A 56,145-nucleotide genomic window follows, 5' to 3' on the forward strand; every position below is an offset into this window, starting at 1 on the left:
GCGTCATGAGCTGCGCAATCGCGACTCGTACCAAGCAGGAGGAGTCACTTCTGACCGGTCCTGGCAGGGGGACCGGACGACGCCGGGAGGCGTCCCAGGAGCGACGGCGCAGAGACGGAGGCCCGCGATGCACGGCATCGAGCCCACCCGCAGGCCCGCGGGGCCCGCCGGACCAGGCGCGCGCAGCCTCGGTGTGGCGGTCGTCGATCCGGTGCCGATCTTCCGCGACGGTCTCGCCGCGCTCGTGCACCGCAACCAGGGGCTGCACTGGGCCGGGCAGGCCGCCAGCCACCACGCGGCCCTGCAGCTCTGCGAACAGGTCAAACCGGACGTCGTCGTCCTGGATTCGGCGCTCGACCCGAACTGCCACCTGACCAAGCTGCTCAACGCCGGCGATCCGGCGCTGATCCTGGTCACCCTGATCCGTGACACGAATCGCACCCAGCAGTACCTCGCCGCCGCGATCGCCGCGGGCGCGCACGCGATCGTGCCGCGATCGATCGATTCACGCCGGCTCGCCGAAGCGATCCGGCGAGCGCACAGCGAACGCCGTTACATCGACCCGGCACTGGCCGCCCTGACCGCCCGGCCGAAGCGCACCACCGCCCCGAAAGGCGACCTCGCCCACGACAGCCCGCCGTCGCCACGCGGCGGGATGCCGCTGTCCAGGCGCGAGTACCAAGTCCTCCAGCTGGTCGCCGAAGGGCTCGAAAACTCGGCGATCGCGAAGCTGCTGTTCCTGTCCGTCGAAACCGTCCGGACCCACGTGAAGAGCATCCTGCGCAAGCTTTCCGCCCGGGACCGGACGCACGCCGTGACGATCGCCTTCCGCAGCGGGATCCTCATCGCCCGCCCCGAAGACGGCTACGTCCCGGTGACGGTGGACACAACGGCGATCCCGGGCCACCGCTGACGCTTCTTCCCCAGGAAGAAGACGACATCCGGGTGGATTTCCGATACTCGGAAGTGCGGATCTGCTTGCCCTGGTTACCCACAGGTAATATCCTGAAGTTACCGGCGAGTAAGGCGAACATGTGCCCGGCCGGGGAGCCGAACACATTGGAGTGACGACATGGGCCACTACAAGAGCAACGTCCGAGACCTGGAGTTCAACCTCTTCGAGGTACTCGGCGTGCAGGAGCGCCTGGGCAAGGGTGTGCTCGCCGAATCCGACGAAGAGACCGCCCGCGGGGTGCTGTCCGAGCTGAACAAGCTCGCGACCGGCCCGCTCGCCGCGTCCTTCGCCGACGCCGACCGCAACCCGCCCGTGTACGACCCGAAGACGTTCAGCGTCAAGATCCCCGAGTCCTTCAAGAAGAGCTACCAGCAGCTCCTCGACGGCGAGTGGTGGCGCCTCGGCCTGACCAACGACCTCGGCGGCTTCGGTCTCCCCCCGACCGTGCAGTGGGCGGCGTCCGAGCTCATCCTCGGCGCCAACGCGCCGCTGTTCATGTACCTGGCGGGCCCCAACTTCGCCATGATCGTGAACAAGAACGGCACCGAAGAGCAGAAGCACTGGGCCCAGATCATGATCGACCGGGCCTGGGGCGCCACGATGGTGCTGACCGAGCCGGACGCCGGCTCCGACGTCGGCGCGGGCCGCACCAAGGCCACCAAGCAGGAGGACGGCTCCTGGCACATCGACGGCGTGAAGCGGTTCATCACCTCCGCCGAGCACGACATGAGCGAAAACATCATGCACCTCGTGCTGGCGCGCCCCGAGGGCCCGGGCATCGAGACGAAGCCGGGCACCAAGGGCCTGTCGCTGTTCCTCGTGCCGAAGTTCCACTTCGACACCAAGACCGGTGAGCTGGGCGAGCGCAACGGCGCCTTCGTCACCAACGTCGAGCACAAGATGGGTATCAAGGCTTCCACGACGTGCGAGCTGACGTTCGGCCAGCACGGCACCCCGGCCAAGGGCTGGCTGCTCGGCGAGGTGCACGACGGCATCGCGCAGATGTTCCAGGTCATCGAGTACGCCCGGATGATGGTCGGCACGAAGGCCATCGCGACGCTGTCGACGGGTTACCTCAACGCGCTCGAGTACGCCAAGGAGCGCGTCCAGGGCGCCGACCTGCCGAACATGCTGAACAAGACCGCCCCGCGCGTCACCATCACGCACCACCCGGACGTCCGCCGCTCGCTGATGCTCCAGAAGGCGTACGCCGAGGGCCTCCGCGCGGTCTACCTGTACACCGCGTCCTTCCAGGACCAGCTGTGGACCGGCGAGGGCGACCAGAAGCTCGCGCACGGCGTCAACGACCTGCTGCTGCCGATCGTCAAGGGCGTCGGCTCCGAGCGCGCCACCGAGCAGCTCGTGCAGTCGCTGCAGACGCTGGGTGGCTCCGGCTTCCTGCAGGACTACCCGATCGAGCAGTACATCCGCGACGCCAAGATCGACTCGCTGTACGAGGGCACCACGGCCATCCAGTCGCTGGACTTCTTCTTCCGGAAGATCGTCCGCGACAAGGGCCAGTCGCTCGCGTACGTGGCCGGCGAGATCACCAAGTTCATCGAGTCCGAGGCGGGCAACGGCCGGCTCAAGAACGAGCGCGCGCTGCTCAAGCAGGCCCTCGAGGACACCCAGGGCATGCTCGGCTCGCTGATCGGCTACCTGACCGCGTCGCAGGGGGACCCGCAGAGCATCAACAAGGTCGGCCAGCACACGGTCCGCCTGCTGATGTCGGTCGGCGACCTGCTCATCGGCTGGCAGCTGCTCAAGCACGCCGAGGTCGCCATCGGCAAGCTCGACGCGGGCGCGTCCGCCAAGGACGTTTCGTTCTACGAGGGCAAGATCGCCGTGGCCTCGTTCTTCTCGAAGCAGGTGCTGCCGGAGCTGACCGCCCGCCGCGCCATCGTGGAGGCCGCCGACAACGCGCTCATGGAGATCGACGAAGCCGCGTTCTGATCAACGCATTCCGCCGAAGGGCCCCTTCCCACCCGGGAAGGGGCCCTTCGCGTTTCGGGGTCGGGATGCCGGGGAATTCCGTCTGCGAGTTCGCGGGACCGAGTGGCCGGACCGCGATCACCGAGAGGAGAAAGTGATGACTGTCGCCGGCATCATCAGCGCCATCATCGTCGGGCTGATCATCGGCGTTCTGGGCCGGCTGGTCGCTCCCGGCAAGCAGAACATCCCGATCTGGCTGACCATCGTGATCGGTATCATCGCCGCCTTCATCGGTACGGCCATCGCCCGTGGGCTGGGCTACGCCGACACGAACGGCATCGACTGGCTGGAGATCCTCACCCAGGTCGTCCTGGCCGCGATCGGCGTGAGCATCGCCGCCGGTGCCTACGGCCGTCGTGGGGTAACCAGGTAACGCTTTCGGCTTTCGGCCCGGCCGGTACACCTTCGGGTGAACCGGCCGGGCTTTTCCGTGGCTACTGCCGGGCCGACGCGCGGGCGAGCGCGACGGCGAACCCGACGCCCACCAGCAGCAGGACCGCGGCCCACGTCATCGTCGTGGTGATGGCGTGCGCGGACGACCCCGCGGCGAGCGTCAGGAAGAGGCTCCCGAACGTCGCCACGCCGACCACCTGGCCCAGCTGCAACGTCGTCGTGAGCAGACCGCTGGCGTCCGCCGCGCTTTCGAGCGGGACGTGGGTCAGCGCGTGCGCCATCAGCGATCCGAACGCCAGGCCCATGGAGAGGCCGAACAGCAGGAGCGCGGCGAAGAACAGCGCGCCGCCCTTTCCGCCGTCCTTCAGGCTGAAGCCCAGCAACGCGTAGGCGGCCGCGGAACCCGCGTAGCCGCACGGTGTCAGTGCCGCGTGGACGCGTTCGGGCAGCTTGTGCCAGAAGAACCCGCAGATGCCGAAGACCACACCACCGGGCGCCATGGTGAGGCCGGCCGCCAGGGCCGTCTCTCCGAGGCCGGCCTGCAGGTGCAAGGCCACGCAGAACAGGAACCCGCCGTAGGACGCCACGCCGGTGGCCAGCGCGGCCAGTCCCGGTGCGACCCCGCGGATCTTGAGGACGCCGAGGTTGACGAGCGGGTCGCGCACCCGGCGTTCCACGACCACGAACAGCACCGCCAGCAGGGCGCCCGCCGCGAGCGAGAGGAACGTCCACACCGGCCAGCCGGTTTCGTGCCCGAGCACCAGCGGCAGGACGATGAGCACCACCGCGGGCACGGCGAGGGCGAGGCCGGCGAGGTCGAGCCGGCGGCCCGCTTTCGCCGCGCCGCCGGGCACCAGGCGCACGGCGAGTGCGGCGACGAGCACCCCGATCGGCACGTTCACCAGGAAGATGGGCCGCCAGCCCGCGCCGAAGAGGTCGGCGCCGACGAGCACCCCGCCGAGCACCTGGCCGGACACGAACGCGACCGAGATGACGGCGGTGTACGCGCTGAGGGCCTTGGCCCGCGCGGGGCCGCTGAACTGCGCCTGGATGACGCTGATGACCTGCGGCATCATCAGCGCCGCGCCGGCGCCCTGGGCGATCCGCGCGACGATCAGCGTCACCGGGTCCGGCGCGAACCCGCAGAGCAGCGAACAGACGGTGAAGGCGACGACGCCGGTGACGAACAGCCGTCGCCGCCCGAACAGCTCGCCGAGGCGGGCGCCGGTGATCAGGAGCATCGCGTAACCCACGGTGTAGCCGGAAACGACGAGCTGCAGCGCGGCGCCGGACGCGTGCAGGTCGGTGCGGATGTCGGTCATGGCGACGTTCACGACGGTGACGTCGAGCAGCGCCATGAACTGGCCGAGCAGCAGGACGGCCAGCATGAACCACGGCCGCGCGGCCCGGTCCGGGATGGCCGGGGCTTCGGTGGTCAGAGTCATGGCTCTGACCTTGGGGTTCTTCGGATCCGGGCGGAGAGAGCCTGCTGATGCTGGTACCGGCAGCACCCGCTTCGCCGAAAATTGTCGTACCCCTCCGGCACCATGTCCGGTATGACGTCAACGCAGGTCCACGCCGGCCGCCGGGAGGAACTCGGCCAGTTCCTCAAGGCGTGCCGGGCACGGATCGGCCCGGAGGAGGTCGGGCTGCCGCCCGGCGTACGCCGCCGCACCAGCGGGTTGCGGCGGGAGGAGGTCGCGCTGCTCGCCGGCGTCGGCGTCACCTGGTACACGTGGCTCGAGCAGGGGCGGCCGATCAACGCGAGCTCGCAGGTGCTCGACGCGGTGGCCCGCACGCTGCGAATGGATCACCCCGAGCGGGAGCACCTGTACCGGCTGGCGGAGCTGACGCCGTCGCGGCTGCCGTCGTCGGTCGAGGTCGTGCCGGACGCGGTGCGCGAGGTGCTGCGCGCGCTCGACCCGCTGCCGGCCACGGTGATCAACGGCCGGTTCGACATCCTCGCGTCGAACGCGGCGCAGGAGGAGCTGTTCTGGGAGTGGCACAGCCTGCCGTGCCTGCACAAGAACTTGCTGTGGTGCTGCGTGACCGAGCCGAACGCGCGGCGGATGCTGCTGAACTACGACGAGGAGGTCCCGCACATGGTCGCGCGGATGCGGGCCGAGTACGGCAGGCACGTCGGTGACCCGTCGTGGGACGAGGACATCCGGCGGCTGTCGGAGCTGAGCGCCGAGTTCGCGGAGCTGTGGGCGCGGCACGAGGTCGCGGAACCGCGGCCGCGGTTGCGGGAGTTCCAGCACCCGCGGGCGGGCCGGATGCGCCTCCGGCTGACCGAGCTGGCCGTGTCGGAGGCGCCGGGCCTGCGGATCCAGGTGTCCACTCCGGACGACGCGTCGACGTGGGCGTTGCTGCCGTTGACCCGGAGGTCGTCATGACGTCAGTGGAGTTGAGCGATCAGGGGCTGACGTCCGTGCCGCCGATCCCACCCGATGTCACGCAGCTCGATCTGTACAAGAACGCGATCGCGGAGGTGCCCGCGTCGCTGTGGTCGCTGACGTCGTTGCGCGTGCTGAACCTGGCGGCGAACCGGATTTCCGTGCTGCCGCCGGGGATTTCGGCGCTGACGTCGTTGCACACGCTCGACCTGGCGCACAACCGGTTCGAGTCGTTGCCCGGCGAGCTGGGTGAGCTGGCCGGGCTCACCGAGTACCTGTACGTCAGCGACAACCGGCTGACGAAGTTCCCGGATGCCTGGTGCGGACTGGGGAGGCTGCGGTACCTGGGGTGCACGGACAACCGGCTCACGTCGTTGCCGTCGGACCTCTCGGGGTTCGCGGCGCTGCGCGAGCTCCGGCTGTACCGCAACGAGCTGGCCGCGCTGCCCGAGTCGATCGGCGCGCTCGGTGCGTTGCGGGAGCTGCATTTGCGCGGCAACCGGCTCACTTCGCTGCCGTCGTCGATCGGCTTGCTGAGCGAGCTGCGTCAGCTGGACCTGCGGGAGAACGCGTTGACGACGTTGCCGGCGTCGCTCGCCCAGCTGTCCAAATTGGACAAGCTGGATCTGCGGTGGAACAAGCACCTGCGGGAGCCGGCGTGGCTGCGCGACTTCGAGGAGGCGGGGTGCATGGTCCTTCGCTGACAACTCAACAAAGGATGGTCGGACGCGGGCCGTAGGTGGCCGTGTGCGACGTCCGCCGGAGCTCGGTGCCGCTCGCGAGGTCGTAGAGCACGCGCGTGTCGGTGACGCTGAAGCCGGACGAGCCGATCGACGGCTGGCAGGCAGCCGCCCCACCGGAGCCGAACTGGATGGGCGGCGGGTCGCCGGGGGTCTGCGCGCCGGTCTGGCCCTCGACGCGGAAGTGCCGGGTGCCCCAGATCCGGACGGTCACCGAGCCGCCGGAGACGGTGGCTTGGACGGCGATGCCGGTCGTCGCGTCGTTGGTGAGCTTGAGCTCGACGGGGCTGCCGTCGGCGTTGACGGCCTTGGCGTCGCGCCCGACGGGGTAGCGGTCGAGGTAGTGGTCGTGCTCGAGGTGGCCGGCGTCGGTCAGGCCGGCGAGGTAGGCGGCGTTGTACAACGTGGACGCCAGCTGGGAGACGCCGCCGCCGACCACGTCCGGGCCGGTGCCGTCCTCGTCGGCCGGAGCGGGCACGTAGCCGGCGTCCGCGGTGCGCGGGCCGGAGCGGCCACCGAGGCTGAACGTCTCGCCGGGCTTGACGATCGTGCCGGACACGCGCGCGGCGAGCGTCCGGTTGTTCGTCTCGGCCGGGCCGGCCAGGCCGCCGGTGGTGAACTCGCCGATGACCTCCTTGATGCCGAGCGCGCTGGCGGCGTCGGTGGTCACGCTGGGCGTCGACGCGCTGTAGACGACGGGCAGGTCCCGGCCGTCGGGCTTCTTCAGCACGTCGATGAGGGGAAGGAAGGTCTTCTCCCAGTCCACCTTGCGGGCGTCCTCGGAGGGCTCGACGGTCGGCTGGTCGCCGGTGAAGACGATCTGCGCGTCCTTGCCGTCGGTCTCGGTGCCGGCGAGCGGGTCCTTGAGGGCGGCCTGCAGCTTGCCTTGGTCGATGCGCACCTCGACGGCCCCGCCCTCGACGGCGGCGAACTGGAACGACGACGCGATGGTGGCGGGCTTGAGCGGAACGTCCTTGCCCTCGCCGTGCACGACGACGGGCTTCGCCACGGCGGGGACAACGATCTGCTGACAGGCGGCCTGCACCCCGGCGGCGGTCGCGCGCACGGGCGTGATGGCCATGGTGAGCGTGACCCCGCCGCGGTCGAGCCAGTGGTCGGTGACGGTGTGCACGGCCCCGGCCAGATCGGTGAGCTGCTGGCCCTGCCGCGGCAGGATGGGGTGGGCGCTGACCCCGCCGTCGCTGCCGGCGATGGGCGTGAACCCGACCGAGCCTTCGGTGGCGGGGTGGTTCAGCTTGCCCTCGGCCAGCTCCCGAACGGCCTCGGCGATCCGGTTCTGGTCGGTGCGCGTGGCGACCCCGACCTCGCGGCTGGTGAAGAAGGACATGATCCGCGTGATCGGACTGAGCGGCTGGTGCCCAGCGAGCCCGAGGGTGTTCGGCCAGTCGAGCCCCAGCCCGGACTGCGAGGGCACGAGTTCGCCTCGAACATCCCCGCCGTGCACGACGACGGGCCGAATCAGCCGAGGTTCGAGCTCCTTCCGCAGCTTGGCCTCGGCCTCGGCATGGCTGAGCCCGCCAACATCGATCCCGGCCACGGTGACCCCACGCGGCACATCCCCGGCACTGACGGCGAGATCGATGGCGTAGAGGATGACGAAGAGCCCCAGGGCGAGCCCGATGGTCATCATGGTCCGGGCAACGCCCTTGCGCAGCTTCCGGGCGGGAGTATCGGGAACCGGCGGTGGCGTTGGGGTTTCGAGGAGCTCGCCGAGCAGATCATCGGAGAAGAGATCGGTCCCGCCGTTGTCCGGTGCCGGTGCCGGAACAACAGGCGGCCATGCAGGAACGACTTCAGTCGCGGCGATCACCCCGACTGCGGCCGGCGCCTCGGCAGCCACCGCGGGCACCTCGACGGCAGTGGGCCACCCAGGCGCCGGATCGACCGGCTCCCCGGCCGACCCGGCCATCGGCGACTCAGCGGCCTCATCGGCGGTAGGCGCAGGCGTTTCAGCGGTCGCGGGTTGCGCAGACGCCCCGGCCGCCGCGCCACCTGGCAGCTCAGCGGCGACAGGCCGCTCGGCGCCCTCCGGGAGCACCGACTCCGGCTCGGCCGCGGTCAGCGGCTCACCAGGCGCAGGCGCCGGCTCGGCCGCGGTCGGCGCGGCGTCGCTCGCGGGCGGCTCGGCGGCGTCGGCGAGGCCCGGCTCGGCGGCCGTGACCGGCGACTCCGCAGTCGCCCCCTCGGTGGCGAGCTTGCGGACCTCCGCGCCCTCGCTTACCTCTTCGTCTGCCACGCGCCTGCCTTTCGCGGGACCCGACCTACAGGTAGAGCCCCGTCCCGTGCTCGGTGCGCTCGGTCGCCACCGCGTGGATGTCGCGTTCGCGCATCACCAGGTGCCCCTCGCCCTGGATCTCGACCTCGAGCTGGTCCTCCGGGTTGAAGAGCACGCGGTCGCCGGTCTTGACGTTTCGCACGCTGTTGCCTACGCCCAGTACATCACCCCACGCGAGGCGGCGCGCGACCTGCGCCGTCGCGGGGATCACGATGCCGCCGCTGCTGCGGCGCTCTCCCTCTTCCGGCGACAGCCGCACGAGTACCCGGTCGTGCAGCATCTGGATTTCGAGTTTCGGCCCGTCAGACACGGCCTGCATGTTACCCGCCGGTCGCGGGTTCACCGGCCATGACCAGGCTCAATTCGCTGACCCCGCCGTCCTCGATGCGGACCGGGACGCCCCAATCCTGGCGAGTGATCCGGCACGCGGGGTGCTCACCGCCGTCGTCGCAGCTCGCGGCCTGGGCCACGACCTGCAGCACGCCCTCCGTGACGCCGGGGGCCAGGCGGATCTTGCGGTTCAGATCCGTGCCCGTCCCGCCGCCGTCGGCCAGCAGGGTCGGCGGGGACGCACTGATCTCCAGCCGCGTCGACGGGCCGAAGCGGTCGTCCAGCTTCTCGCCGGGCGGGGCCGTGAACAGCACCGAAAAGTCGATCTCGCCCGGGGCGAGCACCGTCGGCGGGCGGCGGACCGCGTGCGCGTCACCGGTGACGACCGTCGGCTCGGCGGCCGGCAGCGGGCCGAGGCGGTTGCCCGCGGACTCGACGACCAGCAGCTCGCCGTCGTGCAGCAGCAGACCCTGGGGCTCGGCGAGCCCGGTGGCGATCGTGGTCACCTCGCGGGTGAAGACGTCGAAGCGGCGGACCGCGCCGTTGTAGGTGTCGGCGATCGCGATCTTGTCGCCGGGCAGCACCGCCAAGCCCAGCGGGTGCTGGAGCAGCGCCCTGTCGGCCGGGCCGTCGGTGTGACCGAAGGAGAACAGGTCGACGCCGATCGCCGTCTGCACGGTGAACGTCTCGCCGTCGGGCTCGATCCAGCGCAGCGCCGACGTCTCCGCGTCGACGAGCCACAGCTTGTCGCCGTCCACGGCCAGGCCCGACGTCTGCGCGAAGAACGCTTCGCTGACGTCGCCGTCGCGAAGGCCTTCGACGGTCGTGCCGGCGAAGCGGCGGATCGTGCCGCCGACCGGGTCGAACACGCTCAGCGTGTGGTTGCCCGCCATGGCGACGACCACCCCGCCGGCCGGGCCCCACCAGGCGATGTCCCATGGGCTGGTGAGGTCGACCGTGACGGCTTTGCCCGAGTCCGGCCCGCTGCGCCACTGCGCGCCGGTGCCGGCGACCGTCGTCACTTCGCCGGTGATCAAGTCGAGCCCGCGCAGCCGGTGGCCGGCCGTGTCGGCGACGACGGCGTGGTAGCCGACGCGCTCGGCGATGTCGTACGGCAGGAGCGCGATGCCCGACGGCTCGGTGAAGGTCGCGATGTCGAACGGCCCGTCCTGGCCTCCGCGGGCCCCGCTGCCGAAGCGGCGGATGACGGTCTCGCCGTCCGAAGCGAACTCGACGATCGCGTGGTGCCCGGTGTCGGCGACCAGGACGCGCCCTTCGGCGGTGGCGACGGCCTTGCTCGGGAACCGCAGCTCGCCGGATTGCTCCTCGACCGGCACGTACGGGCTGCCGCCGCGCCGCAGCGTGCCCTTGGCTTCGTGCTTCGTCACGAGGTCCGCGATGACGCGGCGAAGCGCCTCTTCGTGCCCTTCGCCCGCGGCGACGTGTACGACGTACCCCTCGGGGTCGACGACGACGAGCGTCGGCCAGGCACGGACCGCGTACTGCGACCACAGCTCCATCTTGGGGTCGTTGACCACCGGGTGGTGCACGTCGTAGCGCCGGACCGCGGCTTCGATCGACGCGCGCTCGCCCTCGTGCAGGAACTTCGGCGAGTGGACACCGATGGTGACCAGCACGTCCGCGAACTCGGCCTCCAGCGGGCGCAGTTCGTCCAGCACGTGGAGGCAGTTGATGCAGCCGCTGGTCCAGAAGTCCAGCAGGACGATGCGCCCGCGCAGCTCGGCGAGGGTGAGGGGGCGGCCGCCGGTGTTCAGCCAGACGTCGCCGCGCAGCTCTGGGGCACGCACGCGGCTTTGCGGTCGTGGAGAAGTCACGGCATGAGTGAACTACACGCGCTCACGCTCTGTTCCGCGATCCGCTCCGATGAGAGAACAAACTCACCCGGCCGTGGGTCCCCAGGTCGGCACAAAAAAGGACGCGCGGGCGGGTGAGCCGCCGCTTAGGCTCGGGTCATGACCCCCGTCCAGCCGGCCGGCGCCCTCACTCCGGAGGAGGCGCGGCACCTGCAGGAGAACCTCCGGGAACCCGTGCGTCCCGGGCTGAGCGAAACCGAGCTCGACGACGTCGAGCGCCGGTTCGGCTTCCGCTTCGCCGAGGACCACCGGACGTTCCTGTCCGCGGGCGTCCCGATCGGCGACCGCTGGCCCGACTGGCGTTGCGGCAACGCCGAGCAGCTGCGCAAACGTTTGGCGTGGCCGGTAGACGGCGTGCTGTACGACGTCGAACACAACGGTTTCTGGCTGCCGGACTGGGGCACGCGCCCGGTCGGACCGGAGGACGCGGTCCGCGAGGCCCGCCGGCGGCTGGCCGACGTCCCGCAGCTGGTGCCGGTGTGCGGGCACCGTTACCTGCCCGGCGTGCCGGGCACGGTGGGCTACCCGGTGCTGTCGGTGTACCAGACGGACATCATCGTTTACGGCTCCGACCTGCGCGATTACCTGCACCGCGAGTTCGCGACGGGCGGCATCAGCACGGCCCCACCGGACGGCCCGCGCTACATCCCGTTCTGGTCCCGCTTCATCGACTAGCTTCGGCGGCCCGCTTCAGCCGGGCCAGGGTGGCGGCGATGTTGGCGGTGTTGGCCTGCTCGCGATCCCAGACCCCGGTGACGGTCGAGGTCGCCACCTTGAACCAAGCCGGCCGCCGCTCCCACATGCTTTCGACAACGACGCAGCCATCGCGGGAGGGCTCGAAGTCGTACTGCCAGCGCGCGACGGGCAGCCCGGCCACGGAGGTGACCTCGAAGCCGAACCGGCGCCCGGGATCGGCGTCGGTGATGGTGGAGAGGGTGCTCCACCGCCGGAAGCCGCGCTGGTTGCGGCCGCGGAACTTGGCCCCGACGGCGGGCCCGTCGGCCTCACCGACCCACCGGTGCCCGGCGTACTCCTCGGCGAGGCCGGCGAGCTGCCCGGGATCGCTGACCAGGGAGTAGACGGCCTCGGGAGCCGCATCGATCTCGATCCGGCCGGTGGCGTTCGGTGCGTTCAAGGGGACCTCCACACTGAGGGAACATACCGAGGGTATGTCAGAGACCGGTGTTAGGTAAATGGGCCTTCGGGTGACCGGCCGGGCCAACTACTCCACCGGCCCGAATTGCAGGCGGACGCCCAGACCCGCACCCCACCCAGACCTGCCCCGCCACCCCGATCCGAAGCGGCCGCAGAACTTTGCTCGGCTTACCGAGATCACCGACCGTCAGAACCGGGCTGTGGATGACGGCAGAGTGATGTGGACAGCCGGGGCCGAAAACGCTGTTACGGCCGGACCTGTCGGAGCCCGCCGATAGACTGGACCTGGGGACGCCCCCCGGAGAGGGCGGGGGCTGGTTTTGGGGGTCTGGTGGCCCGGGGGCTCAGTTGTCCCGGCGCAGCATGCGGCTCACGCCGGCCGCGACGGTGGTGGCCAGGATCCAGCCGGACGCTGTGAAGCCTGCCGCTACCCAGTTGTCCGGGCCGTGCATGTACCACCTGGACTTGTTGCCGAAGTCGACGATCGGGACCAGCAGGTCCGCCGTGTAGATCACCGGGTTCCACTGTAGGCCCGTGTCCTGCTGGTTCACCACGCAGCGCTCGCCGTTGGCCACTACCCGGCCCGACTTGTCGTGGATGCAGTCGTCCGTGCCCAAGCCGAACCACAGGCTGCCCAGTACCAGCAGCGTGAGCAGCCAGCCGAGCGCTCGGACCGGGCGGTAGCCGTAGCCGACCATCGAACGCTGGAGCCAGCTCCACAGCCGCACACCGGGGCCGAAGAACTTGAAGCCTCGCGCCAATGCTTCGTAGCGGAACTGCTGCTTGCGCAACGCCACCGTCGACGCGTGCTCTTCGTTTCCCGCCGCGCGCAGCATGTGCGCGAGCTGGTCGTACGGCCCCGGGCGGTAGCCGCGCATGGCGCTGCGCAGGAGCTCGATGCGCTCGTCCAGGGCCTTGTCGTCGTCGAGGGGGATTCCCTTCTTCAACGCGTCGTAGCGGAAATCTTCCAGCTCGATGCCGTCGGACGCCGCCCAGAACTGGTTGTTGTCGCTCAATGTTCCGCAGTGGGCTCGCCTCAGCACCACGCGGCCGGCCGGTGGGGAACTCGGCGTCAGGATGAACTCGTCCGAGGCGACGTCGCCCGCGTCCAGGGCCACGCCGAACGGGGGCAGCGACCCGAGCTGGGAACCGCGCAGGTCCACGCGGCGGGCGACCTGGGCGCCGTCGAGGTTGACTCCTCCTTCGGCCACGAACGGGCGGCCGTTGTTGTCCCGGAGCGTCAGGTCGCGGCCGACGCGGCCCGTGCGGACGTCGAGTGAATAACTGCTGGTCGCGCGGCGGCCCGGGTCCGTCAACCGGGTGCCCGCCAGGTTGATCGAGCCGCCGACGTCCACACCCTGCAGGCGCAGCGTGCCGTGGATGGTGGCGTCGGTGAGCTGGAAGTTGCCCGCGATCTTGGACCGCCGGGCCGAGAACACGTCCCGGCCGGGGTGGCGGAACATCGAGTTCCAGGCCAGGAAGTTGCCGCCGACGGTGACGTCGGCCAGGCGCAGCTGGCCGGTCGGCACGCGCAGGCTCGTCGCCTCGATGTCGCCGCCGATCTCGGTGCCGTCCAGGTGCAGCGCGCGGTCGTAGTACGGGACCGTCTTGCCGCGCTCGACGCGGATCTCGGCGCCGGCCAGCCGCAGCGAGCCGCCGACGCGCGCGTTGACCATGCGCAGCGTGCCCAGCGCCTGCAGGCCGTCGGACAGCTCGACGTTGCCGTCGACGCGCATCCGGTCGGCGACCAGCGCCGGCCGCGGGTCGATGTACGGGTCGTTGGACTTCCACGCGTCGACCGCGATCGGGCCGTGCTGGGACACCGTCAGCTTGGCTTCGCGCAGCGAGATGTCGCTGTCCACGGTGGCGCTCGGCAGGTACATGATCCCGGTGGCGGAGAAGCGTTTCCGCTGGCTGGCGGGCCCGTAGTTGTCGACTTCGCACAGCAGGCTGCCGCCGATGTGCAGGCCGTTGCCGTTGAGCGCGAAGCCGTCCGGGTTGTTCAGCGTGGCGCCGGAAAAGTTGACGTTACCGCCGGTCCGGACGCCGGGGAGCCGGACTTCGCCGTTCGCGACCATCCGGTAGGCCAGCAACGCGCCGGTCAGCACCAGCCGGTCGGCCTGGATCGCCTTGCCGTGCGGGTGCGAGATCACGGTGCGGGTGAGCACCATCGAGCCTTCGATCACCGCGTCGGTCAGGTTGACCGCGGCGTTCGGCATGCCGCGTTCGCGGTCGTCGCCGCGCTGGACGGTCGTCTCTTCGATCTCCCGCCGGTCGCCGTCGACCTGGACGACGCTGCGAATGAGGCGGACGTCGTTGCGGCTGCGCATGTTGCGGGCCTTGAGCCCGGGCAGCCAGCACTTGCGGAACACGAGCCCGAGCAGGTTGGCCTCGCGCACGTCCGGCGGCTGCTCGAACCGGCAGCGCTCGAACCGGAACAGGTACTTCAGGTCCGCGGCCCGCAGGTCCAGCGTCCCGGTGATGTAGGCGTCCTCGACGTAGACGATCGGGGCGTTGGTGGCCTGACGCCGCCAGCGCATCAAGCCCGCGTTGCCGGGTTTCAGCAGCTCGGAGGCCTTCACCTCGTAGCGGCGGTCGGGGATGCCCGCGAACGGGTCGAGAGGGGGCAGCGCGCTTTCGGTCGACAAAAGTCCCCGCCCCCTCCCTCACCCGCCTTCAAACTAGCGAATCCGAACGGGTTTCGTCAGGCGTTCGGGTTGAGCACCCGCGCGAGGAACGCCTTCGTCCGTTCCTCGCGCGGCTCCCCGATGACCTGGTCGGGCGGCCCTTCTTCGACGACGACCCCGCCGTCCATGAACAGCACCTTGTCCGCCACCTCGCGCGCGAACTGCATCTCGTGGGTGACGACGACCATGGTCATGCCGTCCTTGGCGAGCTGCTTCATCACGCCCAGCACGTCGCCGACGAGCTCCGGGTCCAGCGCGGACGTCGGCTCGTCGAACAGCATCAGCTTCGGCTGCATCGCCAGCGCCCGGGCGATCGCGACCCGCTGCTGCTGCCCGCCGGACAGCTGCGCCGGGTAGTTCTTCGCCTTATCGGCGAGGCCGACGCGCTCCAGCAGCTCGAGCGCACGCTGCCGGACCTGGGCCTTCGGCTCGCGCCGGACCTGGATCGGCGCCTCCATGATGTTCTCGAGCGCCGTCATGTGCGGGAAGAGGTTGAAGCGCTGGAACACCATGCCGATGTCCTTGCGCTGCAACGCGACCTCCTTCTCGCGCAGCTCGTGCAACTTGTCGCCACGCTGCTGGTAGCCGACCAGCACGCCGTCGACGTAGAGCCGGCCGGCGTCGATCTTCTCGAGGTGGTTGATGCAGCGCAGCAGCGTCGACTTGCCCGAGCCGGACGGCCCGATCAGGCAGAGCACCTCACGCTCGTGCACCTCGAGGTCGATGCCCTTGAGGACGTCGACGCTGCCGAAGCTCTTGCAGATCCGCTGCGCGGACACCACGGGCGTCATGTGACGTTCCCTCCACCCCGGCTGAACATCCTCGACGCCCAGCCCTGCCGCTGGACCACGTCCCGCGAGGTCCCGCGCGCGAAGCGCTTCTCGATCTGGATCTGCACCAGCGTCAGCACCGACGTCATGAACAGGTACCAGGCGGCCGCCGTGATCAGCAGCGGCACCGTCTTGTAGTTCTGCGAGTAGATGGTCTGCACCGCGACCATCAGCTCGAAGTACCCGATGGCCACGACCAGTGACGTCGTCTTCAGCATCGAGATCGTCTCGTTGCCGGTCGGCGGGATGATCACCCGCATCGCCTGCGGCAGGATGATCCGCCGCAGCGTCTTCGTCCGGCTCATGCCGAGCGCGCTCGCCGCCTCCAGCTGGCCGGAGTCGACCGACTGGATGCCGCCGCGCACGATCTCCGCCATGTACGCGGCTTCGTTGAGCCCGAGGCCGAGCAGCGACGCGGTGAACTGGGTGATCAGCTGGTTGGTGTCCCAGCTGACGAACTCCGGCCCGAACGGGATGCCCAGGCCGAGGCGCGGGTAGGCCAGCGCCAGGAAGTTCCAGATCACCAGCTGCGTGATCAGCGGCGTGCCGCGGAACAGCCAGATGTAGATGGCCGCCGCCCCCGAGGTCAGCGGGTTCGGGGACAGCCGCATCACGGCCAGCAGGATGCCGCCGACGATCCCGATCAGCATCGAGATCACGGTCAGGATCAGGGTGTTCTGCAAGCCCCGCAGCACCCGGTCGTCGAAGAGGTAGTCCCCGACGACCGGCCACTGCAGCGCGTCGTTCGTGATCACGCTGCGGATCACGATGAACGCCAGGAAGAGGATGATCACCCCGGCCACCCAGCGCCCGTAGTGGCGCACCGGGACGGCCTTGATGGGCTCGGCTTCGATCGGCGCCTCGCCGGGAGGCGCTTCGGAGGAACTCACGAACTACGTCCTATCTCAGGAAGCCGGGTTGATCTCCGACTTGGTGACCGCGCCGGCGGCGTTGAGACCCCACTTGTCCAGGATCTTCTTGTACGCGCCGCTGTCGATCAGCTTCTGGATCGCACCCTGGACGGCCTTGCCGTAGTCACCGCTGTTCTTCGGCAGCACGATGCCGTACGGCGCCGTGTCGTACGGCGCGCCGACCGACTCGAGCTGGCCGTTGGTCTGCTTCACCGCGTAGTCGATGACCGGGGAGTCGGCCAGCTCGCCCTGCACGCGCTTGGCGGTGAGGGCCAGGTTGACGTCGGTCTGGGCCTGCAGCTGCGTGACCTCGATGGCGGGCTTGCCCGCGCCGGCGCAGGCGGCGTTCTTCTTGTCGAGGTCCTCGACCTGCGTGGTGCCCTTCTGGACGGCGACCTTCTTGCCGCACAGGTCGTCGGCCTTCAGGCCGTCCGGGTTGCCCTTCAGTACGGCCAGCGAGGTGCCCGCGCTGTAGTAGGAGATCATGTCGACCGACTGCAGCCGCTCGGCGTTGATGCTGAACGACGACATCGCCAGCTCGTACTTCTTGGCGCCGATGCCGGGGATGATGCCGTCGAAGGCGGCGTTCTGGAAGTCCATCTGGACGCCGAGCACCTGGCCGATGGCGGTGCCGAGGTCGACGTCGAAGCCGGCCGGCTTGCCGTTGTCGACGAACTCGTTCGGCGGGTAGCTCTGGTCCTGGCCGACCACGATCTTGCCGTCGGCCTTGATGTCGGCGGGCACCATGGCGGCCAGCGCGTCGTCCTTGGCGACCGCACCCGCGTCACCCGTTCCGGTGCCCGCAGCAGGAGCAGAGCTGCTGCTGCCGACGTCGCCCGCGCCGCTCCCTCCTGCGCCGCACGCCACGGTCAAGCCGACCAGGGCGAACGCAGGCAGCAGGGCGATCGCCTTGAGCTGGGTTCCTCGGGCCACGTCGTCACTCCTCGTAGTTCTCAGGTTCTGAGAGCACGCATATTGCCACTCATCCATACCAAAGCACAGCACCGTGAAGTTACGGCGATGTTTAGACCGTCGCTCGTCGTACCGCCGGGTATCGCGTCCGACCCGGGGAGTGAGTAAGGATGTCGACCATGAACGCCACCCCGCCGCGGCTGCCCCCCTCCGGTCGACGCGCGAGGAAGGCGGCGACCAGCCGGATCACCCGTCCGGGAGACCGGTTCGAGGGATACCTTTCGCCGGAACGGCCGCACGCAGGCGCCTACGACGAGATGTTCGCCGCCGACGGCACGGTCCGCGGCCCGTACCGGGCGCTGTACGAGTCGATCGCCGCCCTCGACGCCCACGACCTGCAGTCCCGGTCCCAGGCCCTCGACCGGGCGATGGTCGACCAGGGCATCACGTTCTCGCTGTCCGGGCAGGAGCGGCCGTTCCCGCTGGACCTGGTGCCGCGGGTGATCCAGGCCGCCGAGTGGACGAAGCTCGAGCGCGGGGTCGCCCAGCGCGTCCGCGCGCTCGAGGCGTTCCTCGCCGACGTCTACGGCGACCGGCAGATCCTGCGCGACGGCGTGCTGCCGCGGCGGCTGATCACCTCGTGCGAGCACTTCCACCGGGAGGCCTTCGGCATCACCCCGCCGAACGGCGTGCGCATCCACGTGTCCGGAGTGGACCTGGTCCGCGACGAAGAGGGCACGTTCCGGGTGCTGGAGGACAACCTCCGCAACCCGTCCGGGGTGTCGTACGTGATGGAGAACCGGCGCACGATGGCCCGGGTCTTCCCGGACCTGTTCGCCCAGCACCGGGTGCGACCGGTCGGCGACTACGCGTCGCACCTGCTCCGGGCGTTGCGCGCGGCGGCCGCGGCGAACGTCGCCGACCCGACGGTCGTCGTGCTCACCCCCGGCGTGCACAACTCGGCGTACTTCGAACACTCGCTGCTGGCCCGGCTGATGGGCGTCGAGCTCGTCGAGGGCCGGGACATGTTCTGCCGCGACAACGTCGTCTACCTGCGGACCACCGAGGGCGAGCGCCAGGTCGACGTCATCTACCGGCGGATCGACGACGAGTTCCTCGATCCGGTGCACTACCGCCCGGACTCGGTCCTCGGCATCGCCGGCGTCCAGAACGCCGCCCGCGCGGGCAACGTCGTGGTGGCGAACGCGATCGGCAACGGCGTCGGCGACGACAAGCTCGTCTACACCTACGTGCCGGAGATGGTGAAGTACTACCTCAACGAGAAGCCGCTGCTGCCCAACGTGGACACCTTCCGCTGCTGGCTGCCGGACGAGTTCGACCACGTCATGGCGCACCTGGACGAACTGGTCGTCAAGCCGGTCGAAGGCTCGGGCGGGTACGGGATCGTGTTCGGGCCGGAGGCGTCCAAGAAGGACCTCGACACGCTGCGGCGGAAGGTGCGGGCGAACCGGCGCGGCTGGATCGCGCAGCCGGTGGTCCAGCTCTCGACCGTGCCGGCCAAGGTGGACGACCGGCTCGCGCCGCGGCACGTCGACCTGCGGCCCTTCGCCGTCAACGACGGCAAGGAGATCTTCGTCCTCCCCGGCGGCCTGACCCGGGTGGCGCTGCCGGAGGGCAGCCTGGTCGTCAACTCCTCGCAGGGCGGCGGCTCGAAGGACACCTGGGTGCTCGCGTCCCGGGCGTCGACGGCCGAGCGTGAGCTGGAGCAACCCGCGCTCGGCGCCATGTCCACTGTGGACGGCATGGCCGCCGAGCAGGGGCCGGAGCTGACGACGTCCCAGCAGCAGCAACAGCAACAGCAGAGCTAGGGAGGCCGCATGCTGGCACGCAACGCGGAGTCGCTGTACTGGATCGGCCGGTACGTCGAACGCGCCGACGACACCTCCCGCATCCTCAACGTCTCGGTCCACCAGCTGCTCGAAGACGCGACCGTCGACCCGGACCACGCGAGCCGCCAGCTCCTGGCCGTCCTCGGCATCGACCCGGCGGGCACGGAGTCCCTCGACGTGTGGAAGCTGACCGAGCTGGTCGCGTACGGGAAGGACAACCCCGCGTCGATCGTCGGCTCGATCAACTCGGCGCGCGAGAACACGCGCGGCGCCCGCGAAGTCGTCTCGACCGAACTGTGGGAATGCCTGAACGCGACCTGGAACGCGGTGCCCGACCGGCAGCGCTACGCCCGGCGCGCCGGCCCGCACGCGTTCCTGTCGTTCGTCGAGGAGCGCGCGGCGATGTTCGCCGGCCTCGCCGACTCGACGATGTCGCGCGACGACGGCTGGCTGTTCATGGTGCTCGGCCGCTCGATCGAACGCGCCGACATGGTGGTGCGGCTGCTGCTGTCCCGGGTCGCCGACCGCGCGTCCTCCCCGGGCTGGATCACGGTGCTGCGCTCGGCCGGCGCGCAGGACACCTACCTGCGGACCTACCGGGGCGCGCTGGACGCCGGCCGCGTCGTCCAGTTCCTGTTGCGGGACACGCTGTTCCCGCGCTCGGTGTTCCACGCGCTGCGGCAGGCCGAGGAGTGCCTCCAGCGGCTCGACCCGGGCGGCGGCTCGCGCAGCAACGAGAAGTCGGAGGCGCTGCGGCAGCTCGGCCGGGCCCGCAGCGAACTGGAGTTCCTCCGCCCGTCGGACCTGCTGACCGACCTGCCGCGGCGGCTCGGCGCGTTGCAGACGACGATCCGGGAGATCGGGGAAGCGGTGTCGTTGCAGTACTTCAGCACGTCGCCGTGGGTGGCGTGGAGCGGTGCGGAGGTTTCGCTGTGACGTGGCAGCTGCGGGTGGCGCACCGGACGGGCTACCGGTACGCGACACCGGCGACGCAGTCGTACAACGAGGCCCGGCTGACCCCGCGCTCGGACCGCCGCCAGACGACGGTCGCGACGCGCATCGAGACGACGCCGGCCACCCGGGCCTACCGGTACACGGACTACTGGGGCACGGTCGTGACGTCGTTCGACCTCCACGCGCCGCACACCGAGTTCACCGTGCTGGCGACCTCGGTCGTCGAGACGGCCGACGAAGCGGAGCCGATCCGCACGGCGTCGTGGAAGGACCTGCGGTCCGAGACGGTGATCGACCACCGCACCGAGTACCTGACCCCGACCGACTACACCCCGCGAGACGTCACGCTGGCGCGCGAGGCCCGTTCACTGCGGACGGGCCTCGACCCGGCGGACGCGGTGCTGGCGGTGTGCGAGTGGGTGAACAAGCAGCTCAAGTACCAGCCGGGCACCACCGGCGTCCACTCGACGGCGACGGACGCCTGGCAGGCACGCGAAGGCGTGTGCCAGGACTTCGCGCACGTGACGCTGGTGATGCTGCGCGCGATCGGCATCCCGGCGCGGTACGTGTCGGGCTACCTCCACACGAAGCCGGACGCGAAGCTCGGTGAGGTGGTCGAAGGCGAGTCCCACGCGTGGGTCGACGTCTGGACCGGCGGCTGGTGGGCGTACGACCCGACGAACGCGATCCCGGTCGGCCCGCGCCACGTGTGGGTGGCGATGGGCCGGGACTACGCGGACGTGGCGCCGTTGAAAGGGATCTTCACCGGCGGCGGCCAGTCCACTTTGGACGTCTCGGTGCACCTGACCCGGCTGGCCTAGAGGAAGGTCCCGCCCGCGGCTTCGGCCAGGCCGGCCCCGAACGCCGCGGCCGGGGTGTGGGCGCCGGGCTTGCCGTCACCGCGGGCGAGCCTGGCGGCCGTCTCGGCGACGACCGCCGCCGTGAAGTCCATGCCCTCGCCCGCGCGGAGCCAGCCTTCGCGCGTCGTGCCGTCCGGCCAGGTGACGACCGCGTGGCCCCAGGAGTGCGTGCGCGGGCGCGGAGCGGGCTTCGAGCGGATCGCGGCGAGCCGCCGGACGGCGAACCGGCGCACGACCGGGATCGCCACCAGCCGGCCGAGCAGCGGCACCAGCGCCCGGACCACCGGCGACACCGGCGCGAGTCCGGAGTAGACCGTGACGTCCGGCGTGCCGCTCGCGCGCTGGGCGGCGATCACCTCGCCCGAGGACGCCCCCGCCGCCGTCACCGACTCGCCGTCCGGCAGGGCGATGGTTCTGGGGGCCGCGCCGGGCTTGGCCCTGGTCAGGGCGTCGACGATGCTGGCGGCCAGCGCGACCCCCACGGCGCCTTCCTCGACGGCGACGGACGCCAGCGCGTCGACCCGCACCGCGGCCGGCGTCGGCTGTCCTTCGCACAGCTTCACCACGACAGCTTCGGTGGCCAGGACGCCGAAGCCGACCCCGGTCAGGAAGGTGCTGCCGCCGGCCCGGGCCTCTTCGTGCAGGTCGAGCAGCCGGGAGACGGCGACGAGGTCCGCGGCCAGGTCGAGGTAGTGGCCCCCGGGCAGGCACGCGCGGGCGATCGCGGGAGCCGTCGCCGCGTACTCGCCGATCGTGTTGATGACGACCGCCGGCCGTTGCCGCCGGATTTCCGCCGCGATGGCGTCGGCCCCGTCGGCGACGACGAACTTCCCGCCGAGCGCCTCGAGCCGTGCCCGGTCGCGCCCGACCAGCACGGCCGGCAGCCCGCGTGCGGTCAGTGCGGCGGTGACGGCCCGGCCGGTGCGGCCCGCTGCGCCGAGAACCCAGATCTCCACGGTTTCCTCCAGTGACGTCTCAGTGTGTCATCACCGAGGCTAGCATGTGATGACACACTGAGACGTCGGTTAGGCTGAACCGTGGCCAGATGGGATCCCGGGACCGCGGACCGGCTGCGGAAAGCCGCGCTGGAGCTGTACGCCGAGCACGGCTACGACGCCGTGACGATCACGCAGATCGCCGAGCGCGCCGGGATCACGCGCCGCTCGTACTTCCGCTACTTCCCCGACAAGCGCGAAGTCCTCTTCGCCGGCGCGGAACAGCTGCCGCCCGCGGTCGCCGAAGCGGTGCTCGCCGCCGAAGAAGGCGAGTCACCGCTTCGGACCGCGCTCACCGCGCTGGCCGAGGTCGGCACGCGGGTCACGCAGCTCGTCGACCCGTCACCGGAACGCCGGACGGTCATCGCGGCGACGCCCGAACTCCGCGAACGCGAGCGGAGCAAGGCCGCCGCGATCACGGCCGCGATCCGGGACGCCCTCGAACGCCGGGGCACCGCGCCCGAGCTGGCGAAACCGGCAGCCCAGATCGCGGCGATCATCCTCGGCGACGCCTTCGACCGCTGGATCGACTCGGGCGGCGCCCACGACTTCCCGGCCTACCTCGACGCGGCCGCCGAAGCGTTCCGGGAGGCTTGCCGCTAGCCGCGCGCGTGGGCGTCCAGGATGTGCGCGACGGCCTCGGTGACCTGCTGCGCGTAGTCCAGGTGCAGCCACTCGTCCGGCACGTGGATGTTCGAGTCGGCTCCGCACGCGCCCGTCACCAGGAACTGCGCCTCTGGGAACTTCCGCGAGAGCAGGCCCATGAACGGAATCGAGCCGCCCATGCCGGTGGCGCGGTGGGGGCGGCCGAAGACCTCGTCGCTGACCGTGCGCAGGGCCGTCGTCAGCCACGGCGACTCCGTCGGCGCGTTCCAGCCGTTCTCCGCCTGCGGCGAGCCGAGCGTCACCTTCGCGCCGTACGGGACGTCCGTGGTCAGGGCGCGCTTCACGGCTTCGAGCGCCTTCTCGGCGTCGGCCGTCGGCGGGAGGCGGAAGCTCAGCGTCAACGTCGTGCTCTCACGCAGGACGTTGCCGGCGTCGGCGGGCTTCGGGAAGCCGTCAGCACCGATCACCGACAGCGTCGGGCGCCACGCGTTGTTGAGCATCAGCTCCAGCGCGTCCTCGGTGATCACGCGACCACCCTCGACCAGCGGGAACGCCTTCGCCAGCGCCTCCGGGAAGTCCTGCGAGACGGCCTTGAGCTCGGAGAGCCGGTTCGCCGGGACGTCGACCTTGAGCTCGTCCAGCAGCAGTTCGCCGGTCGCGCTGTCCTCGAGGCGTTCGATCAGGTGACGCAGGATCCGGAACGAGCTCGCGACGACACCCGACGCGATGCCCGAGTGCTGCGCCGAACCCAGCAGCTGCACGGTGACGTCGAGGTGCAGCATCCCGCGCAGGCTCGTGACCAGCCACAACCGCTCGTAGTCGCTGCCGCCGGCGTCGAGGCAGATCACCAGCGACACCTCGCCGATCCGGTCGGCCAGGTGCTCGACGTAGGCGGGCAGGTCCGGGCTGCCGGACTCCTCGCCGGTCTCCAGCAGCAGCACGATGCGGGCGTGCTCGCCGCCGGCCGCGTGCACGGCTTCGATCGCCGTCGTCGCCGCGTAGCCGGAGTAGCCGTCGTCGACGGACCCGCGGCCGTACAGCCGGCCGTCGCGGATCACCGGGGTCCACGGGCCGAGGCCCTCGGACCAGCCGCCGACCGGGGGCTGCTTGTCGAGGTGGCCGTACATCAGGACGGTGCCCTTGTCCGCCGCGCCCGGAGTCGCCGGGACGTCGACGAGCAGCAGCGGGGTCCGGTCTTCGAGCTGGACGACCTCGAGGGTGGCGCCCGGCAGGTCCCGCCCGGCGATCCACGCGCGGACGTGGTCGACGGCGGCGGCGAGGTGGCCGCTGTTCGCCCAGTCGGCGTCGAAGGCCGGGGACAAGGCGGGGATCGCCACCAGTCCGGACAGGCTCGGGATGACGTCGCCGGTCCACGACGCCACTACGGATTCACGCACGGTTTTCTGCTCCACCCGGCCCATCGTGCCACGGGGGTCCGACAGTGCGGCACGTCACAACGCCGCCTTACGCCTCGTGAGTGGTAAGGCGGGTTAGAACGCGCCTTACCACTCACGAGCCTGGTGAGCGGGGCGGCCAAGTCCCTACTCTCGTAGGTCCGATGCTCGGGCTTCCTAGCGTTTCCCCTGTTCAGGGCCCCTTTCTCAGCAACAAATCAGCAACCGCGTCTCACCAAAGCGCGGACCTTCGTGCCAGGATGTCGGCGTGAACCGTCAACGCCGACGGTGACCGAGCGCTTCGGACCCGATGCGCTGGTCCCCGCCGGTGCAGTCGCTGTGGTCGCCACAAGCGGCCGCCAGAGGCACCGACACCGAGGAGTACTGCGCATGCCGTCCGAACAGTGGACGCACCCGGAGCCCGGAGACGGGCCGGCCGCCGTCGCGGCCCAGCCGTCCCCCGAGCAGGTGATCGCCGGATTGCGGGCAACCAGCGAAGGTGGCGCTGAGCTGACTCAGCTGCTCACCCCCGAAGGCGAACGGGTTCCCTCGCCCCAGTTCGACAAGTACGTCGAGGACGTCGACGCCGAAGCACTCCGCGGCCTCTACCGCGACATGGTGCTGGTCCGGCGGGCCGACCGCGAGGCCAACGCCATGCAGCGCCAGGGCCAGCTCGGCATCTGGGTCCCGCTGCTCGGCCAGGAGGCCGCGCAGATCGGCTCCGGCCGCGCGCTGAAGGCCCACGACATGGCGTTCCCCAGCTACCGCGAGCACGGCGTCGCGTACGCGCGCGGGGTCGACATGAAGGACCTGCTCGGCATCTTCCGGTGCACCGACCACAGCGGCTGGGACTACCGGCAGCACGGTTTCCACCCGTACACCATCGTGATCGGCAACCAGGTGCTCAACGCCGCCGGCTACGCGATGGGCCAGAAGTTCGAGGGCAAGGTCGGTGACGACGACGGCGAAGCGACCATCGTCTACTTCGGCGACGGCGCCACTTCGCAGGGTGACGTCCACGAGGGCTTCGTCTGGGCCGCCGTCTACGACGCCCCGCTCGTCTTCTTCTGCCAGAACAACCAGTGGGCCATCTCGGAGCCGACCGAGCGCCAGTCGCGCCTGCCGCTGTACCAGCGCGCCCGCGGCTACGGCTTCCCCGGCATCCGCGTCGACGGCAACGACGTCCTGGCCTGCCTGGCGGTGTCGCGCTGGGCGCTCGACGAGTGCCGGCACGGCAACGGCCCGGTGCTGATCGAGGCGTTCACCTACCGGATGGACGCGCACACGACGACCGACGACCCCACCCGCTACCGGCTCTCCGACGAGCTGGAGGAGTGGAAGCTCAAGGACCCGATCGAGCGCGTCCGCGCGTACCTGGCCCGCGGCGGCTACGCCGACCAGGCGTTCTTCGACAGCGTCCAGGCCGAGGCGGACACGTTCGCCGCCGACCTGCGCGAGTACACGTTCAACATGCCCGAGCCACCGCCGGAGCGGATCTTCAGCAACGTCTACGCCGAGGGCAACCCGGTGCTGGACGCGCAGCGCGAAGAGTTCCTGTCCTACCTCGACGGCTTCGTATCGGCGGGTGAGCACTGATGTCCGACCTCCAGAAACTCACCATCGGCAAGGCCCTCAACCTCGGTCTGCGCCGCGCGATGGAAGAGGACCCGAAGGTCCTGATCATGGGCGAGGACGTCGGCAAGCTCGGCGGCGTCTTCCGGATCACCGACGGCCTGCAGAAGGACTTCGGCGAGCAGCGCGTGCTGGACACGCCGCTCGCGGAGTCGGGCATCATCGGCACCGCGGTCGGCCTGGCCGTGCGCGGCTTCCGGCCGGTCTGCGAGATCCAGTTCGAGGGCTTCATCTTCCCGGGCTTCGACCAGATTTCTTCGCAGCTGGCGAAGCTGCACTACCGGACGCAGGGCAAGATCAAGATGCCGGTCGTGATCCGGGTGCCGTTCGGCGGCGGGATCGGCGCGGTCGAGCACCACTCGGAGTCGCCGGAGTCGCTCTTCGCGCACATCCCGGGCCTCAAGGTCGTGTCCATTTCGAACGCCGTCGACGCCTACTGGGGCATCCAGGAGGCGATCAAGTCGGACGACCCGGTGCTGTTCTTCGAGCCGAAGCGGCTGTACCACTCGGGTGCGCTGCGGGCCGAAATCGACGTCACCGGCACCCCGGTTCCGGCGTTCTCCTCGCAGGTGGTGCGCGAAGGCACGACGGCGACGGTCGTGGCGTACGGCCCGTCGGTGAAGGTCGCCCTCGACGCGGCCGCCGCGGCCGAGGACGAAGGCAAGTCCCTCGAGGTCATCGACCTGCGCACGCTCTCGCCGCTGGACCTCGGCCCGGTGTTCGAGTCGGTGCGCAAGACCGGACGGCTGATCGCGCTGTCGGAGGCGCCTTCGGAGTCGTCGCTGACGTCGGAGATCGCCGCGCGCGTCCAGCAGGAGTGCTTCTACTCGCTGGAAGCGCCCGTCCTCCGGGTGACCGGGTTCGACACGCCGTACCCGCCGGCCAAGCTCGAGGAGCACTACCTCCCCGACCTGGACCGGGTGCTGCACGCCGTCGACCGCTCGCTCGCCTGGTAAGGGGGATTTCCGCGCAATGCCCACGTACAAGCAATTCCCCCTGGCCGACACGGCGGAGGGGCTGACCGAAGCCGACATCCTGTCCTGGCACGTGAAGCCGGGCGACACGGTGACGGTGAACCAGATCGTGGTCGAGATCGAGACCGCGAAGGCCGCCGTGGAGCTGCCGATCCCGTGGGCCGGGGTCGTCACGGAGCTGCACGTCGAGCCGGGCCAGACGGTGGAGGTCGGGACGCCGATCCTCACCATCGACGTCGACCCCGGTGGCGCCGCGGCGCCCGCTCCGGCCGCTGCCGCTCCGGCTCCCGCCGAGGAAGAGGAGATGAAGCCGCTGGTCGGCTACGGCTCCAAGGCCGTGGTCACGCAGCGGCGGGCTCGCAAGAGCCCCAATGTGGCGTTGGGTGCATCCAACGCACCGAACGCCACATTGGGTGCGTCCAACGCAACCAACGCCACATTGGGGCGCTCGCCCCAGCCGTCCCCGCAGCCGGTTGCTCCGCGTGGTGGGTATGTCCCGCTGGCGAAGCCGCCGGTGCGGAAGCTGGCGAAGGAGCTCGGCGTCGACCTGCACGCGCTGACCGGCAGCGCCGAGGGTGGCGTGATCACCCGCGACGACGTCGAGCGGGCTGCCAACGGAACTCCGGTCGTCACGGCCGTTGCGGACAACGGGTCCCGCGAGCGGCGCGTGCCGATCAAGGGCGTCCGGAAGATGACCGCGGCCGCGATGGTGCAGAGCGCGTACACCGCCCCGCACGTCACGGAGTTCCTGACCATCGACGTCACGCTGATGATGGAGTTCCGCGAGAAGCTGAAGAAGTCGCGGGAGTTCGCCGGGGTCAAGGTCACGCCGCTGACGTTCGCCGCGAAGGCCGTGTGCCTGGCGGCGAAGCGGACGCCGGACGTCAACGCCGTCTGGGACGAAGCGGCGCAGGAGATCGTCTACAAGGACTACGTCCACCTCGGGATCGCCGCGGCCACCCCGCGCGGCCTGATCGTGCCGAAGGTCCGGGACGCCGGCTCGATGTCGCTGAAGGAGCTGGCTCAGGCGCTGACGGCCCTGACCGACACCGCCCGCGAGGGCAAGACGTCACCGGCGGACATGGCGAACGGCACGATCACGATCACGAACGTCGGCGTGTTCGGCGTCGACACCGGAACGCCGATCATCAACCCGGGCGAGTCCGCGATCCTGTGCCTCGGCGCGATCAAGGACCAGCCGTGGGTGGTGGACGGCGAGATCAAGGTCCGCAAGGTCCTCCAGCTGTCGCTGAGCTTCGACCACCGAGTGGTCGACGGCCAGCAGGGCTCGGAGTTCCTCGCCGACGTCGGCGCCCTCCTGGCCGACCCGGCGATGGCCATGACGTACTGAGTTTCCTCAGGTGAGGGCCGCCTTCGGGCGGCCTTCACTTTTACCCATTTGACGGAGTGAGCACTCACTCCGCACACTGGTCGCATGACACCAGCACCCGAGACCCGGCGCAGAGCGCCGAGCATGAGCGCCGAAGACCGGCGCGCCATGATCGTGCACGCGGTGCTGCCGCTCCTGATGGAGCACGGCACCGGCGTCACGACCAGCCAGATCGCCCGCGCCGCCGGCATCGGCGAGGGCACCATCTTCCGCGCGTTCAAGGACAAGGACGAGCTGTTCGACGCCTGCACCGCCGAGGTGCTGCGCCCCGACCACGTCCTCGACGCGATCGCCGAAATCCCCATCGAGCAGCCACTGGCGGATCGGCTCGTCGAGGCCGCCGAAGCGCTCGGCGCCCACTTCGAGCGGATGGGCGCGCTGATGGGCGCCCTGCACGCGTCCGGCCGCGTCCGGCACCGCGATCCCGAGCAGCGCCTGAAGAACCGCACGATGAAGGGTGGCCGCAGCGAGTCGATGGCCGCCATGCGCGGCGCGATCACCGAGCTGTTCGAACCCGAGAAGGACCGGCTGCGGCTGGCCCCCGAGCAGCTGGCCGCACTGTTCCTGACTCTGCTGTTCGGCGGCCGGCGGATGGCTTCGGACGAGAACGCCGCCACCACGCGCCAGGTGGTCGACGTCTTCCTGCACGGCGCCGTGGAGGCTCGGTGATCCCGGGCGGTGGGGGCGGCATGGAGTTCATGCTGGCCCGGCGCGGCCGGCGCCGGCACGCCGTCACGGTGCCGGAAAGCGGGCTCACCGGGCCCGTCGACATTCCCGAACCGAAGCAGGACGACCAGCCGAAGGACCTGCGCTCGCGGCTGCGGCGCGCGAAGACGTCGGTGGCGGGCACGGTCCGCGGCCTGCCGAAGGTCGTCAAGCTGACCTGGCAGGCCAGCCCGGTCCTGACGATCCTCCTGGCGCTGATCACGCTGCTGTCCGGGCTCCTGCCGACGGTGACCGCGTACGTCGCGAAGCTGCTGCTCGACGCCGTCGTCGCGGCGATCCAGGGCAAGGGGACCACGGGCGACATCGTGAACGTCGCGCTGTTCCAGTTCGGCGTGCTCGCCGCGACCGCGATCAGCAGCGCGCTGACGTCGATCGCGCAGTCACTGCTGCAGGAGCGCATGACGCTGACCATCCGCCACCAGGTGATGGCGCACGCGAGCGAGCTGCACCTCGCGTACTTCGAGGGGTCGGCGTCCTACGACATGCTGCGCCAGGCCGCGCAGGAAGCGCCGACGCGGCCGCTGTCGATGATGAACTCCGCGCTGGGGCTCGTGCGGACGCTGATCACGTTCGGCAGCATGATCGCGCTGCTCGTCGCGATCAGCCCGCTGCTGGCGCTGGTCGCGCTGGTGGCACCGATCCCGGCGTTCATCTCGCAGTCCAAGTACGGCTCGCGCGCGTTCTGGCTGACGTTCCTGATGTCGCCGATCAAGCGGCGGATGGACTACCTGTCTTCGCTGGTCACGACGGACACGTACGCCAAGGAGACGAAGCTGTTCGGGCTCGGCCCGTACTTCGTCGACCGCTTCCGGCGGCTGGGCGTGGTCTCGTACGAGCGGCAGCGGAAGCTGACGATCAACCGCAACGTCAGCTCGACGGCTTGGGGCCTGCTGAGCACGCTCGCGGGCTCGGCGATCGCGCTGTACATCGCCCTGGAGGCGGTCGGCGGCCGGCTCACCCTGGGCGACCTGGCGTTGTACACGGCCGCGGCGACGTCCGTACAGACGTCGGTGTCCGGGCTGTTCACGGCGTTTTCCGGGATGTACGAGAACAACCTGTACCTGGACACGCTGTACCGGTTCCTGGACACGAAGCCGGAGATCACGGCGCCCGCGGCACCCCGGCCGTTCCCGTCCGTTGTGGACGGTCACATCGAGTTCGATTCGGTGACCTTCGCCTACCCGGGTTCGGACGAGCCGGCACTGGAGGACGTCAGCTTCGAGATCCGCCCGGGCGAGACGGTGGCGGTGGTCGGCCGCAACGGCGCGGGCAAGTCGACGCTGTTCAAGCTGCTGTGCCGGCTGTACGACCCGACCGGCGGCGTCATCCGCCTCGACGGTGTCGACATCCGCGAGTACGACCCGGTCGAGCTGCGCGCGCGGATCAGCGCGATGTTCCAGGACTACGTGACGTACCAAGGAACTGCGGCGGAGAACATCGGTTTGGGCGAACTCTCCCGGCTGGAGGATCGGCCGCACATCGAGGATTCGGCCCGCCGGGCCGGAGCGGACGAGCGCATCGAGCGGCTGCCGCAGGGCTACGACAGCCCGTTGGGTCGTTGGTTCGACCAGGGCGTCTCGCTGTCCGGCGGGGAGTGGCAGAAGATCGCGCTGGCTCGGGCGTTCCAGCGGGAGGCGCCGATCCTGATCCTCGACGAGCCGACGTCGGCGTTGGACGCGCAGGCCGAACACGACCTGTTCTCGCGGTTGCGTTCGCTGTCCGAGGGGCGGACGACGCTGTACATCTCGCACCGGTTCTCGACCGTCCGGCAGGCGGAGCGAATTCTGCTGCTGGACCACGGGAAGGTGGCCGAGTACGGGACCCACGAGGAGCTGATGGCGGCGAAGGCGGGGTACGCCGAGCTGTTCACGCTGCAGGCGCGGGCGTACTTGGACGAGGTGCCGAGCTAGGGGATGAGCACGACCTTGCCGACCCCTTCGCGGCTCTCGACGCGCGCGTGCGCGGCGGCGACGTCGGCGAGGGGGTAGGTGCGGTCGATGACCGGGGTCAGCGTGCCGTCCGCGACCAGGCCGAGTGCCTCGGCGCGGACGGCCGCGACCCGCTTGCCGTAGGCGTCCGGTCCGCCGAAGCCGATCAGGGTGAGGCCGCGGGCGATCAGGCCGGCGACGGGGAAGGTCGGGAATTCGCCGCTGAGCAGGCCGTAGGCGAGGATCCGGCCGTGCGGCGCGAGTTTCGCGAGGAGCTCGGCCGCGCGCGGGCCGCCGATCGACTCGAAGACGACGTCGATGCCGTCGGGGACCTGTTGCCGCCAGTCCGGGTCGTCGTGGTCGATGTCGGCTTTCCCCTTGCCGGCGGTCGTGACGACCCGGGCGCCTCTTTGTGCGGCCAGCCGCGCCAAGTACCCGCCGATCGCCCCGGACGCGGCTTCGACCAGCACGGTCTCGCCGGCTTCGAGGTCCGCGGTCTTGATCAAAGCGAGCGCCACGGAGGCCGGCACAGCGGCGGCGACGGCCTGCTCGGGCGTGAGCTCGTCCGGCACGAGCGTGTATTGGCTAGCGGCGACGACCTCGGCGTACGCACCCCCGGTGAAGGACACGGTGACGACCCGGCGTCCGCGCAGCGTTTCGTCATCGGCCTCGACGACGATTCCGACGGCCTCGTGCCCGAAGATCGCCGGCGGACCGGCCGGGAGCACCCCGGATCGCAGCTGCGTCTCGTAGAACGGCACCCCGATGGCCTCGGTCTTGATGAGGACTTCGCCGGCTTTCCGCGTCGGTTCGGGCCGGTCCTCGACCTTGAGCACTTCCGGGCCACCCGTGCCGTACTGCACCACCGCGCGCATCCGCGCCCCCTAACTGGACCGTCAGTCAACTTACGGTGGCCTACTATATGGACCGCCGGTCAACTTGTCGAGGAGTAGTCATGGAGCGCGCCGACGCGGCCCGGAACCGCCGCGCGATCCTGCGCGCGACGGAGGAGCTGTTGTCCTCCCACGAGTTGTCCGAGGTGTCGATGGACCGCGTCGCAGCGGCGGCCGGCGTCGGCAAGGGAACGGTGTTCCACCGCTTCGGCAACCGCGAAGGCCTGATGCGCGCGCTGGTGGAATCGCGAATCGAATCGCTGTCTCTCGCCGTGGCTTCGGGACCGCCGCCGCTGGGCCCGGGCGCGCCCCCCGCTGCGCGCTTGGCGGCGTTCTTCGACGCGGTGATCGAGCTGGTCACGCGCAACGTCAAGGTGATGGCGGCGTTCGAGCAGGCGTCGTCGGACCGGCTGAACAGCCCGATCTACCTGGCGTGGCACGCGCACGTGTCAGGGCTGATCGCGTCGGCGTCGCCGTCCCTCGATGCGGACCTGATCGCGCACCTGCTGCTGGGCTCGCTGCACAGCGATCTGATGGTGCGGTTTTTGCGCACCGGCGAGACGGATCGGCTGGCCGCGGGGTTGCGGTCGATGGTTTCGACGTTGCTCAGGTGAGCTGGGCACACTTGGGCGGGCGGCGTTGCGGTGGCGACCCGCACAGGCCTGATCGCTGGTCAATGCGGAGAAATGTCAGAGAACTCGACTAACCTGCGAGCCGTGGGCACAGCACCGTTCAAGATGATCGACCTGTTCGCCGGCTGTGGCGGCATGACATCGGGCTTCATCGCCGCAAAGGGCTTCAAGCCCGTGATGTCGGTCGAGTTCGACCTGCACGCCGCAGCGACTTACGCGGCAAATTTCGGTGAGGCACACACCCGCTACGCAGACATCGCCACCATTCCGAACGATCAGATCCCACTCGTGGACTTGATCATCGGAGGCCCTCCCTGCCAAGGCTTCTCGAACCTCGGCTCGCGAAACGTTCACGATCCACGGAACAAACTCTGGAAGGAATACATCCGCTTCGTGCAGCACGCCAAACCGAAGGTCTTCGTCATCGAGAACGTCGACAGATTCTTCTCTTCGAGCGAGTTCGCCCTCCTCCAGGCCGAGGCGGCTCCGGGTGGGCTGCTCGAGGATTACGAACTGACATCAGGTTTTCTGCTCGCAGCGGACTTCGGCGTACCGCAGCGTCGCAAGCGAACCATCGTGATCGGGTCGAAGGTGGGCCGGATTCCTCTGCCGTCGCCGACCCATGCGCGCCCCGACACCAGTGGCGGCATGCCGAAGTGGCACACGACTCGTGACGTACTGACCGGCCTGCCGGAGAAGCCGGGCACGACCGAGTTGCCCTCATCCCGCGTCGAGTTCTTCGCCGAAGAAATCCCGGGAATTTTCAAGAGCTCGGACCTGCACATCGGACGCAACCCGGTGGCACGCTCACTGGAGCGCTACAGCCATATTCCTCCGGGTGGCGGCCGGTTCGACCTACCCGAACACTTGCTGCCCAAGTGTTGGCGCGAGAAGAAAACGGGCACCACCGACGTCATGGGGCGCATGAGGTGGGACATGCCGTCACTTACGATTCGCACCGAGTTCTTCAAGCCCGAGAAGGGTCAATACCTGCATCCGCAGTGGGAGTCGGGACCGAACGGCCATCGCGTCGATCGACCCGTCACCCACTGGGAGGCAGCGCGCCTCCAGAGTTTCCCCGACGACTTCCAGTGGTGCGGAACAAAGCTGCAGGTTGCGAAGCAGATCGGCAACGCCGTGCCACCAATGCTGGCCGAGGCGATCGCACAGCACCTGAAGCCGTATTTGCGCGAATCGACGAGCCGAGTGCGCAAATTCAGCCATTGCCGCCTGTGCCGACACAATCGGTAAGGAACTTCACCGAAAGAGCAGTCGACTCCGACAGACCTGGCGCCGAACTATTTACGTGCCGCGACCAGTTTAGCCTTGGCCTTTTCCAGCGCAGAATCGGAAGAAAGATGAACGCAGCCCCATTTTTCCGCTTTGTCCAGTTCGATGTCGACAAACCGAAAAGAAGGCACGGAACCGGCCAGTAAATCCTTCACACGATCTTTCCTACCCTGCGGGTCGAATCCTTTCTCACGTCGAAAATTTTCGTTGGCGACCCAAATACTGATAACCGCGTCACCCATCCAGCCGTCAATCCTGAACAACGCGTCGGCGAGTGGATGAGATCGCACATCAAACCCATTTTCGCGCAGATAAACCAGCATATGCACTTCTCGAAGAAAACTGTAGTAGGCGTTTCCAAAACGCCACCTCAACGCGTCGCGGGCAAGCTTCTCCGAAACGCCGCCCGCCAACCTTTCAGCCTTGTGCCACCGAGTCGCGATTCCAATCAGCGAGTTGCCCTCATCGGAATAAAAAAGGAAATGATAAAAATTCTGCCAGGTTGGCAACGAGCGTCGGGTCTCGAGATAGTGGTGCATAATATGCGTGAACGCAAACTCGGGAAACCAGTTCCGCGTCTCAACGACGCTTTCCGCTTCTTTTCTCTTGACCAGGCCGAGCGCGTGCTCCGTAGCGTCACAGACTTTCTTCACGTCAGCCAGAGTCAACTGATATAGATACCTCGTCTCGTGTTTCATCACCAGCTCGACGACGCGTGAACGAGACCGGTCATTAATCCAATCAGTGTATTTCTGCTCCATGGCAGGCGTGACCTTGAAGGTGGAGATCACGCAGTCTGCCGTCGTCAGAAGAGGCGAGAACGAACCTTCGTCGGTAGAAATCGGCTCGCTGTCACACATTCGTTACCCAATCGACGCGTGCCGGCAACTCTCTGCGAAATACACCAGCGCTAATAGGCTATGGTCGGCGCCTTGACCGGAGGATCCGCGGAGCGAGCAACCGCGTAAACGCCTTCCGGCAAGGTAACCGTCGGCCGGTCGACAGTGTCATCATCGACCCGAGCGAGCCGAATCGAAAGAAAGGTTCCCTTGACCGGGACAGGGAGGCTGAGCGACCTGGCAACCTTCGGGCTCTGATTCTGGTGCCCGAGAACGACGATGCCTTCATCGGAAAGTCGCCGTCGCGCATCTCGGCACCGCTTGAGCCCGTCGGCCTGACGGGCGACAGTGACCGCCGTATTGCGATCTATGATTCGCCCCTGCACACTGCGGAGCAATCTGTTGATTCGTTCCTGCCCGGACGAGGGGCTGACGATGGTCTCGACCTGCTTCGCAGGCAAGGACAGGAGTAGATTGCCAGGCAGTTTCTCTTGGCGTGCCAGCCAGACTATCCCTTCCTTGGCCGCGGGCGTGATCGTGGTTTTTTTGTCTCGGTTGAGACCCGCATTGAGACCCTCTGCGGTGATACGGATCAACCCGGCATCGAACGTGCCCTTTCGATCATTCGCCGACGTCAACAAACACAGATGTCCGACAGCTTCGCCGGGGATTGACCAGGACCCACGCATGGAAAACTTCGAATCAACCTCGTGACCTTTGACGGAATAGTCCATTTGCTTGCCGCGAGGAAGCTCAAAAGCCGCCCGGATGACGATCTCGACCTTGGTACCCAGATAGGTCTTCTCGGTTTTGTCTGCCTGCTCTATATCGTACCGTCCGGTGCGCTGACCATCGAGCACCTCGTCGATGGACTGACGAAGGATCGCTCCGAAAGTCTCTCGCAAAACCGGGTTTCGGCGAAACCACTCGGCGACCTCATCGAGCTCGTCGTCCCCCGACGCCTCAGACGCAGGCCGGGTGTCGACTTCAGGGGCGAGGATCGACTCGAGCTGGAAAAGACCGTCGGGCACCACTCGACCGTAGCCGGTTTCACCCCGATCGGGTGAGCTGTTTCACCAATGTGACACCATTTGGACTACAAACACAGAGCACAGTCACTCGACTACAGTGAGCAACTGGCTGCGTGGTGGAGGTTCACTCGGCGTGACGATTCGCGCCGAGTCCAGGACTCGGGAGCAAGTCGGGCAGGCCGTTCGTTGTACGGGTATGGCTATCGCGTTCCTGCTGTACGTCTTCGCCGAGATCGCCGCAATCTGGGCGGTGGGCTCGGCGGTCGGGGCTCTCGGCACGCTGGCCCTCCTGCTGGCCGGCGCGTTTCTTGGCTCTTGGCTGGCCCGCAGAGAGGGGGGCAAGGCCATGAGGGCGTTCGTGGAGTCGGCTCGGTTGGGACGGCCGGCGGAGAAGGAGCTGACCGACGGCATGCTGATCGGACTCGGCGGGGTGTTGATCCTTGTACCGGGGTTCGTGAGTGACGTTTTGGGGTTGTTGCTGATCCTCCCGCCCACGCGCGCGGTGGCGCGGCGGCTGTGGCTGCGACGACTGGAGAGGCGAGCCGTTCGGTCTGCGAACCGGCGGCGAGGGCCGGTGATGGTGGTGGACAGCGAGGTGGTTCCGGAGACGGCCCGCCAATCCGATCAGCCGACGGTGATCGAAGGCCGGGTCATCGACGGCTGAGGACCGAAACCGTCACGCAAGGCCGCCGGTTCACCCGAGCGGCATCCGCGCGCCAGAATGTCGGGCGTGAAGCCGCTGGAGACGACGCCCCAGACCCGCGATCGAATGAGCCGCCAGAAGTCGCGGAACACCCAGGTCGAACTTGCCCTGCGCAAAGCTCTCCACGCAGCCGGGCTGCGATACAGGATCCATCGACGTCCCGTGTCGGGCGTCCGCCGAGAAGCCGACATCATCTTCGTCGGCGCCAAGGTTGCCGTCTTCGTCGATGGTTGCTTCTGGCACGGCTGTCCAGACCATGCGACCTGGCCGAAGAACAACGCCGAGTTCTGGCAAGCCAAGATCGAAGACAATCGACGACGCGACCTTGACACCAACGCACGCCTCGCCGAAGCCGGTTGGCTCGCCGTGCGGGTTTGGGAGCACGAAGCGGCCGATGCGGCCGCTTGCCGGATTCGCCGTGCCGTAACCGGCAGGCAGCCTCGCTAGCCGGTCCACTCCCTCGACTGTCTACTGAATTTTGACATGTCTGGCCATGTCAAAATTCAGCTGATAGGGTCGCGCTTGTTCCACCACCCGGGACACCCGCGCCACCGAAGGAGTACCGAGGATGAGCCCGCAACGGAGGGAGCTGTTCGGCTCCTGGTTGGCGCGCCAACTTCGGCAGGCCAACCTGACCCAGGCCCAGCTCGCCGAACGAATCCCGATCACCAGGGCCGCGGTCTCCGCCTGGGTCAACAACCGCGCCGAACCTCGCCCCGAGACCCAGCGGAAGATCGCCGAAATCCTCGGTACCGACTCGGCGTCGGTCTACAACCGCACCGACGTAGCACCCACGATGCCGCTGCGGTGGCACCATCGGCCGGCACACCTCGACGGCGGGCGTGAGTACGGGAACGCCGCGGCCTTCGCGTTCGACGCCGACCTGTCGGTGCTTGCCCGCGAGGCCACGCAGAACTCGCTCGACGAGCGGCTCGACCCGACCAAGCCGGTCCGCGTGCGATACACGCTGGAAGAGCTGACCGGAGAGCACCTCGACGCCTTCCTCAAGGCGATACAGTGGCACAAGCTTCGGGTGCACTACGACCGAGCGGCCGCCGCCGAGCAGAAGGTCTCGCGGAGCTTGCAAGCCGCCTTGGCCGAACTCGACGAAAAGAAGACTCTGACCCTTCTCCGAGTCGACGACTACAACGCATCCGGCCTCACCGGAAGCGAGTACGACGACGGTCGGTACGCCGCGGTGGTCCGCCGCCAGCTGGACAGCCACAAGGAGTCCGGCAAGCGAGCCGGTGGATCGTACGGACTCGGCAAGGTCACGCTCTGGACGACGAGCCGGCTCAGCCTGGTCCTGATGAACTCGACGTTGTCCCAGCCGTATGAAGGCCGCACCGAACGGCGCGTCGTCGGACGACTCGACCTGCCCTGGCGCACGGTCGACGGAGAGGCATACGCGGGGCCCGGCTGGTTCGGACAACCCGACACGGAACCGAACCACAAGACCGTCTCCCGCTCTTGGTGGGCCGATCCGCAGACCGTCCAAGATCTTCACCTGGACCGGCTCACGGACGAACCGGGAACCTCTTTCCTGATAGTCGGGGCCCACGACGCCTCGGGGACGACCGAGTCCTTGCAGGAGATGCACGAAAAGCTGGTCAGCGCCCTGGCCGACGGCTTCTGGGCCGCCATGATCGGGGGACGCAAAGAGGGGCCCCTGCTGGAAGCCAGCGTTGTCACCCTGCGAAACGGCCGCGTCTTCATCGAAGAAGAGCGAGTCGACCCACGCGAATCCCACGCTGCCCTGAGCCGGGCGTTTCAGGCGTACCTCGACGACGAGACCGTCGACGAACTGACGTCCGGCAACCAGGTTGCCCGCGCCGACGTCCGACTCGTCGTACCGCCCCGTCGAGGAGAATCCGGCGGGCAGAAGAAGGGCAGGGAGCACCTGGCTGTTCTGCTCCTCACCACCGCCGAGGACGACGACGAGTCCGCCAACCAAGTCGTCTACATGCGAGGCACTCGGATGACGATCATGAAGCGGCGACCCCGCGATCTTCCGCTCGGTGCGACACGATTCCACGCGGTCCTGCTCGCCGGATCGGCCACCGACCGGAAGGCGGACGACGTCGACTTCGCCGAACAGTTTCTTCGAGCATCCGAACCCCCCGAACACGATCGGTGGGAACACACCGAGGAGCTGACCTCGGTGTACGCGAGGGGAGCAGTAAGCCGACTGCGCGAATTCCGTGTCGAAATCGAGGACGCGGTCCGCAGGCTCGTCGGTCGTCGCGTCACCAGCTCGGAAGGTGGCCCCGCGACGTTGCGGGAGCTGCTGAAGCTCGACGGGTTAGGTCCCCGTGGGGTTCACCGAACCCAGAATGTCCCTACCGTGCGCAACATCCGAGGGCACGTTGACGGCACCGGCGCCTGGAACGTCTGGGTCGATCTGAAGCTGCCGGAGGCCGATGATCCGTGGTTGCTGACACCTGTGGCGAAGTTCGACGTGCGATCGGGGGGCAAGCCCGCGGTCGAGTGGAAAGAGCTGGCTGCCGCCGAGAACTGCCACGAGGAGAACGGCAATCTCGTCGTCGAGCCGGGCGTGCGGTCGGCGACCTTCTCCGGCGTCACCGATCCATCGAGTCACCCCGTGTCGGGCACGCTCGCCCGTTTGGTCGTCGACATCCAGAAAGCGCGTGGAGGTGCGGCGTGAAGCCGATCTTCCCCTACCCGACCCTGTTCGGGGCGGTGGACTTCGAAGTCGCGGCCGTCACGGTCGACGGCAGGGACCTGCCGTACTCCCGCGTGTCCAAGCCGGAGCGCACCGTGGCGCTCCACGAGACCGGACGCGACGAATGGGATGTCGCCCGAATCGAACTGAAGGCATCGCTGCCCTCGGCGGAAATCGCCGACGGCCCTTGGTCCGACATCGACTGCTTGGCGGTGCTTTCGGAGACGGTGACCAACGCACGCAGCGTTGCCAAGCTGACACCCGGTCACAACGGCGAATGGCACGGGACCATCGAGTTGGTCCACGACCGTCACTTCAACCGGGCCGTCTTGGCACTGACCGTGGTGGCCGAAGTCGACGGTGTGCGGGGACGCATGATCGGCGCCCCGGACATCGACTGGTACATCGATCTCAAGGCGGCAACGCCTCGACGTCAGCATGAGATCGCGATCGTGCAAACGGACTTCCGCGAGGGGCCGGAAGAGTGGCTACGGCCGTTCAAGGACTCGCTGTGGATCGTCGAAACGGTCGCCGACACACCGACCGTCTACCTGAACACCACCGCCGTGGAAGGGGTGATCGAAGTGCTCAACGGCACGGGCGGTTCGCCGATGGAGAAGCTCCTGCGCGACCTGACCTCGAGCCAGATCGCCCAGGACGTGTGGACGGCGATGTTCCACGCCGCGACCAGCGAACTCGATGTCGATGACGACGGCACGCCGATCATGCCGACCGGCTGGCGGGACCCCGTCCTCCGCATGATGTTGCCGGATGTGCTGCCCGGCAGGCAGCTCACCGACGCGCTGTTCGACATCGACGACCGTCGCGTCAGTGGCTCCGGGTGGTCCGAGCTACAGACGAACATCCAGTACGCGGCGGGCAAGCGCAGCCAGGTGACCAAGAAGCTGACCAACGCCGTCCGGGCCGTCCACCGCCAGGAAAAGGACGGCGTCCGGTGACTGACGCACCTGCCGTGAATTTTCCCGCCGTCCTCGGTCACCTGTCCGACGCGGCCGTCACGAAGTACCTCAGCCGCGGTATGCAGGCAGGGCAGGAAACGCCACCTCAGACGGCTCTACGGAAAGTCGCCGTAGCTCTGCCGGATCATGATCTCCGGTGGCGGACGGCGCCGGTGCGTGAGCTCGTCGAGGAGGCCATGAGCCGCTTCGAGGACCGAGCCGACCAGGCCGATGCCTGGCTCGCACCGCGCCTGCACGCGACGTTGCGGATGACCCGTGCCGAGGCCGCGGAGAAGGGCCTTTGGAACTACCTCGCCATGCTCGTCGCACCCGATTACGTGGTGTGGCGCCACAAGGGAGCGGAGATCGCAAAAACCACGCGCTTCTGTGGGCTGCACTATGTGCAGGCGTTCGCCCGGCTGTGGTGGGCCGCAGAGCTGTTTCGCGACGGTGCCGATTACGGGCCCGTCGAGACCGTCTTCGTCTACCAGGACACACCGAACAGCATCATGCGGTCCGATGTGATCGATCACCGTCCGACCGCGGCGGCGATGCTGAGGGTGATCCGGCGACTCGCCGACGACAACGTGTCCAGGGGCTCGGACCACGTCAACGCGCTGTCCAAAGCGGTCAACGCGGCCGGCAGCACGCTGGTGTTCGACGTCTTGGCGCCGGAAAGCCCGGCCGATGGCGACGCGCTTCGCAGCTGGATCGCCGATTCCGCCTCCATGCCCCCGGTTCCCTGGGATCGGCTGCCCGACGGCCCTGAAGATGGCGCTGTCGACCCGAATTCCGTCGACGCCTTGGTGCCGCTGTTCGAGAAGCTCCTGTCGGAAGCGCCACTTCGAGACAGGTCGAAGCGGACAGAACCCGACTAGTCCGCGAGCCATCCGAACAAACGAACGCGACCACATCATGACCACCTGAGGGAGGGGACCGAATGCCACAGGTATCCCCGTCGAAGCATCGTTTTTCGACGGACAAACGTCTCGAATCAGTCGAGGTCTGCGCGGGCGCGGGCGGACTTGCGCTCGGACTCGAACAGGCGGGCTTCGACCCGGTCCTGCTGCTCGACAACTTCGAGGCGCCGTGCAAGACCCTGAGCTTCAACCGGCCGACGTGGAACGTGCAGCAGATGGACCTGCTCGAGTTCGACCCGTCGTCGGACGACCGGCGTTTATACGACGTGGATCTGTTGTCGGCGGGGCTGCCTCGAGTGCAGGGGTCGGCAACGAACAACCGCAGTCGCGGCAGCGACGTCGAACTGGAGCTTCTCCGCGCCACGACCTGGCTTGTGCCGGGAATGCAGCCGCGCGCGTTGCTCGTCGAGAACTTGTCGGAATTGGTGGAGAAGGACAAGTACGCCGAGGCACGTGAAGAAGTCGAGAAGGAACTCGAGCACCTCGGCTACGACGTACGGTGGTTCGTTGTCGATGCGTCCGACTACGGAGTATCACAGGAACGCCCACACGGCTTTCTCGTCGCGTTCAAGGGTGGGGCAGGAGACAAGTTCCGGATGCCTCCGGTGCTGCCTCCGCCACCTTCGGTGGGTGAAGTGCTTCGGACATCCATGGCGTCCCGGGGATGGACTCAGGCGGACGACTGGGCCGCGCAGGCCAACCAGCTCGCCCCCACTCTGGTCGGAGGCTCATGGGAGCGCGGCGGCCCGGATCTGGGCCCCTCGGGCTCCAAGCGCCGGTGGGCCACCATGGGGGTGAACGGCGGCGCCCTCGCCGACCTGCCGCCGGATTCCGATTTCCGCTGGCAGCCCGAAGCCGGGCCTGTGGGTATGGTCAAGCTGACCGTCGAGCAGGCTGCTCTGCTCCAGGGGTTCCCGGAGGACTGGCAACTGTCGGGGGGCAAGACCAGTCGATACCGCCAGGTCGGCAACGCCACACCGCCACCGGTGGGTCGTGCAGTCGGACAGGCGATTCGCGAAGTGCTGGACGCCACCTGACCGCGTCTACTCCGCTCCTGCGGGTGCACGAGATAGGCTCACCCGCATGCTCCTTGAACCGTCCACCTCAGGCCCGTCCGGGCGGATCCACATGGTGGATCTTTTTGCAGGCCCAGGTGGGCTGGATGTCGCCGCACACTGGCTCGGGCTCGACGTGGACGGGATCGAGTGGGACGCCAATGCCTGCGCCACTCGCGCCGCGGCAGGACTCCGGACCTGGCACGAAGACGTTCGCAAGCACAAGCCATCGGACTTCGAAACGGCCACTGTTCTCGCCGGTGGTCCGCCGTGCCAGACATACACAGTGGCCGGCGGCGGGGCAGGTAGGCGCGCGTTGGACCAGGTGCTCAGGTTCGTCAAACGCATGGCGGCGGGTGAAGACGTCAAGGACAACCTGGCCGAGCTGGACGACGACCGGACGGGGCTGGTGCTGGAGCCGCTCAGGTGGGCGCTCGAGGCCGTCCGAAACGGACGTCCGTACGACGCGATCGTGCTCGAGCAGGTGCCTGCCGTCCTACCAGTGTGGTACGCCGTGCGAGAAGCGCTGGCCGGAGTCGGTTACAAGGCCGATTGCGGCATCCTGCATACCGAGATGTTCGGGGTGCCGCAGACGCGCCGTCGGGCGATCCTCATCGCACGACGGGACCGTACGCCGAGCCTTCCTAAACCGACGCACCGCTTGTACCGCAAAGGCGTGCCCGCGACTCAGGGAGACCCGGCCCTGCTCCCATGGGCGACCATGGGCGAGGCGGTCAAGCGCGAGTCACCCTACGTGGTGATCTCCAACTACGGCACCGGCGGAGACCCCAAGGCTCGGGGCAGGCGTACCTCCGAGGAACCGGCCGCCACCGTGACCGGCAAGGTTTCACGGAACCGTCTGGTCACACGTGACGAGCAGGAGCTGCCACGTTTCAGTCCCCAAGAGGCGGGACGCCTGCAGACGTTTCCGCTCGACTACCCGTGGCAGGGCGGCGATATTTCGCAGCAGATCGGCAACGCCATCCCACCCAGGCTCGCCGCGCACGTGCTGGCCGCGGCCTTGGGATTCGAACTCGACGAGGCAGCACTCGACGAGGCGGTGAACGGCGCTTGGGATGTGACCAAGAGCAGCAAGCCCCTTCGTCGGCAGCAGCAGCCGAGCAATGCCCTTGAGAAGGTGGCCGACGCGCGTCTGTTTTAGCCGCTGATTCGGCGACAACCGACCGTTAGTCCACGGATGGCTTGGGGATGTCGAAGTAGCTCGAGAACCGCACCGCGGGGGCGTACTCGCCCTTGACCTTCACCCGGCCCGTCACGAACATCGCTGCCACCGCGGCGTTGCCCGTGGCCATCCTGATGAAGTCGTCCACCGACAGTGTGATCGTCGTGTCCGGCGTCCGGGACAGGTCTGTCGATGACACGCACACGCCGTCCTCGATGACGGTTTGAAAACGGTCGTAGCCGTCCTCTCCGGTGCCCTCCGAAAAGCGCCACGAAACTACTATGTCGACGTGGCGGGCACGCGACGGCGAGAAATGCTCCGACATTCGACGAAAGATCTCGTCCAAAAACACCGATCGCAGCTCGGCATGAGACGCGATGGCCTTCAACTGCTCGCGGGATGCCTTGCGGACCACGTCCACCAGGACGTCCGTCGACAGGGAACTCAGCTCGATGCCGGCGCCCGCGGAGCCCAGCATGTGCAACGTTTCCAACACCTGGACGAACTGGGACGGCGTCAGGCGGCCGATGACCAGCTTCTCCGCGAACGCGTTCACCGCGTGGCCGCCGCGAAGGGTGCGGGGGCGGCGCCATCTCGCGTTTCGGGGCACGGGCGGACTATACGGGCTTTGGTAAGTCGAAGAAACCGATCAGCCCCGCCGCGAAGGCGAGGTCGCCTTTTACCTTGATTCTTCCCGTGACGAACAACACCGCCGGGGTTGCTTGGTGCGTGATGAGACGGAAGAAGTCGGCCGGGGCGATGGTGATCGTTACTCGCGGGGTGGCGTGCATCGACCTGCTCACCGTGCAGGACCCGTGGGCGATCGTCGTCTCGTAGCGGTCGAAGCCGCCCTCTCCCGCTCCTCCTGACAGGCGCCAGTGGACCACCGCCTGCACGTCGCGGGCTCGGTCCGGCCTGATGTGGGCGCCCATGCGGGCGAAGATCTCGTCCAGCACGCGCTCTCGCAGGGCCCTGTCCGCGACGACGCTCTCCAGCTGCGCACGCGACGCCGAGGCCACCAGGGACGCGAAGCGGGCCGGCTCGACCTTGCTCAGGTCGAACGCCGGTGCGCGGGATGCCAGCGTGAGCAGGACATTCAGGAACCGGCGGAAGTCGTCCTTGCGGAGCTCGGCCGGGTCGAGGGCTTCGACGAGGGTGTTGACGTCGAGGGCGTGGGCCTCCGGGCCCAGCGGGTCGAGCCGCTCCAGGGCGTCGAGCAGTGCCGTGCCGCGGAGCTCCGCGATCCGATCGGCGCTGGTCATCCCGGCGTTTTCGGCCATGGTCACCCCTCTCCCAGTTACTCGAGGGTAATACTACTTGCCAGTAGGTAGGCGGGCAAGCGTGCCGAAATCACCCTGACGGGTCCACTGCCGGTACCGTCTCCGGGCAGCAACGAGGAGGTCCAGCGTGTCAGAGGAAGATCAGCGTCCGCCCGAGCGGGCCCGGCGGCTGCCGCGTGCCGTGCGCGAGCGGCAGATCCTGGACGCCGCCGTCCAGGTCTTCTCGCGCCACGGCTACCACGCCGCGTCGATGGACGAGATCTCCGACGTCGCCGGTGTCTCCAAGCCGATGATCTACACCTACCTCGGCTCGAAGGAAGACCTCTTCGGCGCGTGCATCCGCCGCGAGGCGACGCGCCTGCTCGAGGCCATCCAGGCCGGCGTTCAGCCCGACCTGCCGCCGGACATGCAGCTTTGGCACGGCCTGCGGTCCTTCTACCGCTTCGTCGCCGAGTACCGCGAGTCCTGGACGGTCCTGCACCGCCAGGCCCTCACCGTCGGCGGCGCCTTCGCCGCGGAGATCACCGACATGCGGGCGCGCGCGATCCAGCTCGTCGCCGCGCTCGTCGTGTCCGCCGGCACCCGCAAGGGCGTCGGCGAGCAAGCCGAGTTCTCCGGCGAAGGCCTGGCCGCCTCGCTGGTCGGGGGAGCCGAGTCCCTGGCCGACTGGGCCCTCGACCACCCCGACATCTCCGACGGCGTCCTCGCCTCCTGGCTGATGAACCTCGTCTGGCTCGGCTTCAACGACCTCATCGAAGGCGCGGTCTGGAAGCCGTCAGAGTGAGCTGATCGTCCCCTCCAGGTGCGGCTTCGACTTGCTCCACAGCTCGAACGCCCAGCCGTCGTCCACCGGCCAGGACGTGAAGGCGGCCTTGGCCGGCAGCAGCACCGGCTGCTTGAAGCGGACGTCCACGGTGAACGCCTCCGGCAGCCGGCCTTCGAAGGCGGCCAGCGCGTGGGCCTTCGTCCACATGCCGTGGGCGATCGCCGCCGGGAAGCCGAACAAGCGGGCCGTCAGCGGGTGCAGGTGGATCGGGTTGCGGTCGCCCGACACCTCCGCGTAGCGCCGTCCGATGTCGCCCGGGATGCGCCAGATCGCGTCCGGGGTCGGCGGCGCCAGCTGCTCACGCCGCGAAGAAGCACCCGACGAGCCTCCGCGACGCAGGTACGTGCTGACGTCCGTCCACACCGTCTCGTCGCCGGCCTGGGCTTCGCTGATGACGTCGAACTGACGCCCCTTCTCGTGCGGACGCAGGTTCTCCGCCCGCACGCGCACGGTCAGCGGCTCGCCCACCCGCAGCGCGCGGTGCTGGGTGATCCGGTTCGCCACGTGCACCATGCCGAGCAGCGGGAACGGGAACCCCGGCTCGGTCATCAGCGCCATCTGCAGCGGGAACGCCAGCATGTGCGGGTACGTCGCCGGCAGCTCGTCGCTCAGCCGGAAGCCGCACACCGTGGTGTACGCGGCCAGGTGGGCCGGGTCGACGACGACGCCGGTGCGCACCAGCTCCGTGTCCGGCAGCTCGCCCCCCGACGGCTTGCGCAGGACGCCGCCGAGCAGGGCCTTCGGGTACAGCGTGGCCAGGCTCGGCGTGCTGTCGAGTTCGCGGATCGCCACGTCACGCCCCCAGCAGGGCCTGGCCGCAGACGCGGACCACGTTGCCGTTCACCGCGGCCGACGCCGGGTTCGCGTACCAGGCGATCGTCTCGGCGACGTCGACCGGCAGCCCGCCCTGGCCGAGGCTGGACAGCCGCCGCCCGGCCTCGCGGATGAACAGCGGCACCGCGGCCGTCATCTTGGTCTCGATGAACCCGGGCGCGACGGCGTTGATCGTGCCGCCGTACGCCGCGAGCTGCGGCGCGCCGACGTTCACCATGCCGATGACGCCCGCCTTCGACGTCGCGTAGTTCGTCTGGCCGACGTTGCCGGCGATGCCCGCGATCGACGAGACGCCGATGATGCGGCCGTTCTCGTTCAGGACGCGATCGGCGAGGAGCTTGTCGTTCACCGCGAGCTGCGAAGCGAGGTTGACGGCGATCACCGAGTCCCACGCGCTTTCGCTCATGTTGCCCAGCGTCTTGTCGCGCGTGATGCCCGCGTTGTGCACGACGATGTCGACGCCGCCGTGACGCTCCTTCAAGTACTCCGCGAGCTTCGCGGGCGCGCTCGGCGAAGTGATGTCGAGCTGCAACGACGACCCGCCGACCTTGTTCGCCACCTTCGACAGGTCACCGCCCTGGGCGGGGATGTCGAGCGCGACGACGTGCGCGCCGTCGCGGGCCAGCACCTCGGCGATCGCCGCGCCGATGCCGCGGGACGCGCCGGTGACCAGGGCGACCTTGCCGTCGAGGGGCTTTTCCCAGTTCGACGGCGCCGAAGCCGTCTTGCCTTCGGTGCCGATCCGGATGACCTGCGCGTCGACGAACGCCGACTTCGCCGAGAGCAGGAAGCGCAGCGTCGAGTCCGTGGCCTCTTCGGCGCCCTCGGCGACGTACACGAGCTGGGCGGTCGCGCCGCGCTTCAGCTCCTTGCCCACCGAACGGATGAATCCTTCGAGCGCGCGCTGAGCGATCCGCTCGCGGCCTTCGACCTGCTCCGGCGGCGTGCCCAGCACGACGACCCGGCCGGACGGGCCGACGCTGCGGATCACCGGGTGGAAGAAGTCGTACACCTCGCGCAGCCGGGCCGGGTCGGTGACGCCGGTGGCGTCGAAGACGAGCGCCGCGTGCCGGTCGGCAGCCGAGGCGATCACCTCGATACCGGCGTCGGCCAGCTGGTCGCGAAGGGTTTTCTCGAGCCGGCCGCCGGGCGCGGCGCCGAGAAGTGCGGGACCCTCGAGGGCGGGTTGCCCGGGCTGGTAGCGGCGCAGCGTCGCGGGGTTCGGCAGGCCGAGCTTCGGCACCACGAACTTCCCCAACGGGGTTTTCGTGAACTGCTGGTACCTGTCAGCCATCGGTTGCCTCCCGTGCAGTCTGCGTCACGTCGCAGTCTAACCTACTCCCGAGTAGGTTAAAGTGTGAGGGACACGACCAGAGAGGTGAAGTCATGCCGCCGAAGAAGACACCCGCCGTGCGCAAGGTCGCCATCATCGGGGGCAACCGGATCCCCTTCGCGCGGTCCAACGGGCCGTACGCGAAGGCGTCGAACCAGGACATGTTCACCGCCGCCCTCGACGGCCTGGTCAGCCGCTTCTCGCTGCAGGGCGAGGTGATCGGCGAGGTCGCCGCCGGCGCCGTGCTCAAGCACTCGAAGGACTTCAACCTGGCCCGCGAGAGCGTGCTGGGCAGCAAGCTTTCGCCCGCGACGCCCGCGTCCGACGTCCAGATGGCGTGCGGCACCGGCCTGCAGGCGATCGTGAACGTCGCCAACAAGATCGCACTCGGCCAGCTCGACTCGGCCATCGCCGGCGGCGTCGACACGACCAGCGACGCGCCGCTCGCCGTCAACGAGGACCTGCGTCAGATCCTCATCCAGCTCAACGCGGCCAAGACGCTCGGCGACCGCCTCAAGCTCGTCGCGAAGATCCGGCCCGGGCACATCGTCCCGGCGATCCCGCGCAACGAGGAGCCGCGCACCGGCCTGTCGATGGGCGAGCACGCCGCGCTGACGGCGAAGGTCTGGGAAATCACCCGCGAGGCGCAGGACGAACTGGCCGCGAGCAGTCACCAGAAGCTCGCCGCCGCCTACGACCGCGGGTTCTTCGACGACCTCGTCACGCCGTTCCTCAAGCTCGCGCGCGACCAGAACCTGCGGCCGGACTCGACGGCGGAGAAGCTCGCCAAGCTCAAGCCGGCTTTCGGCGGCCCCGAGGGCACGATGACGGCGGGCAACTCGACGCCGCTGACCGACGGTGCGTCGACGGTTCTGCTGGCCACGGACGAGTGGGCCAAGGCGCACAAGCTCCCGGTGCTGGCCTACCTGACGTTCTCGCAGACCGCGGCCGTCGACTACGTCCACGGCGACGAGGGCCTGCTGATGGCGCCCGCCTACGCCGTGCCGCGGATGCTCGCGCGCGCCGGGCTTTCGCTGCAGGACTTCGACTTCTACGAGATCCACGAGGCGTTCGCGTCGCAGGTGCTGGCCACGCTCAAGGCGTGGGAGGACCCGGCGTTCGCGAAGGAGAAGCTGGAGCTGGACGAGCCACTCGGCGCGATCGACCGGGCCAAGCTGAACGTCAACGGCTCGTCGCTGGCGGCCGGGCACCCGTTCGCCGCGACCGGCGGCCGGATCGTCGCGACCCTGGCGAAGCTGCTGCACGAGAAGGGGTCCGGCCGCGGCCTGATCTCCATCTGCGCGGCCGGCGGCCAGGGCGTCACCGCGATCCTGGAGAAGTAGCCCCTACGCGTAAGTGCCACCCGAGGGTGGCACTTACGCGTAGGCTCAGTTGGGGAGCGCCTTCTGCGCCCGCTTCGCGAGCTTGTTCGCCCGCTTCTCGGCCTTGCGGCTCAGCTTCCCGGCCGCGGCGCCGACGTCCTTCGCCGCGTGCTTCGCGCGCCAGGCCGCCGACGGCTTCCCGTGCGTGTCGGCCACCGCGAGCAGCAGGCCACCGGCCAGGCTGGCGTTCTTGAAGAACTGGACCTGCTGCTGCTGACGCTCGCCCGGGTCCTTGATGGTCCAGAAGCTGTGCGTCGAAAGCGTCGTCGGCACCAGGCTGCCGAGGAGCAGCCCCGCCGCGAGCCGCGGCGCCTTGCCGGATGCGAGCGCGAGACCGGCACCGATCTTCACCGCGGCGTCGATCCGGACGAGCGTCACCGGGTCCCGCGGGATCTGCTCCGGGAGTTTGTCGCCGAACTTGTCGAGCGCGTTGTTGAGGAACGGTTCCGCCGCTTTGGCGTGGCCCTCGGCCTGCCTCAGCGCATTGATCCCGCCCGTCACGAAGATCGTGGCGAGCAGGGGACGGGCCACTCGACGGAGTATCACGGTCATAGCCTTCCTCGTACGGGCCGCTGCCTGGTCGAACCTACTCCGTGGATGCCCGCTCGGCCCGTGCTCGAATCCTCATCGGGCTTTCTGGCTCTTTATAGCCTTGGTTCTAGATAGTCTTATAGAGACTTAGCGGTTGACCTTGACGCTGCGTCAACTTCTATCGTCGACGACATGGAGTGGTCGATCCAGGACATCGCCCGCTCGGCGGGGACCACGAGCCGGACGCTGCGCCACTACGGCGCGGTCGGCCTGCTCGAACCCAGCCGGGTCGGCAGCAACGGCTACCGCTACTACGACGAGCAGGCGCTCGTCCGGCTGCAGCGGATCCTGCTGCTGCGCGAGCTCGGCCTCGGCCTGCCGGCGATCGCCGGGGTGCTCGACGGGCAGCAGGACAGCGCCGCGGCGCTGGAGACCCACCTGGAGCTGCTCGAAGGGGAGCAGCGGCGGATCGGACGGCAGATCGAGTCGGTCCGTACGACCCTCCGGAAACTGAAGGGAGGTGAACGACTGATGGCAGAAGAGGTGTTCGACGGCTTCGACCACACCCGCTACGAGGAGGAGGTCACGCGCCGCTGGGGCGCTGACGCGTACCGGCGCGGCGACCAGTGGTGGAGCTCGTTGTCGGCCGCGGAGAAGGAGGCCCACCAGCAGGAGCAGCGCGACATCGTGGCCGCGTTCCAAGCGGCGTCCGGCCTCGCCCCGGACTCCGACGAGGTCCAGGCGATCACGCGGCGGCTGCACGAGTGGCTCCGGCCGGCGGTTTCGTCGGTGTCCGCGGGGTACTTCGCGGGCCTCGGGCAGTTGTACGTGGACGACCCGCGGTACGGGCTCGAAGGCCCGACGGCCGGGTTCGTCCGGGATGCGATGAAGATCTACGCGGACCGGAACCTGGGTGACTAGTGGTGCGTCGTAAGGGCGCACTGGGGGTAGGGACGAGCAGGGCTGCAGACCTGTTCGTCTCTATGTACGGCCATCCGGTCGAACCTGCGCGACACGCGCTAGGCGTCTATGGCGGAATATCGGGCTCACGCTAGAAACGCCGATAGCTTGGCAGAGTGGACCCCATCCGCAATCCCTTCGCGCCGGGCGCCGGGCAGCGGCCGCCCGAGCTGGCCGGGCGGGAGCGCGAGCTCAAGGCCTTCGAAGTGGTTCTCGAACGCGTTGCGCGGGGGCGGCCCGAACGCAGTCTCGTGCTCACCGGCCTTCGTGGGGTCGGGAAGACCGTCCTCCTCGGGGAGCTGCGGGCGATGGCCGTGCGGCACAAGTGGGGGGCCGGGAAGATCGAGGCGCGGCCGGACGCCGAGCTGCGGCGGCCGCTGTCCGCCGCGCTGCACCGGGCCATCCGAGACCTCGCCGTGCGGCATCGGGCGCCGGATCGGGTCGAAGAGGTGCTCGGGGTCCTGAAGGCCTTTGCGCTGCGGGCCAACAAGCCCGATGCCAAGCTGCGCGACCGGTGGCAGCCGGGCATCGACGTGCCCGCCGCGCAGGGGCGGGCCGACTCCGGGGACATCGAGATCGACCTCGTCGAGTTGTTCACCGACGTCGCCGAGCTGGCCGCGGACGTCGGCACCGGCGTTGCGCTGCTCATCGACGAGATCCAGGACCTGCAGCCGGACGACGTCTCGGCGTTGTGCGCGGCCTGCCACGAGCTCTCGCAGTCCGGGGCGCCGCTCGTCGTCGTCGGGGCCGGGCTGCCGCACGTGCCCGCCGTTCTTTCGGCGTCGAAGTCCTACTCCGAGCGGCTCTTCCGGTACGCGCGCATCGACCGGCTCAGCCGCGAGGACGCCGACTTCGCCGTGATGGCACCGATCGAACGCGAAGACGCCGGCATCGAGCCGGAGGCCCTCGACGCCCTCTTCGACGCGTCCGGCGGCTACCCCTACTTCATCCAGGCCTACGGCAAGGCGGCCTGGGACGCGGCGCCGTCCGACCCGATCACCGTCAAGGACGTCCAGGTCGCGGCGCCCGAGGCGGAGTCCGAGCTGGCGGTCGGCTTCTTCGGGTCGCGCTACGAGCGGGCGACGCCGGCCGAGCGGGAGTACCTCCAGGCGATGGCCTCGCTGACCCAAGGCCGCGACGAGCCCGCCGGCACCGCCGACGTCGCCGTGTTCCTGGGGCGGAAGCCGTCGTCGCTCTCGCCGGCGCGCGACAGCCTGATGAAGAAGGGCCTCGTGTACTCCGCCGAGCGGGGGCAGATCGCCTTCACCGTGCCGCACTTCGGCCACTACCTGCTCGGCCGCGACTGACCTGGGCTTTTACCGCTGTCTCGCGATCTATGAGCGTCACTAAGAGTGTCTTGCGTTTCTACTAGATACCGCTAGAAGTCTCTAGCGGGTTGCTTCGCGGTGACCGGCGCCACCCGCGATCTCTCCGGCCGATACCCAAATTTGCCGATGATTCATCGGCAAGTGCGCCAAGTCACCGGATATTCGTTGGCGTTCTTGGGGAAAACGGCGCATACTAGACCTACAAGCCACCAAGACCCTCGAAGGGGATGCAGAAACCGATGAACAACATCGCCGCCAAGCTCCGTGCCCGTCGCGCCGAGGTTCGCACTCGCCGGGCGCTGAACCGGGCGATCGACACCGCCGCCACCGCGACGGTCCGTCAGGAACTCATCGCGATCGCGCAGGCTCGCTCGGGCTACATGCGCTGATCTCTTCACCCCGTGGCGGTCGCCCATTCGAGTGACCTAGGCCACATCGTGCTCATGGTGTAACGCCGCCCGGAGGGGCGTCGATACCCAGTACGACCCCGTGATGCTGGCGGACCCCCGACCTGGCAGCATCGCGGGGCTTCCCATTTCCCCGGTAAACCTCTTGCGGGCGGCGCCCTCCGCAGTAATCTTTGACTTCGTCAACGAACTTGTTGAGGTGGTCAATGAACGACGCTCAACTGGCCGACCGGGTGGCCGCGGTCCGCGCCTTCAACCGGCTCTACACGTCGGTCATCGGCGTGCTCGACGAAGGACCGGCGGACGCCGAGTACTCGCTGCCGGAAGCCCGCGTGCTCTTCGAACTCGCCCACCAGGACCCGCTTCCGGTCACGGACCTGCGGAAACGGCTCGACCTCGACGCCGGCTACGCCAGCCGGCTGCTCGCGCGCCTCGAGTCCCGCGGGCTGGTCGTGCGCGAACGGTCCGAGGAGGACGCCCGCCGCCAGCTCGTGCGCCCGACCGCGGCGGGCCGGGACGCCTTCGCGGTGCTGAACCGCCGGTCGACCGACCAGATCGGCGGGCTGCTGCGCCGCTTCGCCGACGAAGACCAGCAGCGCCTCCTGACGGCGATGCGCACGATCGGCGACCTGGTCGGCGACTGCCGCCGCGACCCGGCTCTCGTCCTCCGCCCGCCACGACCGGGCGACCTCGGATGGGTGGTGGAGCGGCACGGCGCGCTGTACGCCCGCGAGTACGGCTTCGGCGCCCCGTTCGAAGCGCTCGTCGCCCGGCTCGCCGCGGACTTCCTCGACAACACCGGCAACCCGCGGCAGGCGTTCTGGATCGCCGAGCTCGACGGCGAGCGGGTGGGCAGCATCGGCTGCGGCCGGGGACCGGACGCGGACACGGCGAAGATCCGGTTGCTGCTGATCGAGCCGTCGGCTCGCGGCCACGGTGTCGGCAAGCGGCTGGTGACCGAGTGCGTGGCGTTCGCCAGGGCGCAGGGCTACCGCGCGATGGAGCTGTCGACGGTGTCCATCCTCGACGCCGCGCGGTCGATCTACCGCGCGGTGGGGTTCCGGCTGGTCGCCGAGACGGAGTTCGACGACTGGGGCCCGAAGCTCACCGACGAAACCTGGCGCCTGGCGTTCTAGCGCGGGACGCGGCCGAGCAGGAAGAACTCCGGGTTCGGCCGCAGCGCGGTGAGGTGGGCGAGGCGGTTCGACATCGCGAACAGCGCCGTGATCGCGCCGATGTCCCAGATCTCGTCTTCGGTCAGGCCGGCGTTGCGGGCGGCTTCGAGGTCACCTTCGCCGAACAGGGCGGAGTCCCGGGCGAGGGCCAGGGCCAGATCGACGATCGCGCGGCCGCGCTCGTCCAGCTCCACCTGCCACGGGTTGCTCGACACCCGATCGGCCAACTCCGGGTCCTTGGCGCGGATGCGCAGGATCGCGCCGTGGGCGACGACGCAGTACGTGCAGTGGTTGGCGCCGGACGTGGCGACGACGACCAGCTCGCGCTCCGCCTTGGTGAGCCCGTCGCTGCGTTCCATCAGCGCGTCGTGGTAGTCGAGGAACGCGCGCAGCTCGGCGGGGCGGTGGCCGAGGGCGCGGAAGATGTTCGGCGTGAACCCGGACTTCTCGGCGATCACGCCGACGCGCTCGCGCAGGTCGTCGGGCAGGTCTTCCAGTTCGGTCACCGGGAACCGGCTGATGGCGTCGCTCATACCCCGCACGCTAGCCGTGGTTGGCTGGTGGTGTGACGGACTACGTCGACGGGTACTGCGAACGCCTCGCGCCCGGGCTCTGGGGTGAACCGCTCAACAGTCTCAGCAACCTCGCTTTCCTGGTGGCCGCGGTGCTGGTGTGGCGGCTGGCCGCGGGGAACCGGACCGGTCGGGTGCTCGCCGGGTTGATCGGGCTCGTCTTCGTGGCCAGCAGCGTCTTCCACGTGCTGGCGACGCGGTGGGCGGGCGCCGCGGACTCGGGCGCCATCCTCGTCTTCGTGCTGGTGTACGCCGTGGTGTTCGTGCGGGAGTTCTGGAGCACGCGGTGGGCGTGGGTGGCCGCGCCGGCGTTTCTCGTGCTGACCGCGGCCACCGCGTTGCTGGGCGGCGGGCTCTACCTCTCCGCGCTGATCGGCCTCGGCGTCTTCGCCGTGGTGCTCGCCTTCCAGCGGGACACCGCCTGGCCGCAGTTCGCCGTCGCGGGCGCGGTTTTCGCGCTCTCACTGAGCTTGCGCACGCTCGACCGGGACGTGTGTGACTACGTCCCGGCCGGCACGCACTTCCTCTGGCACCTGCTCAACGGGCTGGTGCTCTACCTCGTTTCCCGGGCGATCATCCGTCCACAGTGGACCTAGTGGACGCCGATCGGGCGGAGGTCCTTGTCGTTCTCGTCGGCGTGGTAGTCCTCGGCGTTGGTGTCGTCGGTTCCGTTGAACACCTTCAGCTGCCGGGCGATCACCGTGACGATCGCCGCGACCACCAGGTTGGCGATCAGCGCCACGAAACCGACGTAGATCTGGACCTGGGAACCCGCGAACGGGTGCCAGCCGAAGATCGACATGTTGCCCAGCGCCAGCGCCGAACCGCCGAAGTGGAGCTTGCCGTTGGCCGGGTTGGGGATGCCGTACAGCATGATCAGGCCCCAGCCGATGCCGACGATCCAGCCCGCGATCAGGCCCCAGCGGTGGAACCAGCGCGTGTACAGCGCGAGCGCCACGGCCGGCAGCGTCTGCAGGATCAGCACGCCGCCGATGAGCTGGAGGTCGATCGAGAACTGCGGGTCGATCAGGATGATCACGGCCACCGCGCCGAGCTTGACGACCAGCGAAGCGAGCTTGGCCTGCTTCGCTTCCTCGGCGGGGGTCGCGTTCTTGCGGATGTACTCCTTATAGATGTTGCGGGTCCACAGGTTGGCTGCGGCGATCGACATGATCGCGGCCGGCACCAGCGCGCCGATGCCGATCGCGGCGAACGCGATGCCGGCGAACCAAGACGAGAACTGGTTGTCGAACAGGACCGGGACGATCGTGTTGCCGTCCGCCTTGCCGGTCGCCGCGTTCGTCAGCGGCTTGACGCCGGCGGTGATCGCCACGTAACCGAGCAGCGCCAGCAGGCCGAGCACCAGCGAGTACGCCGGCAGCGCGACCATGTTCCGCTTGATCACGCTGCGGCCGCGCGAGGCGAGCACGCTGGTCAGCGAGTGCGGGTACAGGAACAGCGCCAGCGCCGACCCCAGGGCCAGCGTCGCGTACTGCAGCTGGTTGTTGGCCGTGAGCAGGATCGACCCGGACGGCTTGCCGGTGGTCGGGCTCGGCGTGCCGAGCTTCTTCGCCGCCGCGTCGAAGATGTGCGACCAGCCGCCGAGCTTCGAGGGCAGGTAGATGATCGCCACCAGGATCACCAGGTAGATCAGGATGTCCTTGACGAACGCGATCAGCGCGGGCGCCCGCAGGCCGGACTGGTAGGTGTAGAAGGCCAGGATGATGAAGGCGACCAGCAGCGGCAGGTGCCCGACGACGCCGGAGCCGTTGATGCCCATCGTCCGCAGCACGGCTTCGAGGCCGACCAGCTGCAGCGCGATGTACGGCATGGTCGCGACGATGCCGGTGATCGCCACCAGCAGCGCCAGGATCGGCGAGCCGAAGCGGCCGCGCACGAAGTCGGCCGGGGTCACGTAGCCGCGGACCCGCGAAACCGACCACATCCGCAGCGCCGGGAGCAGGACGATCGGGTAGACGACGATCGTGTACGGCAGCGCGTACAGGCCGAGCGCGCCGGCGCTGAACACCAGCGCGGGCACCGCGACGAACGTGTACGCCGTGTAGAGGTCACCGCCGAGCAGGAACCAGGTGATCCACGAGCCGAACTTGCGGCCGCCGAGTCCCCATTCGTCCAGGTGGTCCAGCGTGCTGCCGCGCTGCCAGCGCGACGCCATGAAGCCGAGCACGGTGACCAGGGCGAACAGGAGCGTGAAGATGATCAGCTCGGGCCACTGCAGGTTGCTCATCGAGCGTCCCCCTCGTCCAGGTCCTCGACGCTCAGCTTGTCCGGCGCGTCGACGGTCGGCTTGTCCCGCGTCATCAGGTAGACGATCCAGGTGCTCAGCACCCCGACGCCGACCATGAGGAATTGGAACCAGTAGAAGAAGGGCATCCCGAACAGCCGTGGACCGTCCATGTTGAACAGTGGCGTGACCAGGACCAGCAACGGGACGATCAGGAGCAGGTTCCACGGGCTGAACTGGAACCCGCGCACCTTTCCGTCGTGCTTCACAGTCGACATCGGACCTCACCCTTGACACTTCCGTA

At 68.8% G+C, this 56,145-nt stretch carries 53 protein-coding genes; 31 read left to right on the top strand and 22 right to left on the bottom strand.

The features are described from left to right. Positions 1 to 127: 127 nt before the first annotated feature. From ACWEVN_RS02245 to ACWEVN_RS02255, 3 genes are all read left to right on the top strand, one after another. The gene (locus ACWEVN_RS02245; protein WP_449685298.1) at positions 128 to 913 is read left to right on the top strand and encodes a response regulator transcription factor; all 786 of its coding nucleotides are present in this window, start codon (positions 128 to 130) and stop codon (positions 911 to 913) included. Between the two features lie 159 nt (positions 914 to 1,072). Further along, on the top strand, positions 1,073 to 2,908 hold the full coding sequence (locus ACWEVN_RS02250) for an acyl-CoA dehydrogenase (protein WP_452049917.1): 1,836 nt from the start codon (positions 1,073 to 1,075) through the stop codon (positions 2,906 to 2,908). A 136-nt stretch (positions 2,909 to 3,044) separates the two neighbouring features. Continuing rightward, the gene (locus tag ACWEVN_RS02255) at positions 3,045 to 3,320 is read left to right on the top strand and encodes a GlsB/YeaQ/YmgE family stress response membrane protein (protein ID WP_176173976.1); all 276 of its coding nucleotides are present in this window, start codon (positions 3,045 to 3,047) and stop codon (positions 3,318 to 3,320) included. A 61-nt stretch (positions 3,321 to 3,381) separates the two neighbouring features. On the opposite strand, the gene ACWEVN_RS02260 is transcribed toward ACWEVN_RS02255, so the two are convergent. After that, the gene (locus ACWEVN_RS02260; protein ID WP_452049918.1) at positions 3,382 to 4,785 is read right to left on the bottom strand and encodes an MFS transporter; all 1,404 of its coding nucleotides are present in this window, start codon (positions 4,783 to 4,785) and stop codon (positions 3,382 to 3,384) included. 111 nt (positions 4,786 to 4,896) lie between these two features. Between ACWEVN_RS02260 and ACWEVN_RS02265 the strand changes: the two genes are divergently transcribed. After that, positions 4,897 to 5,736 carry a helix-turn-helix transcriptional regulator gene (locus ACWEVN_RS02265; RefSeq protein WP_449685295.1) on the top strand — a complete coding sequence of 280 codons (840 nt, stop codon included), beginning with the start codon at positions 4,897 to 4,899 and terminating at the stop codon, positions 5,734 to 5,736. After that, a complete protein-coding gene (locus ACWEVN_RS02270; RefSeq protein WP_452049919.1) occupies positions 5,733 to 6,440 on the top strand; it encodes a leucine-rich repeat domain-containing protein in 708 nt (235 codons plus the stop codon). Before ACWEVN_RS02265 ends, ACWEVN_RS02270 begins: the two co-directional genes overlap by 4 nt. Positions 6,441 to 6,444: 4 nt before the next feature. On the opposite strand, the gene ACWEVN_RS02275 is transcribed toward ACWEVN_RS02270, so the two are convergent. From ACWEVN_RS02275 to ACWEVN_RS02285, 3 genes are all read right to left on the bottom strand, one after another. After that, positions 6,445 to 8,406 (bottom strand): VanW family protein, encoded by a 1,962-nt coding sequence (locus ACWEVN_RS02275; RefSeq protein WP_452049948.1) that lies wholly within the window; start codon positions 8,404 to 8,406, stop codon positions 6,445 to 6,447. Between the two features lie 352 nt (positions 8,407 to 8,758). Then, entirely contained in the window at positions 8,759 to 9,091 is a 333-nt protein-coding gene (locus tag ACWEVN_RS02280; RefSeq protein WP_013230909.1) for a GroES family chaperonin, read from the bottom strand. A 1-nt stretch (position 9,092) separates the two neighbouring features. Continuing rightward, entirely contained in the window at positions 9,093 to 10,910 is a 1,818-nt protein-coding gene (locus ACWEVN_RS02285; protein ID WP_452049920.1) for an NHL domain-containing thioredoxin family protein, read from the bottom strand. Between the two features lie 165 nt (positions 10,911 to 11,075). Between ACWEVN_RS02285 and ACWEVN_RS02290 the strand changes: the two genes are divergently transcribed. Further along, positions 11,076 to 11,651: a hypothetical protein gene (locus ACWEVN_RS02290; RefSeq protein ID WP_449685293.1), complete on the top strand. Its 576-nt coding sequence runs from the start codon at positions 11,076 to 11,078 to the stop codon at positions 11,649 to 11,651. Here ACWEVN_RS02290 and ACWEVN_RS02295 read toward each other — a convergent pair. The 5 genes from ACWEVN_RS02295 to ACWEVN_RS02315 form a co-directional block, all read right to left on the bottom strand. Further along, the gene (locus ACWEVN_RS02295; protein WP_452049921.1) at positions 11,641 to 12,111 is read right to left on the bottom strand and encodes an SRPBCC family protein; all 471 of its coding nucleotides are present in this window, start codon (positions 12,109 to 12,111) and stop codon (positions 11,641 to 11,643) included. The genes ACWEVN_RS02290 and ACWEVN_RS02295 overlap by 11 nt on opposite strands. 364 nt (positions 12,112 to 12,475) lie before the next feature. After that, complete coding sequence (locus tag ACWEVN_RS02300; RefSeq protein WP_449685291.1) at positions 12,476 to 14,779, bottom strand: oxidoreductase; 2,304 nt, start codon at positions 14,777 to 14,779, stop codon at positions 12,476 to 12,478. Positions 14,780 to 14,835: 56 nt separating this feature from the next. Further along, the gene (locus ACWEVN_RS02305; protein WP_310969617.1) at positions 14,836 to 15,609 is read right to left on the bottom strand and encodes an amino acid ABC transporter ATP-binding protein; all 774 of its coding nucleotides are present in this window, start codon (positions 15,607 to 15,609) and stop codon (positions 14,836 to 14,838) included. Beyond that, positions 15,606 to 16,538, bottom strand: coding sequence for an amino acid ABC transporter permease (locus ACWEVN_RS02310; RefSeq protein WP_310969618.1), 933 nt, complete (start codon positions 16,536 to 16,538; stop codon positions 15,606 to 15,608). Before ACWEVN_RS02310 ends, ACWEVN_RS02305 begins: the two co-directional genes overlap by 4 nt. Positions 16,539 to 16,553: 15 nt before the next feature. Further along, complete coding sequence (locus ACWEVN_RS02315) at positions 16,554 to 17,492, bottom strand: ABC transporter substrate-binding protein (protein ID WP_452049922.1); 939 nt, start codon at positions 17,490 to 17,492, stop codon at positions 16,554 to 16,556. A gap of 149 nt (positions 17,493 to 17,641) precedes the next feature. On the opposite strand from ACWEVN_RS02315, the gene ACWEVN_RS02320 reads away from it, so the two are divergent. From ACWEVN_RS02320 to ACWEVN_RS02330, 3 genes are read left to right on the top strand one after another with little or no spacing between them, the layout of a single operon-like run. Next, entirely contained in the window at positions 17,642 to 19,300 is a 1,659-nt protein-coding gene (locus ACWEVN_RS02320; protein WP_449685289.1) for a circularly permuted type 2 ATP-grasp protein, read from the top strand. Positions 19,301 to 19,309: 9 nt separating this feature from the next. Next, entirely contained in the window at positions 19,310 to 20,257 is a 948-nt protein-coding gene (locus ACWEVN_RS02325; RefSeq protein WP_449685288.1) for an alpha-E domain-containing protein, read from the top strand. After that, the gene (locus ACWEVN_RS02330; protein ID WP_310969622.1) at positions 20,254 to 21,096 is read left to right on the top strand and encodes a transglutaminase family protein; all 843 of its coding nucleotides are present in this window, start codon (positions 20,254 to 20,256) and stop codon (positions 21,094 to 21,096) included. Before ACWEVN_RS02325 ends, ACWEVN_RS02330 begins: the two co-directional genes overlap by 4 nt. Here the strand turns inward: ACWEVN_RS02330 and ACWEVN_RS02335 are convergent. Further along, entirely contained in the window at positions 21,093 to 22,091 is a 999-nt protein-coding gene (locus ACWEVN_RS02335) for a hypothetical protein (RefSeq protein WP_452049923.1), read from the bottom strand. The genes ACWEVN_RS02330 and ACWEVN_RS02335 overlap by 4 nt on opposite strands. 81 nt (positions 22,092 to 22,172) lie before the next feature. Between ACWEVN_RS02335 and ACWEVN_RS02340 the strand changes: the two genes are divergently transcribed. After that, on the top strand, positions 22,173 to 22,733 hold the full coding sequence (locus tag ACWEVN_RS02340; RefSeq protein ID WP_452049924.1) for a TetR/AcrR family transcriptional regulator: 561 nt from the start codon (positions 22,173 to 22,175) through the stop codon (positions 22,731 to 22,733). On the opposite strand, the gene ACWEVN_RS02345 is transcribed toward ACWEVN_RS02340, so the two are convergent. After that, positions 22,730 to 24,148: a M20/M25/M40 family metallo-hydrolase gene (locus ACWEVN_RS02345; RefSeq protein WP_449683936.1), complete on the bottom strand. Its 1,419-nt coding sequence runs from the start codon at positions 24,146 to 24,148 to the stop codon at positions 22,730 to 22,732. The genes ACWEVN_RS02340 and ACWEVN_RS02345 overlap by 4 nt on opposite strands. A 372-nt stretch (positions 24,149 to 24,520) precedes the next feature. Here ACWEVN_RS02345 and pdhA point away from each other — a divergent pair, with 372 nt between their 5' ends. The 5 genes from pdhA (at position 24,521) to ACWEVN_RS02370 (ending at position 30,762) form a co-directional block, all read left to right on the top strand. Continuing rightward, positions 24,521 to 25,726: a pyruvate dehydrogenase (acetyl-transferring) E1 component subunit alpha gene (gene pdhA, locus ACWEVN_RS02350; protein WP_310969626.1), complete on the top strand. Its 1,206-nt coding sequence runs from the start codon at positions 24,521 to 24,523 to the stop codon at positions 25,724 to 25,726. Further along, a complete protein-coding gene (locus ACWEVN_RS02355) occupies positions 25,726 to 26,718 on the top strand; it encodes an alpha-ketoacid dehydrogenase subunit beta (RefSeq protein ID WP_449677812.1) in 993 nt (330 codons plus the stop codon). The genes pdhA and ACWEVN_RS02355 overlap by 1 nt, the downstream gene beginning before the upstream one ends. 16 nt (positions 26,719 to 26,734) lie before the next feature. Beyond that, a complete protein-coding gene (locus ACWEVN_RS02360; protein WP_452049925.1) occupies positions 26,735 to 28,087 on the top strand; it encodes a dihydrolipoamide acetyltransferase family protein in 1,353 nt (450 codons plus the stop codon). Between the two features lie 123 nt (positions 28,088 to 28,210). Next, positions 28,211 to 28,795 (top strand): TetR/AcrR family transcriptional regulator, encoded by a 585-nt coding sequence (locus ACWEVN_RS02365; protein WP_449683938.1) that lies wholly within the window; start codon positions 28,211 to 28,213, stop codon positions 28,793 to 28,795. Positions 28,796 to 28,815: 20 nt separating this feature from the next. After that, positions 28,816 to 30,762, top strand: a complete 1,947-nt coding sequence (locus tag ACWEVN_RS02370) for an ABC transporter ATP-binding protein (RefSeq protein ID WP_310969629.1) — start codon at positions 28,816 to 28,818, stop codon at positions 30,760 to 30,762. Here ACWEVN_RS02370 and ACWEVN_RS02375 read toward each other — a convergent pair. Beyond that, positions 30,759 to 31,655, bottom strand: a complete 897-nt coding sequence (locus tag ACWEVN_RS02375; protein WP_452049926.1) for a quinone oxidoreductase family protein — start codon at positions 31,653 to 31,655, stop codon at positions 30,759 to 30,761. The genes ACWEVN_RS02370 and ACWEVN_RS02375 overlap by 4 nt on opposite strands. Before the next feature lie 80 nt (positions 31,656 to 31,735). Here ACWEVN_RS02375 and ACWEVN_RS02380 point away from each other — a divergent pair, with 80 nt between their 5' ends. After that, positions 31,736 to 32,287 carry a TetR/AcrR family transcriptional regulator gene (locus tag ACWEVN_RS02380; RefSeq protein ID WP_452049927.1) on the top strand — a complete coding sequence of 184 codons (552 nt, stop codon included), beginning with the start codon at positions 31,736 to 31,738 and terminating at the stop codon, positions 32,285 to 32,287. A gap of 102 nt (positions 32,288 to 32,389) precedes the next feature. Continuing rightward, on the top strand, positions 32,390 to 33,556 hold the full coding sequence (locus tag ACWEVN_RS02385) for a DNA cytosine methyltransferase (protein ID WP_452049928.1): 1,167 nt from the start codon (positions 32,390 to 32,392) through the stop codon (positions 33,554 to 33,556). 47 nt (positions 33,557 to 33,603) lie between these two features. Here the strand turns inward: ACWEVN_RS02385 and ACWEVN_RS02390 are convergent, their stop codons facing one another. Together ACWEVN_RS02390 and ACWEVN_RS02395 are read right to left on the bottom strand one after the other, a co-directional pair. Continuing rightward, entirely contained in the window at positions 33,604 to 34,386 is a 783-nt protein-coding gene (locus ACWEVN_RS02390) for a hypothetical protein (protein WP_452049929.1), read from the bottom strand. Between the two features lie 119 nt (positions 34,387 to 34,505). Then, on the bottom strand, positions 34,506 to 35,465 hold the full coding sequence (locus tag ACWEVN_RS02395) for a NaeI family type II restriction endonuclease (protein WP_452049930.1): 960 nt from the start codon (positions 35,463 to 35,465) through the stop codon (positions 34,506 to 34,508). 196 nt (positions 35,466 to 35,661) lie between these two features. Between ACWEVN_RS02395 and ACWEVN_RS02400 the strand changes: the two genes are divergently transcribed. The 7 genes from ACWEVN_RS02400 to ACWEVN_RS02430 all read left to right on the top strand — a co-directional run bounded on the left by ACWEVN_RS02400 (position 35,662) and on the right by ACWEVN_RS02430 (position 42,947). Then, positions 35,662 to 36,129 (top strand): FxsA family protein, encoded by a 468-nt coding sequence (locus ACWEVN_RS02400; protein ID WP_452049931.1) that lies wholly within the window; start codon positions 35,662 to 35,664, stop codon positions 36,127 to 36,129. Positions 36,130 to 36,186: 57 nt separating this feature from the next. Continuing rightward, complete coding sequence (locus ACWEVN_RS02405; protein ID WP_452049932.1) at positions 36,187 to 36,615, top strand: very short patch repair endonuclease; 429 nt, start codon at positions 36,187 to 36,189, stop codon at positions 36,613 to 36,615. A gap of 121 nt (positions 36,616 to 36,736) precedes the next feature. Then, a complete protein-coding gene (locus tag ACWEVN_RS02410; RefSeq protein WP_452049933.1) occupies positions 36,737 to 38,833 on the top strand; it encodes a helix-turn-helix transcriptional regulator in 2,097 nt (698 codons plus the stop codon). Beyond that, positions 38,830 to 39,810 (top strand): hypothetical protein, encoded by a 981-nt coding sequence (locus tag ACWEVN_RS02415; RefSeq protein WP_452049934.1) that lies wholly within the window; start codon positions 38,830 to 38,832, stop codon positions 39,808 to 39,810. The genes ACWEVN_RS02410 and ACWEVN_RS02415 overlap by 4 nt, the downstream gene beginning before the upstream one ends. Further along, entirely contained in the window at positions 39,807 to 40,688 is an 882-nt protein-coding gene (locus ACWEVN_RS02420) for a DUF6339 family protein (protein ID WP_452049935.1), read from the top strand. The genes ACWEVN_RS02415 and ACWEVN_RS02420 overlap by 4 nt, the downstream gene beginning before the upstream one ends. 62 nt (positions 40,689 to 40,750) lie before the next feature. Then, the gene (locus tag ACWEVN_RS02425; RefSeq protein ID WP_452049936.1) at positions 40,751 to 41,767 is read left to right on the top strand and encodes a DNA cytosine methyltransferase; all 1,017 of its coding nucleotides are present in this window, start codon (positions 40,751 to 40,753) and stop codon (positions 41,765 to 41,767) included. A 46-nt stretch (positions 41,768 to 41,813) separates the two neighbouring features. After that, complete coding sequence (locus tag ACWEVN_RS02430; RefSeq protein WP_452049937.1) at positions 41,814 to 42,947, top strand: DNA cytosine methyltransferase; 1,134 nt, start codon at positions 41,814 to 41,816, stop codon at positions 42,945 to 42,947. 25 nt (positions 42,948 to 42,972) lie between these two features. Here the strand turns inward: ACWEVN_RS02430 and ACWEVN_RS02435 are convergent, their stop codons facing one another. Both ACWEVN_RS02435 and ACWEVN_RS02440 read right to left on the bottom strand, forming a co-directional pair. Further along, on the bottom strand, positions 42,973 to 43,524 hold the full coding sequence (locus tag ACWEVN_RS02435) for an SCP2 sterol-binding domain-containing protein (RefSeq protein WP_452049949.1): 552 nt from the start codon (positions 43,522 to 43,524) through the stop codon (positions 42,973 to 42,975). Positions 43,525 to 43,585: 61 nt separating this feature from the next. Continuing rightward, complete coding sequence (locus ACWEVN_RS02440) at positions 43,586 to 44,248, bottom strand: SCP2 sterol-binding domain-containing protein (RefSeq protein ID WP_449683948.1); 663 nt, start codon at positions 44,246 to 44,248, stop codon at positions 43,586 to 43,588. A 127-nt stretch (positions 44,249 to 44,375) separates the two neighbouring features. Here ACWEVN_RS02440 and ACWEVN_RS02445 point away from each other — a divergent pair, with 127 nt between their 5' ends. After that, positions 44,376 to 45,032, top strand: a complete 657-nt coding sequence (locus ACWEVN_RS02445) for a TetR/AcrR family transcriptional regulator (protein WP_043787198.1) — start codon at positions 44,376 to 44,378, stop codon at positions 45,030 to 45,032. Here ACWEVN_RS02445 and ACWEVN_RS02450 read toward each other — a convergent pair. Both ACWEVN_RS02450 and ACWEVN_RS02455 read right to left on the bottom strand, forming a co-directional pair. Continuing rightward, positions 45,024 to 45,866, bottom strand: a complete 843-nt coding sequence (locus ACWEVN_RS02450; protein ID WP_449683949.1) for a MaoC family dehydratase — start codon at positions 45,864 to 45,866, stop codon at positions 45,024 to 45,026. The two genes, ACWEVN_RS02445 and ACWEVN_RS02450, sit on opposite strands and share 9 nt — an antisense overlap. Position 45,867: 1 nt before the next feature. Continuing rightward, positions 45,868 to 47,202: a 3-oxoacyl-ACP reductase gene (locus ACWEVN_RS02455; protein ID WP_449683950.1), complete on the bottom strand. Its 1,335-nt coding sequence runs from the start codon at positions 47,200 to 47,202 to the stop codon at positions 45,868 to 45,870. Positions 47,203 to 47,294: 92 nt separating this feature from the next. On the opposite strand from ACWEVN_RS02455, the gene ACWEVN_RS02460 reads away from it, so the two are divergent. Beyond that, positions 47,295 to 48,584, top strand: a complete 1,290-nt coding sequence (locus ACWEVN_RS02460) for an acetyl-CoA C-acetyltransferase (RefSeq protein ID WP_449683951.1) — start codon at positions 47,295 to 47,297, stop codon at positions 48,582 to 48,584. A gap of 45 nt (positions 48,585 to 48,629) precedes the next feature. On the opposite strand, the gene ACWEVN_RS02465 is transcribed toward ACWEVN_RS02460, so the two are convergent. Next, positions 48,630 to 49,175, bottom strand: coding sequence for a DoxX family protein (locus ACWEVN_RS02465; protein WP_449683952.1), 546 nt, complete (start codon positions 49,173 to 49,175; stop codon positions 48,630 to 48,632). 171 nt (positions 49,176 to 49,346) lie between these two features. Here ACWEVN_RS02465 and ACWEVN_RS02470 point away from each other — a divergent pair, with 171 nt between their 5' ends. From ACWEVN_RS02470 to ACWEVN_RS02485, 4 genes are all read left to right on the top strand, one after another. Further along, positions 49,347 to 50,075, top strand: coding sequence for a MerR family transcriptional regulator (locus ACWEVN_RS02470; protein ID WP_452049938.1), 729 nt, complete (start codon positions 49,347 to 49,349; stop codon positions 50,073 to 50,075). Between the two features lie 155 nt (positions 50,076 to 50,230). Further along, positions 50,231 to 51,421, top strand: coding sequence for an ATP-binding protein (locus tag ACWEVN_RS02475; protein WP_003058004.1), 1,191 nt, complete (start codon positions 50,231 to 50,233; stop codon positions 51,419 to 51,421). Between the two features lie 260 nt (positions 51,422 to 51,681). Beyond that, the gene (locus tag ACWEVN_RS02480) at positions 51,682 to 51,831 is read left to right on the top strand and encodes a hypothetical protein (protein WP_167379635.1); all 150 of its coding nucleotides are present in this window, start codon (positions 51,682 to 51,684) and stop codon (positions 51,829 to 51,831) included. Positions 51,832 to 52,055: 224 nt separating this feature from the next. Then, a complete protein-coding gene (locus ACWEVN_RS02485; RefSeq protein ID WP_452049939.1) occupies positions 52,056 to 52,985 on the top strand; it encodes a bifunctional helix-turn-helix transcriptional regulator/GNAT family N-acetyltransferase in 930 nt (309 codons plus the stop codon). Here the strand turns inward: ACWEVN_RS02485 and ACWEVN_RS02490 are convergent. After that, the gene (locus tag ACWEVN_RS02490) at positions 52,982 to 53,557 is read right to left on the bottom strand and encodes a peroxidase-related enzyme (RefSeq protein WP_449683955.1); all 576 of its coding nucleotides are present in this window, start codon (positions 53,555 to 53,557) and stop codon (positions 52,982 to 52,984) included. The two genes, ACWEVN_RS02485 and ACWEVN_RS02490, sit on opposite strands and share 4 nt — an antisense overlap. A gap of 32 nt (positions 53,558 to 53,589) precedes the next feature. On the opposite strand from ACWEVN_RS02490, the gene ACWEVN_RS02495 reads away from it, so the two are divergent. Further along, positions 53,590 to 54,192, top strand: coding sequence for a hypothetical protein (locus ACWEVN_RS02495; RefSeq protein ID WP_452049940.1), 603 nt, complete (start codon positions 53,590 to 53,592; stop codon positions 54,190 to 54,192). On the opposite strand, the gene mctP is transcribed toward ACWEVN_RS02495, so the two are convergent. Next, positions 54,189 to 55,844 (bottom strand): monocarboxylate uptake permease MctP, encoded by a 1,656-nt coding sequence (gene mctP / locus ACWEVN_RS02500; RefSeq protein WP_452049941.1) that lies wholly within the window; start codon positions 55,842 to 55,844, stop codon positions 54,189 to 54,191. The two genes, ACWEVN_RS02495 and mctP, sit on opposite strands and share 4 nt — an antisense overlap. Further along, positions 55,841 to 56,119: a DUF3311 domain-containing protein gene (locus ACWEVN_RS02505; RefSeq protein ID WP_310969647.1), complete on the bottom strand. Its 279-nt coding sequence runs from the start codon at positions 56,117 to 56,119 to the stop codon at positions 55,841 to 55,843. The genes mctP and ACWEVN_RS02505 overlap by 4 nt, the downstream gene beginning before the upstream one ends. Positions 56,120 to 56,145: the final 26 nt, after the last annotated feature.

It is taken from the genome of Amycolatopsis sp. NPDC003861, from assembly GCF_053605405.1.

What these genes read in the sequence shown, in the direction of transcription:
- ACWEVN_RS02370 (WP_310969629.1), top strand. Translation starts at nt 28,816, where the DNA reads ATGGAGTTCATGCTGGCCCGGCGCGGCCGGCGCCGGCACGCCGTCACG.
- ACWEVN_RS02405 (WP_452049932.1), top strand. Translation starts at nt 36,187, where the DNA reads ATGTCGGGCGTGAAGCCGCTGGAGACGACGCCCCAGACCCGCGATCGA.
- ACWEVN_RS02470 (WP_452049938.1), top strand. Translation starts at nt 49,347, where the DNA reads ATGGAGTGGTCGATCCAGGACATCGCCCGCTCGGCGGGGACCACGAGC.
- ACWEVN_RS02280 (WP_013230909.1), bottom strand. Translation starts at nt 9,091, where the DNA reads ATGCAGGCCGTGTCTGACGGGCCGAAACTCGAAATCCAGATGCTGCAC.
- ACWEVN_RS02360 (WP_452049925.1), top strand. Translation starts at nt 26,735, where the DNA reads ATGCCCACGTACAAGCAATTCCCCCTGGCCGACACGGCGGAGGGGCTG.
- ACWEVN_RS02260 (WP_452049918.1), bottom strand. Translation starts at nt 4,785, where the DNA reads ATGACTCTGACCACCGAAGCCCCGGCCATCCCGGACCGGGCCGCGCGG.
- ACWEVN_RS02460 (WP_449683951.1), top strand. Translation starts at nt 47,295, where the DNA reads ATGCCGCCGAAGAAGACACCCGCCGTGCGCAAGGTCGCCATCATCGGG.
- ACWEVN_RS02290 (WP_449685293.1), top strand. Translation starts at nt 11,076, where the DNA reads ATGACCCCCGTCCAGCCGGCCGGCGCCCTCACTCCGGAGGAGGCGCGG.
- ACWEVN_RS02325 (WP_449685288.1), top strand. Translation starts at nt 19,310, where the DNA reads ATGCTGGCACGCAACGCGGAGTCGCTGTACTGGATCGGCCGGTACGTC.
- ACWEVN_RS02480 (WP_167379635.1), top strand. Translation starts at nt 51,682, where the DNA reads ATGAACAACATCGCCGCCAAGCTCCGTGCCCGTCGCGCCGAGGTTCGC.
- ACWEVN_RS02305 (WP_310969617.1), bottom strand. Translation starts at nt 15,609, where the DNA reads ATGACGCCCGTGGTGTCCGCGCAGCGGATCTGCAAGAGCTTCGGCAGC.
- pdhA (WP_310969626.1), top strand. Translation starts at nt 24,521, where the DNA reads ATGCCGTCCGAACAGTGGACGCACCCGGAGCCCGGAGACGGGCCGGCC.
- ACWEVN_RS02270 (WP_452049919.1), top strand. Translation starts at nt 5,733, where the DNA reads ATGACGTCAGTGGAGTTGAGCGATCAGGGGCTGACGTCCGTGCCGCCG.
- ACWEVN_RS02425 (WP_452049936.1), top strand. Translation starts at nt 40,751, where the DNA reads ATGCCACAGGTATCCCCGTCGAAGCATCGTTTTTCGACGGACAAACGT.
- ACWEVN_RS02430 (WP_452049937.1), top strand. Translation starts at nt 41,814, where the DNA reads ATGCTCCTTGAACCGTCCACCTCAGGCCCGTCCGGGCGGATCCACATG.
- ACWEVN_RS02255 (WP_176173976.1), top strand. Translation starts at nt 3,045, where the DNA reads ATGACTGTCGCCGGCATCATCAGCGCCATCATCGTCGGGCTGATCATC.
- ACWEVN_RS02465 (WP_449683952.1), bottom strand. Translation starts at nt 49,175, where the DNA reads ATGACCGTGATACTCCGTCGAGTGGCCCGTCCCCTGCTCGCCACGATC.
- ACWEVN_RS02410 (WP_452049933.1), top strand. Translation starts at nt 36,737, where the DNA reads ATGAGCCCGCAACGGAGGGAGCTGTTCGGCTCCTGGTTGGCGCGCCAA.
- ACWEVN_RS02245 (WP_449685298.1), top strand. Translation starts at nt 128, where the DNA reads ATGCACGGCATCGAGCCCACCCGCAGGCCCGCGGGGCCCGCCGGACCA.
- ACWEVN_RS02375 (WP_452049926.1), bottom strand. Translation starts at nt 31,655, where the DNA reads ATGCGCGCGGTGGTGCAGTACGGCACGGGTGGCCCGGAAGTGCTCAAG.
- ACWEVN_RS02355 (WP_449677812.1), top strand. Translation starts at nt 25,726, where the DNA reads ATGTCCGACCTCCAGAAACTCACCATCGGCAAGGCCCTCAACCTCGGT.
- ACWEVN_RS02265 (WP_449685295.1), top strand. Translation starts at nt 4,897, where the DNA reads ATGACGTCAACGCAGGTCCACGCCGGCCGCCGGGAGGAACTCGGCCAG.
- ACWEVN_RS02400 (WP_452049931.1), top strand. Translation starts at nt 35,662, where the DNA reads ATGGCTATCGCGTTCCTGCTGTACGTCTTCGCCGAGATCGCCGCAATC.
- mctP (WP_452049941.1), bottom strand. Translation starts at nt 55,844, where the DNA reads ATGAGCAACCTGCAGTGGCCCGAGCTGATCATCTTCACGCTCCTGTTC.
- ACWEVN_RS02365 (WP_449683938.1), top strand. Translation starts at nt 28,211, where the DNA reads ATGAGCGCCGAAGACCGGCGCGCCATGATCGTGCACGCGGTGCTGCCG.
- ACWEVN_RS02505 (WP_310969647.1), bottom strand. Translation starts at nt 56,119, where the DNA reads ATGTCGACTGTGAAGCACGACGGAAAGGTGCGCGGGTTCCAGTTCAGC.
- ACWEVN_RS02440 (WP_449683948.1), bottom strand. Translation starts at nt 44,248, where the DNA reads ATGGCCGAAAACGCCGGGATGACCAGCGCCGATCGGATCGCGGAGCTC.
- ACWEVN_RS02380 (WP_452049927.1), top strand. Translation starts at nt 31,736, where the DNA reads ATGGAGCGCGCCGACGCGGCCCGGAACCGCCGCGCGATCCTGCGCGCG.
- ACWEVN_RS02275 (WP_452049948.1), bottom strand. Translation starts at nt 8,406, where the DNA reads ATGGCCGGGTCGGCCGGGGAGCCGGTCGATCCGGCGCCTGGGTGGCCC.
- ACWEVN_RS02320 (WP_449685289.1), top strand. Translation starts at nt 17,642, where the DNA reads ATGTCGACCATGAACGCCACCCCGCCGCGGCTGCCCCCCTCCGGTCGA.
- ACWEVN_RS02490 (WP_449683955.1), bottom strand. Translation starts at nt 53,557, where the DNA reads ATGAGCGACGCCATCAGCCGGTTCCCGGTGACCGAACTGGAAGACCTG.
- ACWEVN_RS02250 (WP_452049917.1), top strand. Translation starts at nt 1,073, where the DNA reads ATGGGCCACTACAAGAGCAACGTCCGAGACCTGGAGTTCAACCTCTTC.
- ACWEVN_RS02455 (WP_449683950.1), bottom strand. Translation starts at nt 47,202, where the DNA reads ATGGCTGACAGGTACCAGCAGTTCACGAAAACCCCGTTGGGGAAGTTC.
- ACWEVN_RS02485 (WP_452049939.1), top strand. Translation starts at nt 52,056, where the DNA reads ATGAACGACGCTCAACTGGCCGACCGGGTGGCCGCGGTCCGCGCCTTC.